Genomic DNA, 56,268 nt, shown 5'->3' on the forward strand with positions numbered 1-56,268 from the left:
GCCAGGTACGAGGTGTCCTGCCGGAACGGCACCGACTGGTACAGGGAGGCGGCGCCGGGCTCGGGCTGCGGGCGCCGCTCGACCGGGGCGAGACCCCGGACGCGTTCGACGACCTGACGCAGATGCTCCGGGGTCGTGCCGCAGCAGCCGCCCACCAGCGACAGTCCGTAGTCGCGCACGAAGTCCTCGTGCGCGTCCGCCAACTCCCCCGGGGACAACGGATAGTGGGCGCCCCCGGCGGCCAGCACCGGCAAGCCCGCGTTCGGCATGCACGACAAGGGGATGCGGGCGTGCCGGGCAAGATGACGCAGGTGCTCGCTCATCTCTGCCGGGCCCGTCGCGCAGTTGAGGCCGATCATGTCGATGCCGAGCGGCTCGAGCGCGGTCAGTGCGGCACCGATCTCGGAGCCCAGCAGCATCGTGCCGGTCGTCTCCAGCGTCACCGACACGATCACCGGCACGTCCGAGCCGAGCGCGGTGAGTGCCCGCCGGGCGCCCACCACCGCCGCCTTGGTCTGCAGCAGGTCCTGGGTGGTCTCCACGAGCAGTGCGTCCGCACCGCCCGCGAGCAGCCCTTCGGCGTTCTGCTGATAGGCGTCGCGGACGGCGGCGTACGGCACATGTCCCAGCGTCGGCAACTTGGTGCCGGGGCCCATCGAACCCAGCACCCACCGCGGCTGCCCGGTGTCACGGGTGAACCGGTCGGCGGCCTCGCGGGCGATGCGCGCGCCGGCCTCGGACAGCTCGTGGACGCGGTGCGCGATGTCGTACTCCCCCAGCGCGGCGAGGTTCGCACCGAAGGTGTTGGTCTCCACACAGTCCACGCCCACCGAGAAGTAGGCCTCGTGGACGGTGCGCACCAGGTCCGGGCGCGTCACGTTCAGGATCTCGTTGCAGCCTTCGAGCTGCTGGAAGTCCTCCTCGGTGGGTTCCTGGGCCTGGAGCATGGTGCCCATCGCCCCGTCCGCCACCACCACCCGCGAGGCCAGCGCCTCGCGCAGCCCCCCGCCCCTCACAGGACGCTCACCAGGTGCGGGGTGAGCACGTCCGTGGCCGCCGAGCCGTAGCCGCTGCGCAGGGCCACCCGCAGGGACCGGCGGCTGAGCGGGTAGGTCTGGGTGCCGGTCGCGCCGAGGGAGGCCGCGGCCATGGCGCACCCGAGCCACGCGGACTGCTCGTCCGTCAGCCGCCAGTTCTGCCCTGCCAGGAACCCGGCGCGGAAGGCGTCTCCGGCGCCGGTGGGATCCGCCACCCGCCGCACCGGCACGGCGGGGATGTGCACGGGAGTGGTGTCCCGCCGTGCGACGCGGACGCCGTCGGCTCCCAGCGTGGTCACCCAGGTGTTCACGCGGGTGAGGATGTCGCGGGCGCTCCAGCCGGTGCGCTCGGCGAGCAGGTCGGCCTCGTAGGCGTTGGTGAACAGGAAGTGGGCTCCGTCCACGATCGAGCGGGCGTCGTCCCGGTCGAGGACGGCCAGTTGCTGGGATGGGTCGGCGGAGAAGACGATGCCGTGCTCGCGGCACTCCCGGGCGTGGCGGACCATGGCGGCCGGGTCGTCCGGCGAGACCAGGACATGGTCGAGCCTCGTGTGGTCGGCGATCCGAGCGATCGAGATGTTCCGGGCCTCGGACATGGCGCCGGGGAAGAACGTGCCGATCTGGTTGTTCTCCCGGTCGGTGGTGCACACGAAGCGCGCGGTGTGCGCCTGGTCGCTGATGCGGACCCAGTCGGTGTCGACGCGGTGCTCCTTCAGCCAGACCCGGTACTCGTGGAAGTCGGTTCCGGCCGCCGCCACCAGCAGGGGCTGGACGCCGAGCCGGCCGAGGCCGAAGGCGATGTTGGCGGCGACACCGCCGCGCCGGACCTCCAGGGAGTCGGCGAGGAAGGAGAGGGAGACCTGGTCCAGCCGGTTCTCGATGAGCTGTTCGGCGAAGCTGCCCGAATAGCTCATCAACTCGTCGACGGCGATCGAGCCGGTCACGGCGATACGCATGGGCGGTTGCCTCCTGTCGTGTGGCAGTGGGTGCGGCGGCCGGTTCGGGGTCAGCCGGCGGCGGTCCTGAGGGCGGACACCCGGTCGGTGCGTTCCCAGGTGAAGTCCGGCAGTTCGCGGCCGAAGTGGCCGTACGCGGCGGTCTGCGCGTAGACGGGGCGGAGCAGGTCGAGGTCGCGGATGATCGCTGCGGGACGGAGATCGAAGACCTCCTCGACGGCCCGCTGAATGCGCGGCACGGGGACGGTCTCGGTGCCGAAGGTCTCCACGAACAGACCGACCGGGTGGGCCTTGCCGATGGCGTAGGCGACCTGGACCTCGCAGCGGGAGGCCAGTTGGGCGGCGACGATGTTCTTGGCGACCCAGCGCATCGCGTACGCCGCCGAGCGGTCCACCTTGGAGGGGTCCTTGCCGGAGAACGCGCCGCCGCCGTGGCGGGCCATGCCGCCGTAGGTGTCGATGATGATCTTCCGGCCGGTCAGGCCCGCGTCACCCATCGGGCCGCCGATCTCGAAGCGCCCGGTCGGGTTGACCAGCAGGCGGTGGCCGTCGGTGTCCAGCTTGACCCCCTGGTCGGCGAGCGTGCGCAGCACCGGGCCGACGACGAACTCGGCGACGTCCGGGGCCAGCAGGGAGTCGAGGGAGATGTCCGAGGCGTGCTGGCTGGAGACCACCACGGTGTCCAGACGCACCGGGCGGTGACCGTCGTACTCGACGGTGACCTGGGTCTTGCCGTCCGGTCGCAGGTAGGGCAGGGTGCCGTCCTTGCGTACGGCGGTCAGGCGTTGCGCGAGCCGGTGGGCGAGCGTGATGGGAAGCGGCATGAGTTCGGGCGTCTCGTCGCACGCGAAGCCGAACATCAGGCCCTGGTCGCCCGCTCCCTGACCGTCGAGGTCGCCGGATTCGCCGTCGACCCGCTTCTCGTAGGCCGCGTCGACGCCCTGGGCAATGTCCGCGGACTGCGCGCCCAGGGACACGGATACTCCGCAGGAAGCTCCGTCGAAGCCCTTCTGCGAGGCGTCGTAGCCGATACCGAGCACCGTCTCGCGCACGAGCGCGGCGATGTCGGCGTAGCCGCGGGTGGTGACCTCGCCCGCGATGTGCACCTGGCCGGTGGTGATCAGGGTCTCCACGGCGACGCGCGAGGCCGGGTCCTGGGCGAGCAGGGCGTCGAGGACTCGGTCGCTGATCTGGTCGGCGATCTTGTCGGGGTGTCCCTCGGTGACGGATTCCGAGGTGAACAGGTTTCGGGTCACGGGTCCTCCAGTGGGCATGACCGCGCCGGGCTGCTGATGCGGGGCACGCTGACCGAGGCGGCTGCAGGAGGACTCAAGGGCAACTGGACAGCCGCCGCGCGGCGGGTCGAGTCGAGCGCGAGCCGGTCGCTAGGGGACCGGCAGACGGTCGCCTCACGATCCGGGGCCCCCGCGCTGGTGCGAGCGGGTCCGCCACCTTCACGAAGGGGCTGAGGCAAGTCATGCGCGTACTGTTCACGGCCCGGGCCCGTCCGTCGCACCTGTCTGCCCCGGTGCCGCCGGCCTCGGTGTTCCGGGATGCCGGGCACGAGGTGCTGATCGTCGGTCAGCCGGCGCTGCTGGGCCCTCGGCTGCCGGACCACAAGGGATCTGAGCTGCGCGCCGCAATGCTCGCCGGGCCGACGCCCGCGCAGGTGGGCGCCGATCCGGCCCTGACGGGAGGGCAGCATTGATGGCGCGGATGAAACGAGAGCGGCCCCGGCTGTGGCTGCGCGCCGAGACGCGCGCGTCGGAGCGTCGCACCCCGCTCGTGCCCGAGGACGCCGCCCGGCTCGTGGCGGTCGGGTTCGAGGTGACGGTGGAGGACTCTCCGCAGCGGGTGTTCCCACTCGCCGACTACGCGGCCGTCGGCTGCCGGACCGCCCCCGCAGGCACCTGGCGCGAGGCGGATGACGACCAGTACGTACTGGGGCTCAAGGAACTCCCGGACGCACCGGCGACACTGAGGCACCGCCACATCTTCTTCGGCCACTGTTTCAAGCGCCAGAGCGGGGCCGAGCGGCTGCTGGCCCGCTTCCGGGCGGGTGGCGGCGTCCTGCTCGACCTGGAGTACCTGACCGACGACCAGGGCCGCCGGGTGGCCGCGTTCGGCTACTGGGCCGGTTACATCGGGGGCGCCCTGGCCGTGCTGCACCGACGCGGGCGATTGGCGACGCCGTTGCGGGACACGGACCGGGCCACCCTGGACGGCCTGCTGCGCGCGTCCGCCCAGCAGGCCCGGCCCACCTCCGCCCTGGTGATCGGTGCGCTGGGCCGCTGCGGCCGGGGAGCGCGGGACGCCCTCGAGACGGCAGGGGTCACAGCGACCTGCTGGGACCTGCCGGAGACCCGGCACCTGGACCGGGACGCCCTGCTGACCCATGACGTCCTCGTCAACACGGTCCTGACGACGGTCCCGGCCCCGCCCTTCGTCACCACCGCCGATCTGCTCCGCGCCGAGCGGACTCTGTCGGTCATCAGTGACGTGACGTGCGACGCGGGCTCTCCGTGCAACCTGCTGCCGGTCTACGACAGCCCGACCGACTGGGACCGTCCGGTACGCCGACTGACCGCGGGCGAGCGGCCGGTGGACCTCATCGCCATCGACAACCTGCCCTCGCTGCTGCCGCTCGAGGCCAGCCGTGCCTTCTCCGCGGACCTGCTGTCCAGCCTCCTGTCCCTGCGAGACGGGGATCCGCGCTGGGACCGGTGCCGCCGCACCTTCGAGCAGGCCGTACAGCAGGACGTCCCTGCCAGGACCGAGGAGGTCTCCGTTGTCCGATCATCGTGACCTACGGCTCGGCACCGTCCCGGCGAGCGGGACCGTGCACTGGGTCGGGGCCGGGCTGTCCACCGGGCGGACCGGGCTCGCCCTGCTGTGCGCCCGGGCCGACCGGGTGGTGGTGTGGGGCCGCAACGCGCAGCGGGTGGCGGCGCGCATGGAAGCGCTGGGCCTGTCCGGCCGGGTGGACGTACGGGCGCTGGAGTCGGCCGCGCTCGCCTCCCGGCTTCGGCTCGGGGACGTGGTCGTCTCCATGCTGCCCGCGGGCGAGCACCCGGCACTGCTGCGGCTGTGCCGGGAGCGCGGAGCCCACTTCGCCTGCTCCAGCTACGTGTCGGACGCGCTGGTCGAGGCCGCGGCCGGGGCCGCCGACCAGGGCGTGGTCGTCCTCACCGAAGCCGGCCTCGACCCGGGTATCGACCACCTGGCGGCCCACCTGCTGGTGGGCCGTGCCCGTGCGGAGGCCGGCGACCGGGCGGAGGCGGTGAGTTTCACCTCGTACTGCGGCGGGCTTCCCGCGGTGCCGGACGACTTCCGCTACCGCTTCAGCTGGGCCCCCCTGGGGGTGCTGACTGCGCTGCGGGCGCCGGCCCGGCACATCGAGGGCGGCCGGGAGGTCACCACCGCCCTTCCGTGGCAGGCGGCCCGCCGCCATCGGATCGGTGCCGAGATGTTCGAGGTGTATCCGAACCGCGACAGCCTGCCCTTCGTCGGGCAGTACGGTCTCCCGGCCGGCTGGCGGCTGGAGACCTTCGTCCGGGGCACCGTGCGCAACGAAGGCTGGCTGCGGGCCTGGCAACCGGTGTTCGAGGTGGTCCGGGGCGGGAACGCGGACCGGATCGGGCGGCTCGCCGACGAGCTGGCGGAGCGTCATCCGATGCGTGCCGGCGACCGGGACCGGATCGTGCTCTCCGTCCGGCTCGAGGTCCGGGCCTCGGGTCGCCACTGGTCGGGCGAGTACCGTCTGGACCTCACCGGGGACGCCACGGAGAGCGCAATGGCCCGCTGCGTCTCGCTCCCGCTCGCCCACGGTGTCACCCGGATCCTCTCCCGGGCCGCCGCCCCGGGGCTGCACCGTGCCGCCGAGGAGGCGTCGGAGGCGGACCGCTGGCTGACGGCGCTCGCCGAGTACGGGGTGTCCCTGGAGTTCGACGGCACACCGGAGCGGGTCGCCGTGCCGGGAGGGCCCGGGAGGGGCTGAGAGCTCGGCAGCGAGGGACGGGCCGGGGCCATCGGTGCCCGGCCTGTCACGTTGTGCGGGCGTACCCACCGACGAAGGCCGTCCACCGGTGTCCCGGCGGGCGGCCTTCAGGGGTGTGCGGAGGTGTCAGAGGACGGCCTCCGCCAGGGACTCGAGCTGGCGCGGGTCGGCGGAGCAGGGCATCAGGATGAGCTCGTCGCAGCCGATCTCGGCGTATCCCTGGGCGAGGTCGACGAGCGCCTGACGGTCGGTGATGGCCATGGATGCGATCCGCTGGGCGACGGGCCCGGCGAAGGAGTAGTAGTCGCCGAGGTATTCCTGCGCGAGCTCCTTCGCACCGGGGCCGAGGGCCGCGTAGGTGAGGGACACCAGGCGGGGCCGGTCGGTGCGGCCCTCGGCCGCCCATGCCTGGCGGAGCCGCTCGACGAGCTCACCGTAGCCCGTGGCGGAGCTGCCGCCGCAGAACCAGCCGTCGCCGAGGCGCGCGGCCCGGCGCATGGCCGCCGGCGAGTGGCCGCCTACGAGCAACGGCGGCTGTCCCGCGGGCAGTTGGGGGCCGATGCCGGGCACGGGCCCCTTGCCCTGCCAGGTCTCGCGGAGCTCGGCGAGCTGGAGGTCCAGCCGTCGTCCGCGGTCGTGGTAGGGGGCGTCGACGGCCTGGTAGTCGTCCTCACGGCCGCCCGCGGCGACGCCCAGCACGAGCCGGCCGCCCGACAGCGCCGAGACGGTGGCCGCCTGCTTGGCGAGCAGTGCCGTCTGGGTGCGGTAGGGCGCGATCAGGATGCCGGTCGTGAGGCGCACGCGTTCGGTCACCGCGGCCGCGGCGGCCAGGGACGTCAGCGACTCGAAGTTGTCGTACACCAGACGGTCGATGACACCGAGGCTCCCGAAGCCGGCTTCTTCGGCCCGACGGGCCCAGGCGGCCAGTGCGGGGCCGTCCTTGTCGAGGACCGTGGTCGGCAGGCCCAACCCGAATTCCATACCTGATCAGCTCCTTGTGTGTGCGAGGGGGCGGTGCGGAGGGCGATGGGTGGGACGGTCAGCACAGTCCGCCGTCCACGGCCACGATGCTGCCGGTGACGTGGATGACGCCCGCGTTGCCGACCAGGACGTCCAGGTGCCCATAGGCCTCCTGGGCGCACGGCCAGGCCGTTCACCTGCTCGGGGTCGGCCAGGCCGGCGCCCGGCCGATTCCCCTGGTGCCACCGTCACCAGGGCCTTCCTGCCCTTGAGGCTGATGAGCATGGCGCTCTCCCGCAGTCATGGCCCGCGCGGCGGTGCGCGCGATGTGCGGTCACCTTGCGACCGCTCTCTCGAGGGCGTGTCCATTTCCGGTGGACCCCGACGGGGGCTCCAGGGATGTCCGAGCCGCCGCCCGCACAGTGGCCGGGACACAGCGTGCGGAGAGGAGTGTGCCGATGAGCCGGAGTGGGATGCGGGTCCTGGTGATCGGAGGGGGCATCGGTGGCCTGTGCCTCGCGCAGGGGCTGCGCAAGGCCGGCGTGGACTTCACGGTCTACGAGCGGGACGGCGGCGCCGACGACCGGCGCCAGGGGTATCGGCTGAGGATCAGCCCGGAGGGCGAGGCATCGCTGCGCGCCTGCCTGCCGCCGGCGCTGCAGGAGCTGCTGCTGGCCACCAGCCACGAGCGCGGGGAGAGCGGTCTCGACGCCTACGACGAGCAGCTCAACCCCCAGTGGACGCCCTCCTTCGACGACCCGAGGGGCGAGCGGCCCGACAAGATCGACGCGGTCGACCGGGACACCCTGCGCCGTGTGCTGCTCGCCGGGCTCGAGCAGTCGGTCGAGTACGGCAAGGCGTTCACACGCTGCGAACGGCGACCCGACGGCCGGGTGGTGGCGCATTTCACGGACGGCAGCACCGCCGAGGGCGACGTGCTGATCGCGGCCGACGGGGCCAACTCCCAGGTGCGGCGGCAGTTCCTGCCGGAGTGCAGGCCCGTCGACCTGGGCGTGCGGACGGTGTTCTCACGCATCACCCGCGAGGACGCGGTGCGGGCGGGACTGCCGGAGCCGTTGCAGGACCGCTTCAGCTATGTCATCGGCACGGACGGCGGTCACCTCGGGCTGATGCCGATGTCGTTCCGCGGCCGGCCGCGAGATGCGGCGGCCCGGCTGTGGCCGGGGCTGGTGCTGCCGGACTCCGAGAACTACTACATGGCGGTGCTGAACGTGCACCGCGAGGACCTCGGCATGACGGACGAGGAGTTCTTCGCCCTGGACGGGCCCGGCCTGTGCCGCTTCGCGGCCGGCCGCACCTCCGGCTGGCATCCGGGACTGCGCGGAATCTTCCGGAACGCCCAGTCCGAGCTCACCTTCGGTGTGGCTCTGCGGGCGCACCAGCCGGTGACCCGCTGGGAGACGGGCTCCGTCGTGCCGCTGGGCGACGCGGTGCACACGATGCCGCCGTCGGGCGGGGTGGGCGCCAACACTGCGGTGCGGGACGCGGCGGCGCTGGCGGAGTTGCTGGCGGCGGTGGACCGGGGCGAGCGGGAGTTCACCGCGGCCGTGACGGAGTATCAGAAGGCCATGGTCGAGTACGCGACCGAGGGCGTGGAGATGTCACTGCGCATCGCGCGCTGGTCCATCAAGAAGGTCGGCGTCGGCGAGGGCGCCGACGCCGTGTGAGGAAGGGGTCGAGGGGCTCCGGACCGGTTTCCCCCGGTGCGGAGCCCCTCGTTGACATCGTGCGGCGAACCCTTGTGACCCTCATGACGACGCCACGGTGCCGTCGGCCCGCCCGGCTGTCCCGGCGGGGGATTCCGGGACAGCCTGGTGGACCGACGGCACCGCGGGAGCATCCCGCCGGGGTCAGCGGCCGCCGGCGGTGTGGATGACCTCTCCGTTGATGTTGCCGTTGCCGTCCGAGCCGAGGAAAACTATGAGGCGCGCGACCTCCTCGGCAGTGGTGAGCCGCCCGCTGGGGGTCTCCTTACGGCTCTTCTCGAGGATCGCCGGATCCACGTTGGCGAGCTGTTCGGTGACCGTGCCGCCCGGGGCCACCACGTTGACGAGGATGCCGTCGCTGTTCCACATCAGGCCGCGGGCGAAGCCGTGCAGCGCCTGCTTGGCGGCGCTGTAGATTTCCGAGCCGGGCATTCCGGTCGTCGCCGTGACCGAGGAGAGCAGCACCACCCGGCCCCAGCCGCGCTCGCGCATACCGCGCAGGGCGGTGCGGACGGTGTGGATGTGTCCCTCGACGTTGGCGCGCATCTTGCCGAACCACTCGTCGACCGGCAGGTCCTCGAGCGGGGGCTGCTGGTCGGGATCGACCCACAGCCATGTCTGGGCGTTGGCGACGACGACGTCGAGCCCGCCCCAGCGTTCCTCGGCGGCCCGCACACCGGCGATCACGGACTGCGGGTCCTCGAGGTCCAGTTGGACTGCGTGGGCACGCTCCTCACTGCCCAGTTCCTTGACCACGTCCCGTGCCGCGGACTCGTCGGAGTGGTACGACACGACGACCCGGGCGCCCTCGTCCGCGAAGGCTCGGGCGGTGGCCCTGCCGATGCCGCGTGTCGCCCCCGTCACCAGTACCCGCTTGTCCTGCAACCCCAGATCCATCGTTGCCTCTCTGTCTGAAAGTGTTGTGCCGAAGTGGTGCTGAAGTGATGCCGACCGGCGCCGAAGTGGCGCCGATCGGACGGTTCCCCGCAGGGTGGTCCCTGGCATCGGCGTCGAACAGCTCGGGCGACAGGCAGGCCTTGAGGGCGCGGCTGCCGTCGGGGTCGGTACCGACGCGGTAGCCCTGCACGCCGTCCGCGCGAGTCCTGCCGCGTTCGTGGACCCGCACGCTGATGCCCGCTCGCCTGAGGCCGTGCGTCAGGCACAGGCCACCGGTGCCCGCGCCGATCACGATGACATGCGGGGAAGTGGTGTTCTTCACGAGTCTCTCCGTGGTCCGTCCTGTTCTCCGGGCGCCTCGATGCATTTACCTTGACGGGCAAGCTACTTGATTGTCAAGGAATATGCGCCGCCGTCAGGCCCACGAGGTACTGACGTGCTCGTCACGGATCACGTACACGTTCCGCTCCAGCACCGAGTTGAGGATCGTCGCCGCCCGCACGGCCAGCAGGCTGAGGTTGGGATCGGCGATGCCGTGCCCCACCCGGCTGCGGTTCTGCACGTACAGCCGGTTGTGCTCGGCGTTCTTCCAGCGGACCGAGTAGTCGGCCTCCAGCAACGGGTGCCCCGACTCGTCCAGTTCCGTCAGCGCGAGCAGTTCCGGGGCGAGGGGCAGGTCCGCCGGCTCACGGCCGGTGGCGAGCACCACCAGCGGCGCGGCGTGCCGTTCCCGGCCGCCCCAGTCCCGCTCGCACCACAGGGCGATCTGGCCGTCGCGCTCCGAGGCCCGGACCACGTTCCGCCCGGGCAGCAGCATGACCGGGTAGCGGCCCTCGCGCAGATATGTCTCGTAGTTGAGCTGGTAGATCTGCTGCAGTGTGCCGAGGGAGATGCCGTCGCTGGTCAGTTGCTGCTCGGTGACGTACCGCCGCCGCACCTCCTCCGGCAGCCCGTGGAAGAACCGCAGGTAGGTGGGCCGGAAGAAGTCGTTGGCAGAGGGCGAATCGTCCATCGGCGCGAACCAGTTGCGCCGACCGATCCACCGGATGTCCCGGAAGCCGTGCTGGATCAGCTCCAGCACGCTCTCGGCGCCGGTCTGCCCGCCCCCGATGACCATGGCCGGCTGGTACGGCAGCACGGCGGCCCCGCGCAGCCGCGCGTGCAGGCTCTCGGCCAGGACCAGTCCGGCGAAGTCCACGCCCCGGAAGCAGTCCGGCACACGCGGGCGCGTGCCGAGACCGAGCACCACGTGGTCGGCGGTGGCCACCGGCCCGTCGGGACCGCTCAGTACGAACCGCCCGTCGGCACCGCTTCCGACGTGGCCGATGCGCTCGACCGGCGTGCCGTACCGGACCGTGTCCAGCTCACCGGCCGCCCATGCAAGGTAGCGGGCGAACTCCAGCCGCGGAATCTCCTCGTACTGGGCGTTGACGAACGAGTACATGCGCCCGCTGGACACCAGGTAGTTGAGGAACGACAGCCGGTTGGTGGGGTCGACCAAGGTGACCAGGTCCTTGATCCAGGACGTCTGCAGCCGGGTGCCCTCGGTGAGCTGGCCCGGATGCCAGGCCGCCGAGGAACGGCGTTCGTACAGGTGGACCCCGCCGGGGACGAGCCGCTCGCCGAGTGCGGCGAGGCTCAGATTGGCGGGACCGGCCCCTATGCCCGCCACCGCGTGATGGGGCAGCCGGGTGCCGGACCGGTTCTCGAGCACCTCAATGGGGCGCTGGCGCTGCTCGCTCATCCCTCTCCTCCCGGGCCGCGGTCCGCACGTCTGCGACGAGCCGTCGTCTGTGCCGTCCAGGGTCGGCAGCGCTGATCGCGCGCGGGTGGAGGGACGGCCGAGCCCGGGTGGAGGCGGGCGTCCAAGGGGCGCGTCGAGCCTTCCGCTAGTGACTCTGGAGGCGCTGCCCCCACGCTCGCCGCCCCTGCCCGAAAGGACATGCGATGAGCCATTCACCGCCCGCCTCCCTGGTGGAGGGCGCCGACTTCCGTTCGATGATGTCCCGGTTCCCCTCGGGTGTCTCCGTCGTGACGGCCTACGGAGCCGACGGCACCCCCCGCGGTATGACCTGCACCTCGCTGTGCAGCGTCACGCTCGAGCCGCCGACCCTCCTCGTCTGCCTGCGCCACGGCAGCCCCACGCTGGACGCGCTGCTGTCCTCCGGGTCGTTCGTGGTCAATCTGCTCCACTCGGGCGGGCGCCCGGCCGCCGAGCTCTTCGGCTCCGGCCGGCCGGACCGCTTCGGGAGGGTGCTGTGGACGGACTCCCCCACCGGCGCGGGCCCCGCCCTCGGCGCCGATGCGCATGCCGTGGCGGACTGCCGGGTGAGCGGAACACGTGGGGTGGGCACGCACACCGTGGTCTTCGGCGAGGTGCTCGGCCTCGACCAGCGCCCCGAGGACCGCCCGCTGCTGTACGGGCTGCGCGCGTACGCCGACTGGCCGTCGCTGCTGCCCTCCTGAAGGACCGGGTGTACGGCGACGCCGAAGCCGCCGGGCCGCACCGCCGCGAACTCCCCGCGCAGGAACGGGGGGTTGGCGGAGGCGTCCGGCGGCTTCGGCGCGTTCAGGCGCCCTTGCGGCAGATCACCAGGGTGTCGTAGTCGCTGAACGGGCCCGCCTCGACGTTCACGAAGCCCGCCTTCTTCGCGGCCGCCGTGATCTCGGAGATCGGGTACTCCTCGCCGCCGTCGGTGACGAGCAGCATGTCCAGGCTGATCACCAGGTTCTCGATGTGGTTCGGCTCGTCCTCGAGCATCCGGTCGTAGATCAGCAGGGTGCCGCCCGGGTTGACCGCCCCGTACGCCTTGTTGACCAGGAAGGCCCGCTGTTCGCGGTCCCAGTCGTGCAGCACGTGGCCCATGACGACGACGTCCGCCTTGGGCAGCGGGTCCTCGAAGAAGCTCCCGCCGGTGAACGAGACCTTCCCGGTGAGCCCGTGCTCCGCCACCTTCTCCTCGAACAGTGGCGCCATGGCCGGCAGGTCGAAGACATGGCCCGTCAGGTGCGGGTGGGCCTTGACGATGAGGGAGCAGAGGTTGCCGCGGCAGCCGCCCACGTCCAGCACCGAGCCGTGTCCCGACCAGTCGTACTTCTGGGCGAGTTCCGGCCCCACCACGTTCGTGAGACCGTCCATCATGCCCGCGAACTGGCGCAGGATGTGCGGGTTCTGGGTGACCTGGTCGAAGTCGCTGCCGGACTGCTGCTGTCCGGTGCGCAGTGCCTCGGCGAGCCGGCCCCACGCCGGGTAGAGGTTGCGGTTGGCGCGCTCCAGGAAGCCGCCGACGTACCCGGGCTTGCCGTGGACGAGGTAGGCGTCCGGGCCGGGGGCGTTGCGGTAGCGGCCGCCGTCGGCGCGCTCCAGAACGCCCAGCGCGGTGAGCAGGTTGAGGAAGTCCGACAGGCCCCTGCCGTGCAGCCCGAGTGCAGTCCTTATCTCCTCGTGCGTAGAGGGCCCCTTCTCATTGAGCACGGTGAACAGGCGCAACTCCACGGCGGTGAGCAGCGCTTTGGCGTCGCAGAACATGTTGCCCAGCCGGATGATCCCAGCCGGGGTCGTGACATCGGGCGTGGTGTGCGTCATGCGCGAGGCTCCTTCCGGCACCGACCGTGGCCTGGTGCCACACGGTTGGCGGGGACCATCGCAAAGCCGGGTCGAGCGCCCCTCGAGAAACCACCGCACGCACGGCATGCCGTTCTCCAGCACCGCTTGAGGCCGCGCCAGTACTCATCAAGGGCACCCCCGGTCCGACGGCCCGGCGGGTGCCAGATCGCCGTCAGGGCCTGGAGGAGTCCGGGTTCGGCTCAGTCCACGCAGAGGGGACATGCATGTATGACGTGAGAATCCCGGTGCTCGTCGTCGGTGGAGGTCCCGTGGGACTCGCCACCGCGCTGTTCTGCGGACGGCACGGGCTGCGGACGATGGTGCTGGAGAAGCGGGACGACACGTCCACGCTGCCTCGCGCCCCGGGGCTCCAGGCGCGCACCATGGAGCTGTTCCGGGCGGCCGGCCTGGGGACGGACATCCGGGCCCTGGAGATGGGCGACTCCCACCCGTACTTCGAGGGCGGCATCATCAAGGTGCGCACCTTCGCCGAGATCGACGACGCGGAGGTGCTGGAGGTGCCGTCCCTGGACGGCCCGACGGTGAGCCCCGAGCGGGTGATGGGGTGCGGCCAGGACCGCTACGAGAAGGTTCTGGTGGCCAAGGCCCGGGAGAACGGCGCCGATGTGCGCTTCGGGACCCGGCTGGTCTCCTTCGAGCAGGACGCCGACGGGGTGACCGCCGTGGTCGAGGAGACCGCGACCGGCCGCCGGTACACCGTGCGGGCGGACTACCTGGTGGGCGCGGACGGCGCGAGCAGCCGCACACGCGAGGACCTGGGCGTCCAACGGGCCGGGCGCGGGACGGTGTTCAACGCGCTCAGCGTCTACTTCCGTGCGCCGGAGCTCGAAGACCTGCTCAAGGACCGTAAGTTCATCCTGTGCTACGCCTCGGCGAGCGGCGGTCTGATGGGCCTGTCCCGGCTGCACGGCCGCGATCCGTGGCTGGCCGCACCGCTGTACTTCCCGGAGAAGGGCGAGAAGCCTGAGGACTTCACGGACGAACGGTGCGTGGAGATCGTCCGGCAGGCCGCGGGCCGGGACATCGGCGTGGAGATCGTGGACAAAGTGCCGTGGCGGGGTGCCCAGTTGGTCTCCGAGACGTTCCGGGTGGGCCGGGTGTTCCTCGCCGGTGACGCCGCGCACGTCCACCCGCCGGCGGGTGGCTTCGGCGCCAACACCGGTATTCATGACGCCCACAACCTGGCCTGGAAGCTGGCCGCCGTGCTGAAGGGCTGGGGCACCGACGCGCTGCTGGACACCTATGACGCCGAACGGCGTCCGCTGGGTACGGCGATGTCGGAACAGGCGCTGGTGCGCAACCGGATCCGGCACGGGTACGCCACCGACCAGGACCGGGGGGACTTCGTCGACGACGTGATCATCACTTTGGGGTACCGGTACCGCTCCGGCTCCATCGTCGCGGAGCCCGGCGCCCGGGTGCTCAGCCCCGAACTGCAGCTCACGGGCGAGCCCGGCACCCGGGCGCCCCATGTGTGGCTGCGGCGCGGTGCGGAGCAACTCTCCACGATCGACCTGTTCTGGGACTCGTACGTCCTGCTCACCGGGCCCGGGGGCGGTGCCTGGGCGCAGGCCGCCGAGCCGGTCGCACGGAAGCTCGGGGTGCCGCTGCGCTCCTACTCCGTCGGCGCCTCGGAGGAGCTCCAGCCGGTCGACCGGGACTGGGCCGAGGCGTACGGAGTGGGTGCGGACGGGGCCGTCCTGGTCCGCCCGGACGCCTTCGTCTCCTGGCGCGCGGAACGTCTCACCGGGGACCCGCAGGAGATCCTGGCCGATGTCCTGAACCGGGCGGCCTGCCAGGGCTGACGGCGGGAGCGCGGCACGGACCAGCGTGCACCTTCGCCTTCGCGCGCGTGGGACCTGTCCGCGACCGGCGTGCCCACGGGCCGGTCGGTGCACGCGCCCACGGCGGTCGGCGCGTGCACCGGCAGGCCCTGTGCCTGCCGGTGCACCTCCGGCGGCCGTACGAGGTCCGGGCGGGTCGGCGACTCGACGGGGGGCCTGCCCGGGCGCGGCCCCTGGCGGCCCGCCCGGCGCGGTGGCCGGCCAGTGTCCACGGTCGTGGCCGGGCTCAGGGCACGATCCGGGCCATGTGCCGCTCCTGGATCTCCCGGGAGTTGCGCATGAAGTCGAGCAGCAGCCTGACCTCGTCCTCCGAGTAGCGGTCGATCATCTGCCGGCCCTCCTCGGCGAGCGGCCCGTAGATGTCGATCAGCTCGCGGCACGCCTCCTCGGTCGTCCGGATCACCGCCTTGCGGCGGTCGGCCGGGTCGGGGGTGCGGGTCAAGTACCCCATCCTGACCAGCCGGTCCAGCATCGTCGTGACACTGCCGGTGGTCAGTTTCAGCGCCGTCCCCAGTTCGCTGGGGGCGGCGCTTCCGCGTTGCATGAGGACGTCGAGGCAGGCCAGGTCTGTCCGGTTCACGCCCAGGCGCGCGGCTGCCGCAGCGTCCACCGCGTCCACCGCCGTCTGCAGGACCCTGGCCTGCTCGGCGAGCTCGTCTCTGAGAGCCTTCGCATTTTCACTTGACATTCAAGTATCTCGATCCTCAAAATGCATATTACCTTGACCATCAAGGTACCGATGGTGGGGCCGGATAGCGAGAGGGCAGCCGCCCCTCCCGCGACTTCCTCGGGTCGTCCTCGAGGCATCCGGAAGAGAACAATCATGAGCCGTGCGGCCGGCCCACGGCCGCCGCCCTCCCCCACCACCCCGTCCTTGACGCGTACTTGAGCCCGTCCTCCTAGCGTCGCGCTGCCCCGGCCTCCCGGCCGGTGGTGGCCGCCGACCACGGAGGACGCACTCATGTCCCACGTCCAACTGCAGTCCCTGTTCGCCGGACTCGCCGCGATCCTGTTGCTCAGCCGGGTCCTGGCGCTCGCCGCACGGAAGGTGGGGCAGCCACCCGTGGTGGGCGAGATCCTCGCCGGGATCCTGCTCGGCCCCACTCTGCTTCACGGCGACATCGCGTCCTGGCTGCTGCCGCGGGACGTCCGCCCCATGTTGACCGCCTTCGCAGACCTCGGCCTGGTGCTCTTCCTCTTCGTGGTCGGCTACGAACTCGACCTCGGTCGGCTGCGCGGCAGCGGCGCCGTCACCGGCCATGTCGCGGTCGGCTCGCTCGTCGTCCCCTTCTGCGGCGGAGTGCTGCTGGCGCTCGCCCTGACGGAACTGGACGGCGGCGGCCGCCACGGCGTGCGGGTGCTCTTCCTGGGCACCGCCATGGCGGCCACCGCGCTGCCCGTGCTCGCCCGCATCCTCGACGACCACGGTATGCACCGCACCCGCATCGGCGGCATCGCGCTCACCGCGGCCGCGGCCGGCGATGTGGTGGTGTGGGGGCTGCTTGCGCTGACCGTGACGCTCTCCGGCGGCGCCGACCAGTGGCACATCCTGCTCACCCCCGGCTATCTGGCCCTGCTCGTCTGGGGTGTCCGCCCGCTGCTGCGCCGGATCCTCGGCCGCGAGCCGGGCGCCGGCTCGGCCCCGGGGCGGCTCGCCGCGGTCACCGTCGGACTGCTGCTGTCGGCCTGGGCCGCGGAGTGGCTGGGGCTGCACTTCATCTTCGGCGCCTTCCTGTTCGGCGTGGTCATGCCCCGGGACGCCGACGTCCGCCTCTCCGTCGTCGACAGCACCGAGCAGGTGGGCCGACTGCTGCTGCCCGTGTTCTTCGTCGTCTCGGGCCTCGCCGTCGATCTGACCGGCATCGGCGGCCGCCGCCTGCTCGAGCTGCTGCTGATCGTGGCCGTCGCGGCCACGTCCAAGTTCGGCGGTGTGTATCTGGCCGCGCGGCTGCGCGGACTGCCGCGCCGCCAAGCTGCGACGCTCGGCACCCTGATGAACACCCGGGGACTGACCGAGATCGTCATTGTCCTCGTCGGCTACCAACTGGGCATCATCGACGCCTCGTTGTACTCGATGATGGTCGTGATGGCTCTGGTCACCACGGCCATGACCGGCCCCCTGCTGCGCCGTCTGCGCTCCCTCGAGGACGAGCCACGACCCCCGCGGCACCTGCGAGCCGAACCCGATCGTTCCTCGAGCCCCCACGGCCAGGCTCGACTGCATGGAGCGTGACACCGCCGACCGGCACCCGCCGGTGAGGACCGAACTCGCCGAAACCATGCAGGACACCGCCCGGCGGCTGCTGGACCACCCCTTCTACCGGGGGCTGGCCGACGGCACGCTGCCGGGCGCGGCCCTGTCGCACTTCCTCCAGCAGGACCACTGGCACGTCCTGCCGGCCTACGCCGCCGCGCACGCCCGATGCGCCGCGGGGGCCGCCGAGCACGGCCGGATGCTGCTGTTCAGCCGTATGAGCACCGGCACCCTGGAGGACGCCGAGCGCCGGCGCGAGCGCGTGCGGCGGTGGGCCAAGGAACTCGCGCTGCCGCTGGCGGACGGCGAACCCGACCTGCTGCCCACCACGCTGGGCTACACCTCGTTCCTGCGCGCCGCGCCGGCCCGTTCGCTGGCCGCCGGGGCAGGCGCCGTGCTCCCGGCCGCCTGGCTCTTCCTGCTGGTCACCGACGAACTGCTGACCCGGCGCGTCCCGGGGTCCCGCTACGCCGCGGTGATCGAGGAGTTGCACCCCGGAGACGCCTACCGCGGCGTGCTGGACGTGTTCCTGGCCACCGTCGAGGAGATCGCCCGGGAGTGCACGGGGGCGGGCCGCCGGGAGCTCGCCGATCACGCCCGGCACGCCGCACGCTTCGAGTGGGCCCATGTGGACGCGGCCTGGCGGCGGGAGGCCCGGCCGTTCTGATCCCGTCGTCCGATCGCCACACCGGCGGGCGGCGACATCCCGAGATCCGACGACGAGAAGTCGACAGTGAGGAGAGGTCCGCATGTGCGGAATTACCGGCTGGGTGGACTACGCCCGTGACCTCCGTCGCGAACGGGCGACGGTCGAGGCCATGAACGACACCCTGGGCCTGCGCGGCCCGGACGCCCGTGGCGTGTGGGTCGGCCCGCACGCGGGTCTGGGACACACCCGTAACTCGATCATCGACCTGGCCGGGGGCGTGCAGCCCATGCTGGCCGAGGAGAACGGCCGCACCCTCGCGGTCCTCACCTACAGCGGCGAGGTCTACAACTTCAAGCAGCTGCGCGGCGAACTCGAGTCCCGCGGCCACCGGTTCCGCACCCGCTCCGACACCGAGGTGGTGCTGCGTTCGTACCTGGAGTGGGGCGCCCACTGCGCGGAGCGGCTCGAGGGCATGTTCGCCTTCGCCGTGTGGGACCTGCGCACCGAGGAACTGCTGCTGGTCCGTGACCGGCTGGGCATCAAGCCCCTGTTCTACAGCGTCCGGCCGGACGGGGTGATCTTCGGTTCCGAGCCCAAGTCGCTGCTGGCACACCCGGACATCAAGCCGGTGGTGGGCCTGCCGGAGCTGCAGGAGCTGTTCTCCACCGCCAAGACGCCCGGCCAGGCGGTCTTCCGTGACATGCAGGAACTCCTGCCGGGCCACACCCTGACCGTGAACCGCGCCGGCGTTCGCAAGCACCGCTACTGGGCCCTCGAGGCCCGGCCGCACACGGACGACCGGGACACCACGGTGGCCCATATCCGCTCCCTCCTCGAGGAGATCGTCACCCGCGAACTGGTGGCGGACGTCCCGCTGTGCACCGCGCTGTCCGGCGGCATCGACTCCAGCGTGATCACCGCCCTCGCCTCCAAGGCCCGCGCGGAGGCGGGTGACGAGCCGGTGCGCACCATCACCGCGACCTTCGTCGGGTACAGCGAGAACTTCCGCCCCGACGACCAGCGCGACACCCCCGACGCCCCGTACGCCGCCGAACTGGCCCGGCACGTCGGTGCCGACCACACCGACATCGTGCTCGGCACCGCCGACCTCATCGGCCCGCAGGCCCGCGAGGCCGCGGTCATCGCCCAGGACATGCCGACGATGCTCGGCGACATGGACACCTCCCTGTACCTGATGCTGCGCGCCACCCGCGAGCACTCGACGGTGGCCCTGACCGGCGAGACCGCCGACGAGATCTTCGGCGGCTTCAAGTGGCTGCACGACAGCGAGCTGGTCGCCGCCGACAACTTCCCCTGGATCGAGGCCGAGAAGCGCCAGGAGGGCAGCCGCAACGGGCAGGGGCGCGGCCTGCTGGACCTCGGTCTGCTCGACAAGCTCGACATGTACGGCTACTACGCGGACGCATTCCAGCAGACGCGGGCGCTGACGCCCCATCAGGGTGGCGAGGACTCCCATGAGTTCCGGATGCGGGAGCTGTGCTTCGCCCATCTGAACCGCTGGCTGCCGATGCTTCTCGACCGGGGTGACCGGCTCGCCATGGCGTCCAGTCTGGAGACCCGGGTTCCGTTCTGCGACCACCGGCTCGTGGAGTACGTCTACAACACGCCCTGGGCGTTCAAGACGTTCGACGGCCGGGAGAAGAGCCTGCTGCGGGCCGCAGGCCACGACCTGCTGCCCAAGTCGGTGCTGGAGCGCCCGAAGAGCCCCTACCCGGTGACCCAGGACCCGGCCTACACCCGCGCCCTGCACGACGCGATGGCCGCGGTGCTGGCCGACCCGAACTCACCGGTGCTGCCGCTGCTCGACGTGGACGCGGCCCGCACGGCCGTTGCGGACGACTCCCCCACCGCCCACGAGTGGCACAGCCGCTCCAACATCGAGATGGCGCTCGGCCTGGACTTCTGGCTGCGGCACTACGGCATCACGCTCGACCTGTAACACGGTCAAGCACAGCAGCCGGGCCGGCCGGAGTCTCCTCCGGCCGGCCCGGCTGCTTTCCCCGTGCGTGTCAGACCTGGAGGTAGGTGCGCAGTTCCCAGTCGGACACCTGCCGGTGGTAGCCGTCGAACTCGGCGCGCTTCTCGGCGGCGTAGTAGTCCGTGTAGTAGCCGTCGGGCGTCTTGCCCAGGCCCTCGCGCAGCACGTCGTCCGCGGCGAGCGCCTCCGCCGCGTGCAGCAGGGTGGGCGGCAGCGGGCGCAGCGACCCGGTGTCCGCGGCCGTGCCGGTCGCCTCGAGGTCGGCGTCGAGGGGGTGGCCCGGGTCGGCGTCGCGCGCCATGCCGTCCGCTCCGGCGGCCGCGAGCCCGGCGAGCGCCAGATAGGGGTTGGCGGCGGAGTCCACGCAGCGCACCTCGATGCGGCCCGTGTCGGGCACGCGGACCATGTGGGTGCGGTTGTTGCCACCGTAACTGGCGTATCCAGGAGCCCAGCTGGAGCCGGACAGCGTCCCGGCGCGTGCCCCGAGTCGCTTGTAGGAGTTGACCGTGGGACAGGTGAGCGCCATCAGTCCCGGTGCGTGGTCGAGCACACCGGCGACGAAGCCGTACGCCTGCCTCGACAGTCCCAGGCCGCGCGGGTCGTCGGCGGCCTCGAAGAGCGGGCGGTGGCCCTCCCACACCGACAGATGCAGGTGCAGCCCGCTGCCGGTGAGGTCGGCGAACGGCTTGGGCATGAAGGTGGCGATCAGCCCGGCCCGGTGCGCGGCGAGCCGGACCAGATGGCGGAAGACGACGACGCGGTCGGCGGTGCGCAGGGCGTCCGCATACCCGAAGTTGTGCTCGAACTGGCCGTTGGCGTCCTCGTGGTCGTTGGAGTAATTGCCCCAGCCGAGGGCGTCCACGGAGCGGCTGATCGTCGTCAGATGGTCCAGTGCCCGGGTCGCCGCGTGGGCGTCGTAGCAGGGCGAGGCGGCGTCGTCGAGCTCGTCCGCGACCCGGATTCCGCCGTCGTCCGTGCGCCGCACCAGAAAGTACTCCGGTTCCGCGCCAGCCTTGAGTTCGAGGCCCTGCGCGGCGAGCCGTTCGAGCTGACGGCGCAGAATGCCGCGGGGCGCGTACGGCCACGGCTCGCCCCGTACGTACAGGTCGCACTGGACGATGCCGAGGTTCTCCTGGATCGGCACCCGGACGTAGGAGGTCGGGTCGGGGATCGCCACGACGTCCGGGTCGGCCGAGGTCTGCCCCAGCCCGTCGGCGGCGTTGCCGGCGAATCCGAGGCCCTCGGTGAGCAGCCGGTCGAGCGTATGTGCGGGTGCCAGCTTGGCGCAGGCCTTGCCGCGCAGGTTGACGAACATGACCAGCAGGAACTCCACCCCGTCACGGGCAACCGCCCGCTTCAGTTCCTCGGCGTTCGCGGGTGGTGTGTGGGTCGTCATCGTGACCTCGCCTTCGAGAGCGCACGTCTTGGACGACCAACAGGGTGATCAGGGCTGCTCGAGGGCGGCTGGAACGGGGTGCCGGCGTCTCCAGGGCCCCTCGAGCGCGATCGCGCACGGTGGCCCCGGGCAAGGCATGTCCGGAAATCCCGTGGGCAACGCACACGAGAGGTCAGGAGAGGTACGGATGGACCACAAAGCACTGAACAGGGGGCTGGCCGCACAGCCGGAGAACGAGCTGGACCGGTTGCTCGCGACCCTCTCCGGCGAGGACGCGGAGGCGGTCCGCGACTGGCTGCCGGGTACCGGCGGTCGGACGGAACCCCTCGCCCTGCTGCAGTCACTGGCCGCCTCGGGCAGCGACGTGAGCCGCCCCGACGACTCCACGCGCCGGCCGATCCGCCGGGTCGGCGTCATCGGCGGGGGCACCGCCGGCTATCTCACGGCCCTCGCGCTCAAGGCGAAGCGTCCCTGGCTCGATGTGACGCTGGTGGAGTCCGAGCACATCCCGATCATCGGGGTGGGCGAGGCGACGGTGACGTACATGACGCTCTTCCTCCACCACTATCTCGGCATCGACGCCGAGGAGCTCTACCGCCGGGTGCGGCCCACCTGGAAGGTCGGCATCAAGTTCGACTGGGGCCCGCACCCGGACGGTTTCATGGGCCCGTTCGACTGGTCCAGCGACGCGGTGGGCCTGCAGGGCGCGATCAGCTCCACCGGCAGCATCAACCACGCCACGCTGGGCTCCTCGCTGATGGTGGCGGACAAGGCGGCCGTGTACCGCACCGGGGACACACCGCTGTCCCTCATGAAGTACGTGCCGTTCGCCTACCACCTCGACAACGGCCTGCTGGTCACCTTCCTGACGGAGCTGGCCGAACGGCGCGGCGTCCACCACGTCGAGGCGACGGTCGCGGACGTGGTACTCAGCGGCCCCGAGTGGGTGAAGAAGCTGCGCACCACCGACGGCCGCGACCTGGAGTTCGACCTGTACGTCGACTGCACCGGCTTCCGCTCCCAACTGCTGGGCAAGGCGCTTCAGACGCCGTACATCCCGTTCTCCAGCACGCTGTTCACCGACTCCGCGGTAACCGGCAACATCGACCACCACGGCCACATCAGGCCCTACACCCAGGCGACGACGATGAACGCGGGCTGGTGCTGGCGCATCCCCACCCGCGACAGCGACCACCGCGGCTATGTGTTCTCCTCGGCGGCGATCTCCGACGACGAGGCCGCCGAGGAACTCGCAACCCGCTATCCCGGCATCTCCGACCCGCGCATCGTGCGCTTCCGCAGCGGACGCCACGAGAAGGCCTGGCGTGGCAACGTGATGGCGATCGGCAACTCCTACGGATTCGTGGAGCCCCTGGAGTCGACAGGCCTGATGATGATCGGCCTCGAGGTGCAGACCCTGGTCTCCTGCCTCCCCGCGTCCTGGGACGACCCGCAGTTGCGCGAGACCGTCAACGCGGCGCTCGGCCAGCAGTGGGACGCGATCCGCTGGCTGCTGGGCCTGCACTACCGGTTCAACACCCGGCTGGACACCAAGTTCTGGCAGGAATGCCGCAACTCCGCGGACGTCTCGGGCTTCCAGCCGCTGCTGGACGTGTACGCCGGCGGGGCTCCGCTCTCACGCCGCAACGCCTTCGTCCAGGACATGCTCAACCGGGTGAATCCGACGTTCTTCGGGCTCTACGGCATCGACTACCTGCTGCTGGGCCAGCAGGTGCCCACCCGGATGCTGCCGATGGACGAGCCGCTGTCGGCGTGGGAGTCCCGGCGGCGCGCCGCCGACGCCCTGGTGCGCGCCGCGCTGCCGACGAAGGAGGCACTGGAGGCGTTCGACGCGCACCCGGAGCTGAACCGCCAACTGCTGGAGGACGACGACAGCTGGGCCGGTGCGGAGATCGCCCGACGCATGGGGATGATCTGATTCCGGCCACGCCGCCTGCACCAACAACCCTGTAAGACAAGGAAGTTGCCCCCATTCATCACCGACAGTAAGCGATTCCTTACCATACTGATCCGGGGATGCCAAGAGGAATCCACGCCTTCTCCAGCACCGCTCATGCGGACCCGACCACGATTCGGGCCATCCGGCGTCGGGCGATGGCCGTCCGCGTCGGGGGGGAAATGGAGGAAAAGTGCGTAGACGGATCGCCAACGGATCGGTCGGAGCCGCACTGGTCGGCTCGGTGATGGCCCTGGGTCTCGTTTCGGCTCCGGCCGCCGCGCCCGCTTCGGGGGCGGCGGCCGCGGCCGGCACCCACTATTACGTCGACTGCGCCGCCGGCAACGACAGTGCGGCGGGCACCAGCGAGGGCACCGCCTGGCGGACCCTCGCGAAGGCAAGCAGCAAGGTGTTCGCACCGGGCGACACGCTCCGCCTGCGGGGCGGTACCACCTGCCAGGGCACACTCGCCCCGCAGGGGTCGGGGAGTGCGTCGGCGCCGGTGACCGTGAAGTCGTACGGCACCGGCACCGCCCGCATCGACGGCGCCGGTGCGTCCGCCGCCGTCCTGCTGCACAACGTGCAGTACTACGAGTTGAAGAACCTGACCGTCACCAACACGGGGGCGGCGGGAGCGGCCCGGCGTGCGGGCATCCGGGTCCTGCTGGAGGACTACGGCGTCGGTCACCACTACGTGGTGAGCGGGGTCACCGTCCGCGACGTCAACGGCACCGACGACCGCTATCCCAACCCCAGCGGCGGCATCCTCTTCGAGGCGGCCGGCAGTTCGGTACCGACCGGGTTCTCCGACGTCAAGGTGACGAACGACCAGGTCACGCATGTGGACCGGACCGGTATCGGGATGACCTCCGACTGGCAGAAGCGCTCGGAGAACCCCAACGGGCCGGGCTCCTCGTTCGTCAGCAACGAGGGTGTCGTCATCGAGCGTAACAACGTGACGGACACCGGGGGCGACGGCATCGTCGTCTTCAACGGATCCAAGGCCCGGGTGGCGCACAACACCGTCGACGGATTCAACATGCGGTCCGCCGACTACAACGTCGGGGCCTTCGCCTGGAACTCCGACAACACCGTGTTCGAGCACAACACCGTGCGGCACGGAAAGTACCCGGGCGTAGCCTTCGCCGTCGAAGGGGGCAACATCGGAACGGTTTATGAGTACAACTACTCACAGGACAACGCGGGCGGTTTCCTCTATTTCTGCCAGGCGGACGGGGAAATCACCAAGAACGGCGTGGTCCGCTACAACATCAGTCAGAATGACGCGGCGGGTGCAAAGGACTTCGGCCTGATCAGTTCCTACTGCACCGGCGTCTCCAATCTCCGGGTCTACCAGAACACCTTCTACGCGCCCAATGCGCCGAGCATTTCGAAGGTGGGCCAGAGCAACGGGCTGTCCCTGCAGAACAACATCTTCGTGGGCCGGCCGGGGGGCTCGACCTTCGACGATCCGTACGGCAGCTACAAGGGGAACCTCTACAGCAACGTCGCCGCGCTCCCCGCGCACCAGGCGAACAGCGTCACGGGGGATCCGAAGCTGACCGCGCCCGGCACGGGCATCAGCGCGTCCGACGCCACCGGGTACCGGCTGAAGGCCGGCTCCCCGGCGCTGAACGCGGGCAGCCGCATCTCGAACGACGGCGGACGGGACTTCTACGGCAACCCGGTCCCGGCCGTCCCGAACATCGGCGCCTACCAGGGGGCCGCACAGTAGAACCGCACGGCCGCCCCGCAAGGCGGCGGCCCCAGGTGCCCCGAGGCGTCTGCCACGCCGCGGGGCACCGCCGTACATCCGCTCCGCGGCCGCCCGCAGTCCTGGGGGCCGCCCGGCCACGTCAGTACTCCCCGTGGATCCCGGCGGCCAGATACCGGTCGTACTGCGGCGGATCCCGGCGCACCACGTGCTCCACCCAGGCGTCGCGCTCGCACGCCATCGCCGCCATCTCCCAGATGCAGGCGGTCGCGTGAGCCGGTGCCTCGGCCCGGCGGGTCAGGTCCGACCAGTCGGCGAGCCAGGTACGGGTGTGCAGGATGAGCCGGTTGGCACTCCACCAGCCGACGACGACGTAGACGCCGTCCTCGTCCTCGTGGACCACGCTGAAAGCGTGCGAGGGCCCCTCGGCATACGGGGAGGGCAGACTGCGGCGCACCGCCTGACGGGCGAAGGCGTGCACTTCCTCGGGTGGCAGCTCGCGCAGCGCCGACACGGCGTACCGCTTGACCGTCCAGCCGTCCGCCTGTTCGTGATCCAGGGTGCGCACGGAACGAGGTGTGTAGCGAGTGGGGCGCACACCCACCTGTAATCCGGTGGTCATGGCCTCATGGTGGCATGTCCTCGCGAGCGGCCCAACCCTGTTCCACCGCTCCTCGAGCGGTGTCCGGGACGTTTCCCCCGACGGCCGCGCTGGGGCGCGGACAGGACTACCGGCTGGGAGCTGGCCGTGCAGACGTTCACCCTGGACGAAACGCAGCTGAGTCACGAATACGGAATCGGCATCGGACGCTGGGAACGGTACGAGAAGACACAGCGGTTGCCGTTCGACGCCATGTGGTGCCGGATTCCGGCGCATTCCGAGAGTGCGCAGGACAACCATCCCGAGGTCGAACTCGCCATCGTCGTGGGCGGTACCGCCGTGTTCACGGTGGACGGCGAGGACATCACCGTCGAGCCGGGCACGGCCGTGCTGCTGTCGCCCGGGGAACGGCACGTCATCAAGGCGGCTGAGGACCCGGTCCGCATCCTCAGCGTCTACTGGCTGCCAGCCGCGTCCGGCTCCGGGGAGGCCCGATGACCGCGCCGGAGGCGCCCGGCCGCCGGGGCGTGACCGTGCTCCTGTCCCCGCCGCCCACCCCCAACGGCCCGCTGCACGTGGGGCACTTGGCCGGACCCTATGTCGCCGCGGACGTGGCGGCCCGCGCCGCCCGGCTGCGCGGCGAGCGCGTACTGACCGTGTGCGGCCTGGACGACCACCAGAACTACGTGCTCGCCAAGGCGCGGCAGCAGGGCACGAAGGTGCGCGAGGAGCGCGACGGGCACGCAACGCGGATCCGCGAGGTGTTCCGGCGGGCGGGGGTGCGGCACGACGTGTTCACCGACCCCCTCAGCGACGTGGCCTACCGGACCGCGGTGGCCGCCTTCCTGGACGAGCTGGTCACCGCGGGCACGGTTCCCGTGGCGGAGTGGGAGACCCCGGTGTGCCGCTCCTGCGACGGCGTCGCCCACCACGCCTATGTCGGCGGAGACTGCCCGCAGTGCGGGGCCGGCTCCGGCGGCGGCACCTGCGAGGGCTGCGGCTGGTACACGCACGCCGGCAACCTGGTGGGGGCGCGGTGCACCCGCTGCGGGGAGGAGCTCACCGAGCGGCGTACGGTTCGCGGTCCCGTCCTGCCCCTGGAGCCGTACCGCGAGGGTCTGTGCCGCATCTGGGCCGCGGCCGACGCCTCGCCCGCGACCCGCGTGCTGCTGCGGCAGCTGCTGAGCCTGCCGGAGCTCCCCGTGGTCCCGCTCGACTACCCCACCGACTGGGGCATCGAGTCCGGTACGACACCCGGTCACCGCATCGACGTATGGGCCGAGATGGCGCTGGGCTACCTGTACACCATCGGGCAGCGGATGCGGCCGGGAGCCTCCGGGATCGCCGGGCACGTGGCGGCCTGGCGGGACGTCGACGCTCTGTGGGCCTTCCTCGGCCGGGACAACACCTTCTACTACCTGGTGCTGTTCCCCGCGCTGTTCCTGGCCTGCGGGCTGCCGCCGGACGTGATGGGCGGCCTGGTGGTCAACGAGTTCTACCGGCTGTCCGGCCTGAAGTTCTCCACCAGCCGAGGCCATGCCGTGTGGGCGCACGAACTGCTCGAGCGGGAGGACTCCCGGGCGCTGCGGGCATTCCTGTGCTGGGACCGGCCCGCCCCGCACGCCACCAACTTCACCCCGGAGCGCCATCACGCCCTGACCGCGGGCTGGGACCTCGACACCCCGGCCGGCACGGAGCCGGAGTATGCGGTCGAACGGGAACGTGCCGCACGGGCTTTGACGCTGGAGCACTTCGACGCCGCGCTCGCCGCCCGGATCCTGCTGCGCCCGGGCGGCGATCCGCAGCTGCGGGGCGCGCTCACCGGCACGACCGGCGCACCGGCCCCGGAAGGAGTGCCCGGGGCATGAGAATCTGCGTCGTGGGCGCCGGTCTGGCGGGAACGCTGCTCGCCTGGCGGCTTGCCGCGCACCCCGAAGTCCGGGTGACACTGCTGGCCGACAGCACCCGGCACGACGCGACCGCGGCGTCCGGCGGACTGGTGCGCGCCTTCGAACGCGACCCGGACACGGCCCGGCTGTCCGCGCTGAGCCTCGCCGAACTGCGGTCCGGCCGGGTGCTGCGGGAGTGGGCCGGCTACCGCCCCGGCACGTCCCTGTACGTGCTGGCCGACGGAGGCCGCCAAGGCCCCGGGCTCGCCGCCCTGCCCCCGTCCGCCGAGCTGCTCCAACCTCCGCGACTGGCCGCCGAGTTCGGATTCCGCAGGCTTCCCGAGGGCGCCGTGGGAGTGCTCGAACACAGCGCCGGGCACATCTCCCCGGACGGTCTGCGCCGGGCGGTCCTCGCCGACCTCGCCGCCCGCGGGGCGGCCGTACGCATGGGCCGGCTGCGCGCGCTGACCGCCGTCGACGGCCCGGAGGGCACCCTGCACTACCGGACCGGCACCGGGCCCGGCACGGCCGACGCCCTGGTGCTGGCCACCGGCGCCTGGACCGCACGTCTGCTGCACTCCCTTGGCTTCGCGGCGGACGCTGCCCGGTGGCGCACCAAGGTCATCCAGTGCGCCGTCCACCACGCCGGCGGGCTGCTGCCTCCGGCGTTCGTGGACGAGACCACCGGGCTGTACGGCCGTCCCGCCGGCCCCGGCCGGATGCTGCTCGGCCTGCCCACCGAGCGCTGGGGGGCCGGACCCGGCACCGCCCGCTTCCTGGGCCGGGAGGAGAGCGCGGTCCGCGCGGCGGCCGCCCGGCGGCTGCCCGGCCTGTCCCTGGGGCGCGTGCTGCGCACCGTCGTCGCCGTGGACTCCTACGGCCCGGCCGGTCGGCTCGGCCTTGTGCCTGTCCCCGGCGGGCCCGGGCGGCTGTTCGCGTTCACCGGCGGCAGCGGCGGCTCGGCGAAGCTCGCGCTCGCCGCCTCCCGGGAGGCCGCCGACGGCCTCCTGGCCCGGCTCGCCCACCCCGTCCCCGTCCCGAGCACCGCCAGTACACGGAGGGAAACGTCATGAGCGCCGACGTGCGCAGCACGCTGGAGGCCGCCTGCCCCGGTCGGGTGGTCACCCCGGAGCACCCCGCCTACGACCGGGTGCGGCTGTTGTTCAACGGAGCACACGACCACCACCCGGTGGCCGTCTGCCTGCCCCGCGACACCGCCGAGGTGCGGGCCGCGGTTCTGGCCGCCCAGGAGACCGGCCTGCCCGCCGCGATACGCGGCGGAGGACACAACGTGGCGGGCGCCGGGTCCGTCGACGGCGGTGTGGTGATCGACCTCCGGCTGCTGAACGGGGTGAGCGTGGACCCCGCCGCCCGGACCGCGCGTGTCGGCGGCGGGGCCATCTGGGCCGATGTCGACCTGGCCGCCGGGACCCATCAACTGGCCACGACCGGCGGCACGTTCGATGACACCGGTGTGGGCGGTCTCACTCTGGGCGGCGGGATCGGCCACCTGATGGGGCGTTACGGCCTCACCTGTGACAACGTCCTGTCGTACGAGCTGGTCACCGCGTCCGGCGAGATACTCACGGTGTCCCCCGAAACGCATCCGGAGATCGACTGGGCCCTGCGGGGCGCGGGCCACCACTTCGGCGTCGTCACCGAGTTCACCTTCCAGCTGCACAGCGTCCCGCTCGTGCACGGCGGCTACGTCGCCTACCCCGCCGAGGATCCGGCCGCCGCCATCGGGTTCTTCCGGGACCTGATGCAGGAGGCGCCGGACGACCTGACCTGCACTCTGCTCCTCGAGCGGTACGGACCGCTGCAGGAGCCCGGGGCCGTGATGAGCGTGTGCTACTCGGGAGACGACCCGGAGTACCCGGCGGTGCTCGACAAGGCGCTGCGCGCCACTCTCACCCCGCTGGCCTGGCACATCGGGGAGCGCTCGTACGTGTCCATGCAGCAGTGCCTGGGGCGGCTGCCGTTCGGGCTGCGGCACTACTGGAGCGCGCGCATGGTCGACGGGCTGCCCGACGCATTCGTCGAGGGGCTGGCGGAGCGGTTCCGCGCGGCGCGGATCACCGACCCCTGCAACGACACCATCCTGATCGAGCCCATCCACGGCGCGGTGCGCGGCGGCGCCCGCGTGCCCGGTGTGGTGCCCTTCCGCTCGGCCCGGTTCAACGTCACCGGCATGGCCATCTGGGACGCCGGGCTGTCGGCGGCCGACGCCGAGCAGCGCGAGTGGGCCAGGTCGGTTTCGCAGCTCGCGGAGCCGTACAGCAGCTGGGGCGAGGGGTACCTCAACTACGCGGACCGGGACGGGCTCAGCGCCGACCGCGGACAGCAGACCTACGGGCCGGAGAACTTCGCACGGCTGCTCCGTCTCAAGCAGCGGCTCGACCCGGACGGCTTCTTCCGCTCGGGCTACGCGCTGACGGGCACGGCCCGATGAACCGCGCCGCGCATCCGGCCGGCGCTCTCTACGACGGCCGGACCTTCCGTTCCACGGCCCCCGAGACAGCCTCGGGCGGGTCGGGCCCCGCGCGCAGCCCCGTGGGCAGCTACCACCAGCACGGCGACCTGGTGTGGGCGGAGTTCTCCGGCGGCGCGGTGCGCGAGGGCCGGCTGGTCGGCCGCTGCGGCGCCGACGGGGTCATCACCGCGGCCTACTGCCAGGTGCTCGACGGTGGCGAGGTGGTCTCCGGGCAGTGCGTCAGCCGTCCGGAGCGGCTGCAGGACGGCCGACTGCGGCTGCGCGAGGAGTGGTGCCGGGCGGACGGCTCGCGCGGCACCTCGTTCATCGAGGAAGTCGCCGAGGAAGCCGCCGAGGAGGCCATCGAGGGGGTACGGACATGACGCAACCGCAGCGCACGGCCTTGGTGACCGGGGCCAACCGGGGCCTCGGCCTCGCGGTGGCCGCGGACCTCGCGGCCCGCGGACACCGCGTGCTGCTCGGGACTCGCGACCCGAAGGCCGCGGAAGAGGCGGCCGCGCAACTCCCCGGCGAGACGACGGCGATCGAGCTGGACGTCACCGATCCGGGCTCGGTGCGCGCCGCCGCCGCGTCGGCCGGTGCGGTCGACATCCTCGTCAACAACGCCGGTGTCCTGCTGGACTGGGACGCCGCCCCCTCCCGTGTCGACCTGGAACTGGTGGGCCGGAGCCTGGAGGTGAACCTGCTGGGCGCCTGGCGGACGGCCCAGGCGTTCCTGCCGGGCATGGTGGCCCGCGGATGGGGGCGCGTGGTCAACATCTCCAGCGGGGCCGCCTCGTTCGCCTACGGTCCGGCCCCCCAGTGCCCGGGCTACACCGCGTCGAAGGTGGCGCTCAACGCGCTGACCACGATGCTTGCGCAGGAGACCAAGGGGACGGGGGTGCTGGTGAACTCCATCAACCCCGGCCTGGTCCGCACCCGGATGCAGCCGCAGGCGGAACAGACCCCCGAGGAAGCGGCCCGCCACATCGCCGACGCCGCGACGCTTCCGGACGACGGACCCACCGGCGTGTTCCTGCGCCGGGACACGGTCATCGACTGGTGAGGCACGCGGAAGACGCCGAGGGCTCGGCCTCCCCGATCGGGGAGGCCGAGCCCTCGGCGCGAGCGGCCGGTGCCGGGCCCGCCGGCACTGCCGCCCTTCAGTGGGCCGCCGAACCCGTCGGCCAGCCGGCCCGGGTCCAGGCGGCCTCGGTGACGGTGATGGTGTAGCGCAGCCCGGCGGCGAAGTACTCGAGGAGTTCGGCGCGGCCGGGCCGGGCCATCAGCTCACCGAGTTCGTCGTAGGCCTCCACCAGGTCGGACACGGTCTGCGCGTAGCCCGGGCCGGGGTGGTAGGCATCGATCCAGGCGCCGTAGCGCGAGCCCGGCTCCCGGCGCCTGCGCAGGTCGTCGCTGGTGAGCTGGTGGAACCACGCCAGCGGCAGCAGCGCGCCCATGCCCGCGGCCACCGTGCTGGCCGTCGCCGCGTGCAGGAACATGGTGTGTGCATGGGTGGCCGGAGCGACGGTCGCCCCGGAGTCGGCCTGCGGCAGGCCGAGTTCGGCACTCAGACCGTTGTGGGCCTCCAGCAGCCCGTCCCGGGCCTGGACGGTGCCGGCCGCCGCGTTGGCCAGCAGGGCCACATGACGGTCCCAGCGGGTGGCCGCGGCGGTGCGGGCCAGCGCGCGGGCATAGGCGGGCAGCAGGTGGACGGCGCTCTGCTCGACGAAGGTCGTCAGGGACCTGGCGGGCAGCGAGCCGTCCCGCAGGGCGGTCCAGAACGGGTGCTCGAGGGTCTCCTTCCAGACGGGTTCCGCCAGTTGCTTCAGTTCCTCGTGCAGCACGACGGTGCTCCTTTGCGTCTCACGGGCGTCGACGGGCGTGCCCGGCAGGATCCGGGACCCCTCTGGAGTGCTGCTGGAGGGCGTGGAGTTCGGCCCGAGCACCGCTCGACGGGTACGCCAGCGCGGCACCACCGCGATCTGCCGTCATTGGGGCCCGCTCGTCTAGCAAGGAGGCACATGTGACCACCACGTCAGTCCGGCAGGGCTCGCCGCCCACGGCGCCGGACAGAGGATTCTTCCAGCGCCTGGCGGGGTTCTCGCAGCGGCACCGGTGGACCGCGCTGGCCCTGTGGCTCGTGGTGCTCATCGGCATCGGCGTGGGCTCCGGGGCCGTCGGAGACCACTACCGCGACGACAACGCACTGCCCGGAACGGAGACGCAGCAGGCGCAGGACCTGATGCGGCGGCACGGTTCGACGCAGGCCGGGGACACCGAGGAGATCGTGCTGCACCGCACGGCCGGACTGCGCGACCCCGGTACCGTCACGGCCGTTACCACGATGCTGCACAAGGTGGCCGCGCTGCACGGGGTCACCTCGGTCGGCGACCCGTACCGGGACGGCACCGCGATCTCGAAGGACGGCACCGTCGGCTTCGTCACGGTCGACCTGGCCAAGCCTGCTCAGAACGCGGCGACCGACGACATCAAGCGACTGCTGGACACGGCCAGGTCCGCCCAGGGCGGCGGCCTGCAGGTCGAACTCGGCGGCGACAGCGCCCGTACGCTGGCCCAGCCCGGCGGCAACCAGGCCGAGGGGGCCGGTCTGCTGGCGGCCCTGGTCATCCTGGTGTTCATGTTCGGAACGGTGATCGCCGCCACGCTGCCGGTCATCACCGCGGTGTTCGCGGTGGGCACCACGCTGGGTGGAATCGTCCTGGCCTCCCACATCTTCACCATCCCGAGCTACACCCCGTACGTGATGACGCTGGTCGGCCTGGGGGTCGGCATCGACTACGCGCTGCTGATCTTCGCCCGGTACCGGAGCGAGCTGGTCGAGGGGCTGGAGACCCGCGCGGCCACGGCGCGGGCGCTGGACGCCGCGGGACGCTCGGTGCTGTTCGCGGGCTGCACCGTGATCATCGCCCTGCTGGGCCTGATCACCCTGGGACTGGGATCGCTGCGCGGTCTCGCGCTGTCGGTCGCATTGACCGTGCTGGTCACCATGGTGGCCTCGCTGTCCCTGTTGCCGGCTCTGCTGCACGTGTTCGGCAAGCGGTTCGAGCGGCAGCTCACCACGCGAGCCCGCAAGCGGGCCGAACGCGGCAAGCCGGAGTACGGCGCACGCTGGCGCCGGTGGGGTACGGCCGTCCAGCGGCGCCCGGTCGCCGCGCTGGTGGTGTCCGTGGTGGCGCTGGGCGCGCTGGCCGTTCCCGCGATGAACCTGCGGCTGGGCTTTGCGGACGCCGGTAACGACCCGGCGGACAGCACCAGCCGGAAGGCGTACGACCTGCTCTCGCAGGGCTTCGGCCCGGGCTTCAACGGCCCGCTGGTCGTGGTCGCCGACGGCGGCGGCAAGGACGTCGGACAGGCCGCGGCCGACCTGGCGAACACCCTGCGCCAGACGCCCGGCATCGCCGGGACCACCCCGCCGATCCCGACGAAGGACGGAGAGGCCGCCACCGTCATGGCCTTCCCCAAGTCCTCGCCGCAGGACCAGAAGACCACCGACCTGGTGCATCAGCTGCGCGACACGGTCCTGCCCGGTGTGGCGCGCCGGACGGACGCGCGGTACGTGGTCGGCGGTCCGACGGCCGCCGTGGTCGACTACTCGGACGCCGTCGGGCGCCGTATGCCCCTCTTCGTCGCCGTCGTCGTCGGTCTGTCCCTGCTGATCCTCATGGCGGTGTTCCGGTCGGTGCTCATCCCGCTGAAGGCGGCCGTGCTCAACCTGGTGACCATCGGTGCCTCGCTGGGCGCGATGACGCTCGTGTACCAGGACGGCCGGTTCGGGGCGGCCTCCGGACCGATCCAGGCGTTCCTGCCGATCATGGTCTTCGCGATCGTCTTCGGCCTGTCCATGGACTACGAGATCTTCCTGGTCTCCCGGATGCGCGAGGAGTGGCTGCGCTCGGGTGACCCGCACCGGGCGGTCCGCGAAGGCCTCGCCCACACCGGCGGGGTCATCACGGCCGCCGGGGCCGTCATGATCGTGGTGTTCGGCTCGTTCGTCCTCAGCACGGACCGCATGCTGCAGCAGTTCGGCTTCGGACTGGCCGTGGCTATCTTCGTGGACGCGGTGATCATCCGGTGCCTGATCGTGCCCGCGGTCATGCGGCTCATGGGCCGGCACGCCTGGTGGCTGCCGGGGGCGGTGGCCGGGCGGCTGCCGGAGGTCCGCGTGGAGGCCTGAAACGAGCCCGGCCCGCGGTGGGAGCGTCCCGCGGGCCGGGCGGCCGACGCCGCCGGGCCGCAGGGGATGACGGTGCTCCTGCGGCCCGACGGCACATGTGTGTTCACGCACCCGCTACTGCGCGCGCTCCCCCGGCAGCAGACACACCGTCTGGCTGAGCCTCATCTCGCCGCCGCGCCGGAACGGGGCGAGGCGCCGGCGGTTCTCCACGTGCTCCTCGCTGTGCTCGAAGCGATGGAAACTCGGGGCGTCGACCCAGTCGGTGACGACGTAGTACACGTCGTCCTCGTCGGCCGACCGCGCCAGGGACTGGCACAGATTGCCCGGGTGGGCGGCGATGCCGTGCCCCACCTCCTGCCACACCCGCTCGAACTCGGCGCCGCGGCCGGGGCTGATCTCCATGCGCAGCATCACGCGGAAGGGGAGGGAATCCGACATCTGGCTGTCCTCCGTCTTGTGTCGGCGTTCGCGGAGCGGCCAGGGTCGGCGAACGCGCTCGACACCGGCTCGAACGGGTCGACGGCTGCCACGGCGGAGCCGCCCCCGTCGGTCCGCTCACCACCCGGACGTGCGCCGGTGGGGGCCGCCTCGAGCCGTCCTCGACCGGCCTCCGACACGCCGCACCGAGCCTGTCATCCTCCCCGAGCGTCTCCATGGAGGAGTCATGACCGCGTCGATCCAGTCATCGGCCGCCGATCCGGCCCGGCCGCTCAGCGCCCGCCGCCAGCCTCCGCTGGGCAGGCCCAGCTGGTTCACCACGCTGTTCGCCACCGATGTCTGGGAGCGTTTCAGCTTCTACGGGATGACGGCGATCCTCGTCCTGTACGCCACGGCGTCGAAGGCCGACGGCGGGCTCGGCATGAGCAATGACGACGCCACCATGCTCTACGGCCTGTACATGGCCGCGGCCTTCGTCGCGTCGGTGCCCGGCGGCTGGATCGGCGACCGGCTGGTGGGCTCCTACCGCGCCGTCCTGTACGGAGGCGTCCTGATCGGGCTGGGTCATCTGTCACTGGCGGTGCCGAGCCGCGGTTTCTTCTTCCCGGGGTTGCTGCTGATCGCGCTGGGCACCGGACTGCTCAAACCGAACATGGCCAGTCTGCTGAGCGCCTTCTACGCTCCCCACGACCGGGCGGGCCGGGACGCAGGCTTCGCGATCTTCTATATGAGCGTCCAGGTCAGCGCGCTGGTGGCACCGCTCGCGGTGGGCTCCGCCGGTGAGACCGTGAACTGGCACCTCGGGTTCGGGCTCGCGGCGGCCGGCATGGCCGCGGGCCTGGTGCAGTACGTGCGCGGCGCCCGCCACTTCGGCGCCACCGGCCGGTTCCCCGAACGCGCCGCCACCCGCGCGGAGCGCATCCGGGTGCTGTGGGGTGCCGTACTGCTCGTGGCCGTCCTCACGATCGGGTACGGAGTCGACGCGGCCCGGGGAACCTTCCGGATCGGTCATGTCATGGCGCTCGTCGGGCTGCTGACCGTGGCGGTGCCGACGGTGTTCTTCTGGCGGCTGCTGCGCAATCCGCTGCTGTCGGCGCCCGAGCGGGTCCGGGTGCGGACGTACATCTGGCTGTTCCTGGCATCGGCCCTGTTCTTCGCGATGTTTCTGCAGGGCGGCTCGGTCTTCTCGCTCTTCGCCAAGGAGTCGACGGACCGTTCGATGTTCGGCCTCACGGTGCCGGCGAGCTGGTTCCAGTCGGCGGTGCCGCTGTTCGTGCTGATCACGGCGCCGGTGTTCGCCGCGCTGTGGAAGCGGGCCGGGGACCGGGTGTGCACGGCGGTCAAGTTCGGCATCGGCATGCTGAGCACGGGCCTGGCCTTCGGGGTGATGGCGCTCGCCGCGTGGCAGGCCGCGTCGGCGGACAGCGGCCGGGTGTCGCCACTGTGGCTGGTGCTGGCCTTCCTGCTGCTGGCGGTCGGCGAGGTGACTTTCGCCCCGGTCGGCATGAGCGCCACCACCGCCGTGGCACCGGCCACGTTCGTGAGCCAGATGGTGGGGCTGTTCTGGCTGGCCGGCGCGCTCGGCGGCGGGATCGGCGGCAACGCGCTGAAGGCGTCGGGGAACGCGTCGCCGTCCCCGGCCTACTTCCTCGCACTGGCACTGGTCACCCTGGCCGCGGGCGCCGCCCTGTTCCTGGCACGCCGACCGCTGACGCGCCGGCTGGGGGTGTGACGGCAGCCCGTCCGCGGGAGCCAGGGGGTGACGGCTTGTCGCCCCGGGCCGTCTCTCTCGCCCACGGGACCGAACTCTTCACACCGGCGCGCCATGGGAAGTGAACCTTTGGTTGTCTCGTGCCATCTCCTGAGTGAAGACAACTCCCCTCAGATTCCGACACGGAGGCGCGGGGGTCGGGCTGTCGGCACCCGCTCTCTGCGCAATCGCCCTGCCCTCAAGACTTGGAACGATCCAAAGAGCAACTGACCCCTTATACACGAATCCGCGACCAACGGTGCGCACTTTCATTCGTTCTTTACAGCCGCTTGTCGAAGTCATCCACCGCGGGAGCCCTTTTCTTTGATGGATCAACAAACCGGAGAGACCTGATCAAAAACGTCCGGCATTGAACATCTCGACACCGTCACGACCAGACATGATCATGAGTGCGCTCCCAATCGATCGGCTCCCCCGTATACAGTCGATCACGCGGGGCAGCGCAAGATCGAAAACAGCACTGTGCGACACGACCTCCCGGAAGGGTGAACCGACGGTGTCCTTCGATGCGACGACGCTGCGTTGATCATGCAGACCACCAACGCGGCGAGCCGGGCGCACAGAAGCACCGTCGGCTGCCCTCCCACCGGCACATCTCGTTCGCACCGGCAGCGCACGGGGCGGGGTCTCGAACTCGGCGTGCTCTCGAACCTGTTGGGCCTCAGCGGCACGTTGGATCCCTCGCCGCGACGGCCGACCGATGTCACGCTCCCTCGCCGTCGGGCCATCCTCGCCTCCAGTGATCAGCGCAGGGACGGTGCAGCACGGCGGAGATCCCGCGGCAAGCAGCACATGAGTATCGATAAACGGGGTGAATCAGTGCAAAGGCTAGAAGATGGGATACTTGTTCCAGTACAGAACGGGACCATCAGTCGTCCGACCGGCGTCTCCAGACCGGCCGAATCGCGTACGGCGAACACCACACCCATTCCGATCGCGGCACTTCTGCCGGGGGAGTCTCCGCGCTCCCAAGGGCCCGACCAGGAGCACGTCGCGCGGCTGGCCGAGCTCGACGCACCCCTGCCCGCCATACTCGTCCGCCGGTCCGACATGCGCGTGATCGATGGCACCCACCGTCTTCTGGCCGCCCTGGTCCGAGGGCAGGCCACCATCGACGTCGAATTCTTCGAAGGCTCCGAGGAAGACGCCTTCCTGCGCGCGGTCGAGGCGAACGTCGCGCACGGCCTGCCGTTGTCACAGGCCGACCGGCGCGCCGCCGCGTCACGGATCATCGCCTCGCATCCACACATGTCCGACCGGGCCATCGCCCGCGCGTCGGGCCTGGGAGCCAAGGCCGTGGCCTCGATCCGGCGCCGTTTAACCGACTCGATGCCGCAGTTGAACGCACGCGTGGGACGCGACGGACGCGTGCGCCCGCTCAGTAGCGCGGAGGGCCGGTGGCGAGCCGCCGAGGTCATGGCCGAGAACCCTCAGGCCTCGCTGCGCGAGGTCGCGCGAATCGCGGGAATCTCACCGGCCACGGCGAGTGATGTTCGCAAGCGCATCCAGGCGGGCGAGTTGCCCTCGACCACGCGCCCCCAGGCCGTCCAGCCCTCCGAAGTACCCGCTTCGGAGCTTGCTTCCGCACCCGCGACCGAGTCCGAGACCCGGCCCGAGGACGGGGCTTGTGTCGCCTCTGCCTCCGACGGAGCACGGCGAAGGCACGAACGAGCAGGGCAACCGGCCCAGCCCAATCCGGGCGTGGTGCTCGAAAAGCTGCTGCGGGACCCCTCGCTGCGGCTCAAGGAGGAGGGACGGCATCTCCTCCGGCTCCTCCAGCAGAACGCGGCGGCGGAGTGGGCCGACCTGACCGCCGCGGTACCGCCGCACTGCGGGCCGCTGGTCGGAAGTCTCGCCCGCCAATACGCCGCCACCTGGCTGAAGTTCGCGCAGTATCTGGATGAACGCGACCGGCCGCTCGCCCACAGGACGGTCGGCTAGCTCGACGAGGCGGTTTTCGCATTGCGTCGGCACACCGCTCCTTGCTCATGACGGGGCAATGACGAAACCCTCCTCACCGTGCACTGGGCGCTCGGACCATGGGCGCCCAGTGCTCCTTCTGCACCAGAATGTACAGCTGCGTCATCCTCTCTCGGACCTCTCGTGACGGGCTCGTACAGCACTCGAAGTCGCCGAGATCGCCGGAGCCGCGCCCGAACCCCGCTTCCCTTCGCCGTCGCGGCCGTCTCCGTACTAATCTTGGAGCCAGGTACATGCGGGCAAGGGGCCCGCCGTTGTTTGGGGGTTGGTGTGGTAGCTGGTCGGGTGATCCGGTTCGACGGCACTAGGGGTTATGGCTTTATCGCTCCCGATCACGGCGGAGAGGACGTCTTTCTCCATGTGAACGACATGCTGATACCGGAGTCCTATGTCCGTTCCGGTGTCGCGGTCGAATTCGAGATCGAGGAGGGGGACCGGGGCCCCAAGGCGTCTTCGGTACGGCTCGCCACGAACGCCGACGGCACCCCGGTGACGCCACCGGCGGCCCCCGCCACCGCGGGCCGGCAGTCGGCCCACGACGACGCCCTGTGCGATGTGCTGCGCCACGACGAGTACACCGGAGACGTGACCGAGGTGCTGCTGCAGGCGGAGCCTTCTCTGACGGGCAGTCAGATCATCGCGGTTCGCAGCGGGTTGCTGCAGTTCGCAAAGAAGCACGGCTGGGTCGAGGGCTGACGGGAACACACGCGATGAGGGGGCCCCGGGGCCGCGCCGGCACCGGGGCTCCCTCATCCGTCCCCGCGCGTGACCTCGGTTCAGGAGCCGCCCGGGCGCACCAGCCCCGTCTCGTACGCGAAGATCGCCGCCTGGGTCCGGTCACGCAGACTCTGCTTGACCAGGATCCGGCTGACATGGGTCTTGACCGTCTGCTCGGCAACCACGAGGCGTTCGGCGATCTCCGCGTTCGTCAGGCCCTGCGCGATCAGGGCCAGCACCTCTGTCTCACGCTCCGTCAAATTGCCCGCACGGCCCTTGAGGGGAGCGCGAGGCGCGTCCCTCTCCCGGGAGAATTCGGCGATCAGGCGCTTGGTGATGTTCGGTGCGAGCACGGCCTCCCCGGCCGCCACCACCCGTACCGCGTAGGCGAGTTCGGTCGCCGACGCATCCTTGAGCAGGAACCCGGAGGCGCCCGCCCGCAGCGCCTCGTACACGTACTCGTCGAGATCGAACGTCGTCAGCACGAGGACCCTGGTGGTGGCGCCGACGGGCGCGGTGATGCGGCGTGTCGCCTCGACACCCCCGAGCCGGGGCATCCGGATGTCCATCAGTACGACGTCGGGGTCGAGTTCGGCGGCCTTGGCGACGGCATCGATCCCGTCCACGGCCTGTCCGACGACCTCGATTCCGGGCTCGGCGTTGAGCAACACCGTCAGGCCCTGGCGGACCATCATCTGGTCGTCGGCGATCAGCACGCGGATGGTCGTCATGCGGTGTCCTCTACGGGGTCGGAGGGTCCGGCGGGTAACCGCAGGGGCAGCACGGCGGTCACTTCGTAGCCCCCCTCGGCAGTGGCACCGTAAGCCACGCCGCCACCGAGCGTCGCGGCGCGTTCGCGCATCCCCAGCAGCCCGTGTCCGCTGCCCGGGGACATCAGGTCGGGCAGGGCCGACGCGGTGTTGATCACGCGGATCAGGATGTCGGACGCACGGTAGTCGAGACCGACCCGAACCTCCGCACCGGGCGCGTGCCGCATCGCGTTGCTCAGTGCCTCCTGGATGATACGGAACGCCGACAGTTCGATGGCCTGCGTCAGTCGCACGGGCTCCCCGGTGGTCCGGGTCGTGACGGTGAGCCCGGCACCGCGCACGTTGTCGACCAGCTCGTCCAGCCGGTCCAGGGTGGGCTGCGGAACGTGCCGCTCGACGTCCGGTTCGGGGTGCTCGGAGCGCAGGACACCGAGCACCTGACGCAGTTCGGTGAGGGCGTCCTTGGCGTTCTGGCGGATGCTCTCCAGGTTCTCCTTCAGCTCCGCGGACGGGTCCTCGACCAGGTGCGGGGCGGCCTGTGCCTGAATGGAGATCACCGACATGTGATGGGCGACCACGTCGTGCAATTCGCGGGCGATCCGGGCGCGTTCCTCCAGCAGTGTGCGCCGGGCCCGCTCCTCGGCGGTGAGTTCCTCCTGTGCGACCAGTTGGTTACGTGCCACATCGCGGCCGTGCAGCGCGGAGCCGACCAGCGTGGCGATCGCGAGGACCGCGACGGTGAGGATGGCACAGCCTTCGTAGCCCCAGGCGAGGACGGAGAGCAGGCCCGTCGCCACACTGATCAACAGCGCCTCGACCGCGACCCGGGGCCGGGACCGCAGAGCGACCAGGAACAGCACCCATGCCTGCAGCGCGAGTTCGAGACCCGACCAGGTCGGATGTCCGCCGACAGCGGTGCCGCCGACGGCGAGCCCAGCGACCACGAGCGCCAGCTGCATCAGGATCGATGTGCACCAGGCCGGGATCGGGCGGTGGAGCGCCAGAACGGGCAGCATTGACTGGCCGACGGCGACCAGGACGCCGAGCACTCCCAACCGGTAGCCGTAGAAGTAGCGGTTCCAGTCGATGAGGAACAGGCACACTCCGAACAGGGCGGGAGGAGAAAGCTCGAGCGCCGACAGCCAGCGCGGCCGACGCCCCCGAGGGCGGGGACCGGAGTCGGCCGTCCAGAGGTCCCTGCGCAGGGTCCGCGGCACGGTCCGCACGGCCGCCGCGATCCTCTCCCCCGCCCCCGCCTCCTTCACGAGAACCACCCTAGACGCGTCGAGTCAGCTCCGACGGCGCGGGACGCCCCTGACGTACCACGCGGCCCACGCGGCCGCCGCCGCGCGCCCCTCCGTGCTCGTACGTCCGGAACGCGGCCCAGCAGATCAGGAGCGCGACGGCGAACACGGGCAGCCAGGCCAGCCTCGCGAACACCCAGACCGCGCTGTCGGGCACGGTGTGCAGCCCGGGCAGGGGCCTGCCGGCAAGCAGCCCGAGCGCCGTGACCGCCATCATCGCCGTCTGGTGCCACAGGAATATGGTCATCGCGGAGAGGTTGACCAGCGCCACCGCCGCCCAGGCGGCCGGCCGTGCGAGGACCCGCCGCAGCGGGCCGAGCAGCAGCAGTGCCGCGCCGCACTGGGCGAGACCGAAGGTGACGGAGGCCAGGTTGGGCGGGTCGAGGTTGGATATCTGCTGGCCCGGCACGCCGACCATGGACGCGGGGTAGCCGGCCCAGAGGATGAGCCCGGTGGTGACGGCGGCGCCGCCCAGCAGCAGGGTCCAGCCGGTCGCGCGGTTGTGCAGGCCCTCGCGGGCCCAGGCCGCACCCAGGCAGTACGGGACCAGCCAGCCGGCCGCCACATTGACGTTGCTGAGCCAGTCGGGCCCGTGCAGTCCGAACCGGATGAGGTCGATGTGCAGCACGACTGCGAGCGGCCACAGCGGATGCAACTTCGCCACCAGCGGCGTCGCCGCGGTCAGGCCCGCAAAGACCAGCAGGAACCACAGCGGGGACAGTACCCGCTTGCACAGGGTGTACAAGGTCACCCAGTCGACCCCCGCCGCGAGCATCACGACCACCGCGACGGTCCACACCAGAAGCAGGACGGCGGCCGGCCGGAACAGCCGCGCAATGCGGGTACCGAGCCACCGCGGATAGGTCGTGCCTTGGGCGCGGGCGACGGCGTAACTCTTCGCGCCCACCTGCCCGCCCACCAGGAAGAAGACCGCGAGGGTCTGGAACACCCAGGAGATCGGCGTGAGTTGCGGCATGTACTGGAGCGGGCTGGCGCCGTGCAGGGTGCCGCTGTCGGTGACCAGGGCGGTCACCAGCCAGTGGCCGAGCACCACGCCGAGGATGGCGAGGCCGCGCAGGGCGTCGACGGCACGGTCGCGGTCGGGAGGGGTCGCGGCGTCGATCCGACGGACGATGTCACGCATGAGAGGCCTCCGGATTCTGGCCGTTCACGATCCGCGCGATGTTCCTGAGCGGCTCGGAGCCTGGCTTCAGGTAGTCGCTGTGGGTACCGACACCCGCCGCGAAGACCCTGGCGCCGAACTCGCGCGAGACCGGGTCGGTTCCGAATCCGACGGTGACGAAGGGCAGTCGGAGCCTGGTGTGCGGGACGTTCGCGACCCAGTCGCCGCTGCTCCGGGCCGCCCAGACGGTGGCCCTGGTGTGCAGCGCGGCGACGTTGTCGTAACCGGTGCCGGGGCTGCCGTACAGGACGATGTCCGCGATCCTCAACCCGGAGGCGGCATGGGCGCAGACGACGGTGCCGTAGGAGTGGCAGACGAGGGAAGTGCGGGCCGTGGGCCTGAGCTCGCCCAACGCGGCAAGAAACACGCGGAGTTCGGATGCGGCGACCTCGGCCCGGCCCGAGGTCGCCGCCGGCACGCTCACCGTGACCGGGGTCCGGTATCCGAGCCAGGCCACGACGGCGGTCCGGTCGCCCAGCTGACCCAGCAGTGCGAGGGCACCCTTCCGTAACCGCCAGTAGTTGTCGACGCTGATGCCCGCGCCGGGGACCAGCACGGCCAGCCGCTCGGCCCGGGAGAGGTTGCCGAAGACCTCGACGCTGCGGCCCCCGTTCCGGCCGTCGAAGGAGAGGAAGTGACGTGCCGGGCCGGCCATGATGCGCAGTGCGTCCGCCCGCTTCCTGTCGCCGTGGTCCTCGGCCATCCGTGCGGCAGCCCTCATGTCGGCCCGGGTCGCCGCGTACCGCTCGGTCAGGGCTGCCGGAGTGGCGGTGCGCAACGGGCCCCTGACGGTCGGCGCGGACGCCGGTACGTCAGCCGGCGTGGCCGCGCCCGATATCGGCACGGCCACCGAAGCGGTGACAAAGGCGGCGAGCAGCGCTCGGCGCAGGCGGCTCGTGCGGGGGTGGGGCGCCATGGCCAGCGGGAGTCCTTCCGTACCCGAGGTGTGTCGTACTTCCGGCACCGAAGTTACGGATGGCGCACGGTCATCGGCGTCCAGCCGGGGATCGAACCGTCCGGGTAGCTCTGAAGTACTACGGGTAGGAGGCGGGCCGGTCGGCACCGATCCCCTCGTACATCGGCAGGATGACGCGTTCAGGCCCAGTGCGAGCTTTCGTCCGGCTGTATCGGCCGTCTAAGGTCCCGACGGGCCGGGCAACCGACGGGATGGAGCCTGCCGTTATGCACACCGCATTGGTGATCGGTACGGGACTGATGGGCACCTCGGCGGCGTTGGCTCTGCGAGCGCGCGGCGTGAGCGTGCACCTTCGGGACGTGGACTCGGGAGCGGTACGGACGGCGGCGGCGCTGGGTGCCGGAACGGCGCAACCACCGGGCGCAGTTGTGGATCTGGCGATCGTGGCGATACCACCGCCGCTGGTCGGCAGGGTGCTGGCGGACGCACAGGCGGAGGGCGTGGCGCGGCATTACACCGATGTGGCGAGCGTCAAGGCGGAGCCGCAGCATGACGTGATCGCCCTCGGCTGCGACACCTCCCGTTACATAGGCGGTCATCCGATGGCCGGTGCGTCGCGCAGCGGCCCGCTGACGGCCCGGGCCGATCTGTTCGAGGGGCGTACCTGGGCGCTCACCCCCACGGCGGACACCGACACCGAGACACTCAACATGGCCTTGGAGCTGGTGGCCTTGTGCGGCGCGGTGCCGGTGGTGATGCAGGCCGCCGCGCACGACCGGGCGGTGGCGCTGGTCTCCCATGCGCCCCATGTCGTCGCGAGCCTGGTGGCCATGCGCCTGGAGAACGCCGGGGAGCGCGCGGTGAGCCTGGCCGGGCCGGGCCTGAGGGACCTCACCCGAATCGCGGAGGCCGACTCCCGGCTGTGGCTGGACATCCTGAGCGCCAACGCGGGAATGGTGGCCGACCTGCTCGAGGAACTGGGCGCCGACCTGGAGCGGATGGTCGCGGGGCTCCGCTCGATCGCCACGACGGACGAGGCCAAGCGCCGCAGTGGCGCCGAGACCGTCGAGAACATGCTGCGCAAGGGGCAGCGGGGGCGTGCGCGGATCTCCGGCAAACACGGGACCCGGCCCGAGCGGTTCGAGGCGGTGACCGTCATGATCGGAGATCAGCCGGGCGAGCTGGCGCGGCTGTTCAAGGACGCCGACCGGGCGGGCGTCAATGTCGAGGACATCCGCATCGAGCACGCCACCGGCCAGCCCGCCGGCCTGGCCCACATCAGCGTCGCCCCCGGCCGGGCTGCGCCCCTGAGCGAAGCTCTTCAGGCACAGGGCTGGCGGCAGCGCTGACCGGTGTCACACCCGTCGATCCGGCGGAACATCGGTCCGTCGGCAAGGGTCCACTGTTCTGTTAATTTGGGTGATATGAGGTGAATGGGGGGATCACTTCGACGGCACACCGATCCCCCGGATCCGTCACCCCCGGAGAACGCCGTGCTCGACATCGCCACCGACCTGCACCGCTGGGCGGAGGAAGGTCGGGACTTCGCCGTGGCGACGGTCGTCGCGGTCGGCGGCAGTGCACCACGGCCGCCGGGCGCGGCCATGGCCGTGGACACCGACGGCAGGGCGATCGGCTCGGTCTCCGGCGGGTGCGTGGAGGGTGCGGTGTACGAGCTGTGCCGGCAGGCGCTCCAGGACGGCGGCACCGTACGGGAGCGCTTCGGCTACAGCGACGAGGACGCCTTCGCCGTCGGTCTGACCTGCGGCGGAGTCATCGACGTCCTCGTCACCCCGGTGCACGCCGACCGACCCGACCGCCAGGTCCTCGTAGCCGCTCTGGCGGCTGCCGCGGACGGATCCACGGCAGCCCTGGCCCGTGTCGCCGACGGGCCGCCCGAGCTGCTCGGCCGGGCGTTGCTCGTACGCCCGGACGGGCCACCCGAAGGTTCCCTCGGCGGTCGCCCTGAGCTGGACCGCACCGCGGCGGCCGAGACCCGCGCACTGCTGGAGGCGGGCCGCACGGGCAGCATCACCGTCGGCGCGGACGGCTCGCTGTGCGGGCAGCCGGTCACCCTGCTCGTGGAGTCCAGCGTCCCGCCGCCGCGCATGATCGTGTTCGGCGCGGTCGACTTCGCCGCCGCGCTGGTGCGGGTCGGGAAGTTCCTCGGCTACCACGTCACCGTGTGCGACGCCCGGCCGGCGTTCGCCACGGTCACCCGCTTCCCGGAGGCCGACGAGGTCGTCGTCGGCTGGCCGCACCGCTATCTGGAGTCCACGGAGGTCGACGGCCGCACGGTGCTGTGCGTCCTCACCCACGACGCCAAGTTCGACGTCCCGCTCCTCGCGCGCGCCCTCCGGCTCCCCGTCGCCTACGTCGGCGCCATGGGCTCCCGCCGCACCCATGAGGGCCGTGTCCGAAAACTGCGTCAGGCCGGTGTCACCGAGCCGGAACTCGGTCGCCTCCACTCCCCCATCGGACTCGACCTCGGCGGGCGCACCCCGGAGGAAACCGCCCTGTCCATCGGCGCCGAGATCGTCGCCACCGTTCATGGCGGCAGCGGCGCACGTCTGACCGGCGCCTCCAGCACGATCCACCACGACCCGCCCGGCCCCGGGCCTGTGGCCGCGCACTGACTCACGGCAACCAGGACGGGGCATGTCAGGCCGTCAGAGACGGGCCCTCACCACCTCGATCACCTCGGCGGCACGTTCGGTGAGATAGAAATGCCCCCCGGAAAAGACCCTGAGGTCGAAGTCGCCCGTGGTGTGCTGCTTCCAGGCCCGCGCCTCGTCGAGGGAGGTACGCGGATCGGCGTCGCCCGTGAGCACGGTGACCGGGCTCGCGATCGTCGCGCCGGGTTCGGCCCGGTAGTTCTCGATGGCGGTGTAGTCACTGCGGAGGGCGGGCAGCACCATGCGCAGCAGTTCGTCATCGACCAGAAGCCGGGGCTCGGTACCGTTCAGCCTGCGCATCTCGGCGATGATGCCGTCGTCGTCGCGCAGGTGCACGCTGTCGGGCCGGTGGGTGCAGGGCGCGCGGCGTCCTGAGGCGAACACACGCACCGGCTCCTGGCCGTCCCGCTCGAAGCGGCGGGCGACCTCGAAGGCCAGGACGGCGCCCATGCTGTGCCCGAAGAACGCCAACGGCCGGTCGGCACAGGGGCGCAGGGCCTCGTATGCCTGATCCGCGAGGTCGGCGATGTCCTCGATGCCCTTCTCGGTGTGGCGGTCCTGCCGGCCCGGATACTGCACGGCGGCCACCTCGGCCACTCCGTCGAGGGCCGCCGAGAACGGGAAGTAGAAGTTCGCCGAGCCGCCGGCGTGGGGGAAGCACACCAGGCGGGTGGGTGCTGTCGGTGCGGGGTGGTAGCGGCGCACCCACAGATCGGTCGAAGAGGCCGTTGTCACGATGTGATCCATCCCTGATCGGGGGCTTTTCCACGGTCCCTGATGTCGTGCTCGTTCATCAGGGAGCGAGCCAGCCCCTGGCCCGGACCAGTTCGACGACGCATCCGCGGATCTGCTTGATCTGGGCGGCGGTCAGCGTGTCGACCGACTCGACCAGCACTTCGGTCAGTTCGGAGCGGAACTGTGCGGCGCCCGGGGCGCTGCCCTCGGCTCCGGCGGACTCGCCGGGCGTGCCCGCCGCCGCCTGGCCCGGCACGGCCGGGCGGCCGGGGATCCGGTTCGTGGACGGCTGGTAGACGAGACGGATCTGCGAGGCCTTCGGGCCCTTCTCGCCCATCTCCCTGAAGAACTCGACTTCGCTTCCCTCTTGATACAGGTACTTCTCGTCGAGCAGATCGTTCGCGTGCATGAAGACGTCCTCGCCCGGTTCCAAGGGAGCGATGAAGCCGTAACCACGCACCTCGTCAAAACGCAGCACTTTGCCTGTCATCAACACAGCTGACGCACCTCTCACAACACAGCAACCACAAACCGAGGCGCTGCCCCACGGCGCGCCTCGACAGCGAACCTACCGAGCTCCACCGAATTCCGCGAGGTCCTGCCGCGTGTCACGACTGTGCGGGTGCCGCCTTGCGGAGGGCCGCGATACAGGTGCCGACGGCCGCCTGGAGCTCCTCCAGGCGCTGGAGCATGTCGTCCTCGTAGAGGTCGTCGAGATCGTCCACGTCCTCGAACGTCAGCTCTTCGAAGACCTTCGTCGCCCGCTGCAGGCTGCTGTAGAGCTTCGTACGGCGCTCCCGCAGGCGCAGTTCGGGGTCGGCCTCGACGGCCTGGACGACGAGTTCCTTCACCGTGTCGTAGGCCTCCGAGGCCCACTGCCCGGCGTCTTCACCGTCGTCGAGCTCGTCGATGAGGGACAGATGGCGTTCGGCCTCCTCGCGCAGCCCGACGGGTGCGTCGATCGTCTGCCCGGCCGGGGTCCTGACCTGCCCGTTCTCGACGATCTGCCGCACATAGCCGATACGGTCCGCCGCCCGGGTCTCGCCGGCCACGGCCTTCTTCAGCTCGTCGGTACGGGCGATGTCACGGGCCAGCTCCGTCTGCAGGACCGGGTCCTCCCTGAGCCGGTCGAGGAGCGCGGCCCGCGCGGCCCGGGCGGTGGCGGGGTCGGCGAGGATGGCGGCCCGCAGCGCGGTGGGGTTCTCGGCGACCTCCAGTGCCTTGGTGGGCCGGATGCCCTCGGCCTCGGCCGCCGCCGCGATGGCGGTGCCGCGCTCCGAGGCGGCGCCGGAACGGGAGGTGTAGTACGAGAGCCACGCGTCGGAGTCCGGCAGTTCGATCTCCTGGCCCGGGACGAGGATCTCGAAGTGCGGGACGAGTCCGTCGTCGGCGGCCTTGTCCCACGCCTTGTAGTAGCGCATGACCCGCTCCGGTGAGCACCCCGCCAGCTCGGCGAACCTCTTGGCGGAGATCTTCGGGGTCTCCCCCGCCGACTGCCCGCCGGGCCGTACGCTGCGCGCCACCTTCAGGGCGAAGGCCCAGCCACCGGTGCGCGCGTACACGCCGAACTCACGGGCGTCACGGGCGACCACCTCGGCCACCTCGAGCGCCGCGGCCATGTCCGGTGCCTCGGTCACGTCCCGCGCCCCGGTGACGTCGGGCCCTGCCGTGGACGGTTCCGTCCCGCCGGCCGCTCCGGGCTCGACCCAGAACCCTTCGTTGGCGGAAGCCGTCTCGATGGCGGACATGCCGTCGGCCGACGTTCCGGCTGCGGGCTTCTCCTCGCCGGGCGAACCGGCCGCATCGGCCGGGACGAACGCTACGGTCACGGGTACTCTCCGGGGCACTCGGGCTGTGGGAACCGAAGCGAGCAGCCTATATGAACCGTTGCTACGGCTTTGCGCCCCTGTCGGGTACGAGCCGGCCCTCACTCCCCCGCCGCGAGGTCCAACCCGGCGATGTACCCGAAGGTCATCGCCGGACCGATCGTCGAGCCCGCGCCCGCGTAACTGTGGCCCATGACCGCGGCGCTGGCGTTACCGGCCGCGTAAAGACCGGTGATCACCGAGCCGTCGGGGCGCAGCACGCGCGCCCGGGCGTCGGTGCGCATTCCGCCCTTGGTGCCGAGGTCACCCGGGACGATCCTGAAAGCGTAGTAGGGGGGCAGCCACAGGGGTGCAAGACAGGAGTTCGGTGTGACCGCGGGGTCCGTGTAGTAGTGGTCGTACACGCTGTCTCCGCGGTGGAAATCGGGGTCCTTGCCGCCGAGGGCAAGGGAGTTGAAGCGGCCGACGGTGGCGCGCAGCGCCGCGGCGGGCACGCCGATCTGCCCGGCAAGGGCATCCAGGGTCCAGGCCTTGTGTGCGGCGCCGGAGTCGTACCAGGCATCGGGGAGGGGCAGGACGGGCGCGACGTCCCTGAAGAGGTACCGGTTGCGGTAGTTCTGGTCGACGATCAGCCAGGCGGGGATGTCCGGGTCGGTGGTGTTCCGGTCGTACATGGTGTGCACGACATCGCTGTACGGCGCGGCCTCGTTGACGAACCGGGCGCCGGAGGCGTTCACCAACAGACCGCCGGGCAGGGTGCGTTCGGCGAGGCAGAAGTAGGGCTGCCCGGGCAGCGGAATCGCCGGGCCCCACCAGGCGTCGTCCATCAGATCGAGCGCGGCACCGGCCCGCTCGCCCGCCCGGATGCCGTCGCCGGTGTTCTCCTGGGCACCCACCGTCCACTCGGTGCCTACCGGCTGCCGCTGGTACCGCTCGCGCATGGAGGCGTTGTGCTCGAAGCCGCCGGAGCCGACGACGACCCCGCGCCGTGCCCGGATCAGACCCGGTGTGCCGTCGCGGGTCACCACCGCCCCCGTGACCGCTCCGCCTTCGATGTACAGGTCGGTGAGCGGGGTGTTCAGCCATACGGGCACATTGGCGGCGAGCAGCCCCGCGCGCAGGCCCCCGGCCAGCGACTGCCCCATGGTGAGGGGCTTTTGGCCCAGCAGCGCGGCTTTGGTGCCACGGGCAAGGCATGCGGTGGCGACTGCGGCTCCCCTGGCGCTGACGGCAGCCAGGGTGAGCCACTTGTAGTCGGCGCTGAAGACGACCATGCCGGCCGGGACGGGCATGTACGGCGGGTTGAGGTGGGCGAGTTCGGCGCCGAGGATGGTGCCGTCGAACTGGTCGGGTTCGATCGAGCGGCCGTTCGGCAGTCCGCCGGGCAGTTCGGGATAGTAGTCGCTGTACCCCTCCATCCAGCGGAAGCGCAGCGGGCTGTGCGCCATCACGAACGAGATCATGTCGGGCCCGCGGTCGAGGAAGGCCTGCTGTCGTTCGGCGGAGACGTCCGGGCCCACGACCGCCGCGAGGTAGGCGGCGGCCTTCGCCGGGGTGTCCGGGACACCCGCGGCGAGGATGACGGAGTTGTTGGGGATCCAGATGCCCGCGCCGGAGCGAGCCGCCGAGCCGCCGAAGGTGGCCGCCTTCTCCACGACGACGCAGCTCAGCCCCTGGTGCGCGGATGTCAGCGCGGCGGTCATGCCCGCGGCGCCGGAGCCGGTCACCACGACGTCGTACGTGCCGAGCGGGGGCAGGTCGGCCGCCCGTGCCGCACCGACGGCCCCCGGCAGCCCGGACGCGAGGGCGAGTCCGGCACCGGCGGCGCCGAGTACCTGTCGGCGCGACGGGACGGCCGTCGCGGGGAGTGCGGTACGTCTCGCGGGGTCCGTGCTTGGGGGCATGGCAGATCGCTCCGGTGACGAGGGGCGGTACGGCGGTGAGGCGGTGCGGTGCTCCGCGAGTGTTCCCGGCGCTGTGCGGTGCTCCCGGAGACAGCCCACTCCTGATGCAGCGTCAGGGAATGTCGCGCGGGGGTCTTGTGAAGTCAAGGGGTGTGGTCATGGCTGCCAGGTGACTCCGCGGGGAGGACGTCCGGCGTGGAATACGCCGCGTCGGCCGCCCGTTGGGCACAGCTGTGATCAAGTGATCCACGGGCAGGCACGGCATGGAAAGCGAAAGGATCCCACGGATGGGCGACGTTACGAGCACGGACGCCACGGTCTCCCTCAAGGAGACCGTCGGGAGGTACGGCATCTGGAGTGTCGGACTGCGTTCGGAGGACCCGGCCAGGCAGAGCGAACTGGCGGAGGCCGTGGCCGAACTGGAGGAACTCGGGTTCGGCGCGGCATGGTTGGGCCGCAGCAGCCATGTACGCCACGCCGTGCCTCTCCTCGAGGCGACCTCGCGCCTCGTGGTGGCGACGGGCATCCAGAGCATCTGGCAGTACGAGGCGGCCGACACCGCCGCGCACTTCGCCGAAGTGGACAAGTCGCACCCCGGGCGCTTCCTGCTCGGTCTGGGGGTGAGCCACGCCAAACTGGCGGAACAGTACCGCCGCCCGTACTCCGCGATGGTCGCCCATCTGGACGCCCTGGACGCCGCCGGGGTGCCCGCCGTGCGCCGCGTCCTGGCCGCGCTCGGGCCGAAGATGCTGGAGCTGTCCCGCGACCGCGCCGCCGGCGCGCACCCGTACCTGGTCACGCCCGAACACTCCGCCCGGGCCCGCGAGATCCTGGGTCCGTCACCGCTGCTCGCGCCGGAGGCGATGGTCGTCCTGGACCGCGACCCGGACAGCGCCCGGACCAAGGCCCGCGGCAGCCTCGCCCTCTATCTGCAGCTGCCGAACTACACGAAGGCCCTCGCCCAGTTCGGCTTCACCGAGGGCGACTTCGCCGACGGGGGCAGCGACCGCCTGGTCGACGCGCTGTTCGCCTGGGGCGACGACGACCGGATCCGGGAACGCCTCGAGGCCTTCCACACGGCGGGGGCGGACCACGTGGCCGTCCAGGTGGTCGGCGACGGGGACCCTGACGAGCTTCCCCGGGCCGCCTGGCGCCGCCTGGCGGAGTTGCTGCGCTGACGGCCTGGGTGCCGGGCGTACCGCGCGCCGGTTGAACCTGCCTGGCCCTGTCGATGTCAGTACCCCGTCCTAGTGTGGGAGTCGGCACAGGATCCGCGACCACCGATGGGAGCCTCCATGACGACCCTGCCGAACCGACCGCACACCGCGCTGCTCGTCATAGACGTCCAGAACGGCGTGGTGGCGGGCTCCCACAACCGGGACAGCGTGATCGCGAACATCAACACGCTGGTCGGCAGGGCCCGCACCGAGGACGTGCCCGTGGTCTGGGTGCAGCACTCGAGCGACGAGCTCAAACCGGACAGCGAGAGCTGGCAGTACGTGCCGGACCTGGTGCGCCTGGACGCCGAGCCGCTGGTCCCCAAGCGCTACTTCGACTCGTTCGAGGACACCGGGCTGGAGGCGGTGCTCGCCGAACGCGGGGTGGGCCGGCTCGTCGTCACGGGCGCCCAGACCGATGCGTGCATCCGCGCGACCCTGCACGGGGCCTTCGTGCGGGGATACGACGTGACGCTGGTGGGCGACGCGCACACGACGGAGGACCTCAGCGAGTACGGCGCGCCGGCTCCTCAGCAGGTCATCGCCCACACGAATCTGTACTGGAGGTGGCAGACCGCGCCCGGGCGCCGTGCGGGGACCGTCGACACGGAGGAGGTGACCTTCGCGGCACCCGACGCGGACTGAGCCACAGCGAGGGCCTCACCAGGCCCTTCCGCAGCGGGCACGGCATGCGAAAAGGGCCCTCCAGGCTGTTGCCTGCGAAGACCCTTCACACCGTCGGGACGACAGGATTTGAACCTGCGACCCCTTGACCCCCAGTCAAGTGCGCTACCAAGCTGCGCCACGTCCCGGTGCGCTTTGCCGCGGTGATCCGCGTGATCGCGCGGACAGAACTCTACCCCACACCCGTGGCTGCCCCGAAGCGGGCGGGGGCGCGCGACAATCGGGGTATGAGCGAGGCATCTGGAAGCAGGTCGGGCGGGGGGCGCGACCGGGACGCGGAGGGACGGGCCCGCAGCACGCGGCCACGGGACGGGCTGGGGCGGCCGCTGCCGTACGGCTCGGAGGGCGTGGCGCGCCAGCCGGAGGGAGTCGTACGCACCCCGGAGGACACCGTCGCCGAGGCGCAGGTGCTGTTGGACGCCGGGAAGCCGTTTCACGCGCACGAGGTCTTCGAGGACGCCTGGAAGTCGGGGCCCGGCGAGGAGCGCGCCCTGTGGCGCGGGCTCGCCCAGCTCGCTGTCGGCCTCACGCACGCGGCCCGCGGCAACAGGACCGGCGGCGCCCGGCTGCTGCGGCGCGGCGGCGGGGCCGTCGAGGAGTGGGCGGCCGGGGCGGGACAGGCCCGGCCGTACGGCATCGAGATTGCGGAACTGGCCTCGTGGGCACGGGAGTTGGCCACGGTCGTGGAGGGGGAGGCGACCGCGGTCGACGCGCGGGAGTGGGCTCCGCGGCTGCGCGGGTAGCGGCCGGAGGGCGGGGCCCGGAGCCGGATCCGAGACGGGTCGCGGCAGGGGCGTGTGCGGGTTGTCAGGGGCGTACGGCAGACTCTGGGCGTGCGAAAGATTCATGTCATCGGCATCGGGGCGGGCGACCCCGACCACCTGACCCTGCAGGCGGTCAAGGCGCTGAAGGACACGGATGTGTTCTTCATCCTCGACAAGGGCGAGGTGAAGTCGGACCTGGTCCAGCTGCGCCGCGACATTCTCGACGCACATGTACGGGAGGGGACCTACCGCATGGTCGAGGCGCGCGACCCCGAGCGCGACCGGTCCGCGGGCGGTTCCGCCTACTCCCCCGCCGTCGGCGACTGGCGCTCGGCGCGCGCCGACATCTATGAGCGGCTGATCGCCGAGGAGCTGGGCGGGGACGAGACCGGTGCGTTCCTGGTGTGGGGCGACCCCGCGCTGTACGACAGCACGCTCGGCATCCTGGAGGAGGTCCTGGAGCGGGGCACGGTGCCGTTCTCGTACGACGTCGTGCCCGGCATCAGCAGCGTCTCGGCGCTCGTCGCCAGGCACCGCACTGGGCTCAACCGGGTCGCCCGGCCCGTCCAGATCACCACGGGCCGCCGCCTCGCGGAAGGCTTCCCCGAGGGGGTGGACGACGTGGTCGTAATGCTCGACGCGCACCAGACCTTCCGGCAGTACACGGACCAGGACATCGACATCTACTGGGGCGCGTACATCGGCACGCCGGACGAGATCCTCGCCTCCGGCCCCCTCGCCGAGACTGCCGAGCACATCGGGCGGGTGAGGGCCGAGGCGCGAGAGCGCAAGGGCTGGATCATGGACACGTATCTGCTGCGCAGGCGCCCACGGGGCGAGGGCGGCGCGACCGGATGACCGCTGCGCCGAGCGGCCGCGTCGGGGTGGTGAAAGCGTCGCGTCCGTCGGGTCAGGCCCGTACGGCATGGAACGCCTCGTCAGCGGGGGCTGAGCCCCAGCCGGGCCAGCGCCCCGGGCACGTCCGGCACGACGGTCACGCCCTCCGGCAGGGGCGGGCGGCGTACGACGACCACGGGAAGCCCCAGCTCACGCGCGGCCGTGAGTTTGGCCGCCGTCGCGGCTCCCCCGCTGTCCTTCGTCACGAGCGCGTCGATGTCGTGCTCGCGCAGGAGCGCACTCTCGCCCTCGACCGTGAACGGCCCCCGGGCCAGCAGCACCTCCGCGTCGGGAGGCATGGGAGGCGCGGGCGGCTCCACCGACCGTATGACGAAGTGGAGGTCGGTCAGGTGCGCGAAGGCCCCGAGGCCGAGTCGGCCGGTGGTGAGGAAGACACGTCGGCCGAGCGGGGGCAGCAGCGCCGCAGCGTCGGCCGGTGAGGCCGCCTCGTGCCAGCGGTCGCCGGGGCCCGCGCTCCAGCCGGGCCTGCGCAGCACCACGGCCGGGACACCGGTGGCCGTCGCGGCCCACGCCGCGTTCCTCGTGATGCCCACGGCGAAGGGATGCGTGGCGTCGACCACGGCGTCCACGCGGTGCTCGCGCAGCCAGTCCGCCAGCCCCTGCGCGCCGCCGAAGCCGCCGACGCGCACATCGCCGTCGAGGGTCCCCGGCCGTGACACCCGCCCGGCCAGGGAGGTGGTCACCCGCACGCCGGAGCGCGCGGCCAGCGACGTGGCCAGTTCGCGTGCCTCGGTGGTGCCGCCGAGGACCAGGACGTGCGGGGACATGACGTCGAGGGTACGGGGCGACCCGGCTCCCCCTGTGTCCCGCCCGCCGGGCGGCGGCCGGGCACGGTGCTCGTTATCGTCCTCACATGGATGCAGTGCGTGCCGTGCTCATCGACATCGACGGGGTCCTCACCGTCTCGTGGAAGCCCCTGCCCGGCGCGGTGGAGGCGCTGCGCGAGATCCGTGACTCCGGCCTCGCCGTCGCGCTGCTCACGAACACGACGTCCCGCACGCGCGCGTGGATCGCGGAGACCCTCTCGGCGGCCGGATTCCCGGTGACCGTCGAGGACATCCTCACCGCGCCCGCCGTCACCGCCGCGTACCTCGCCGACCGCTGCCCGGGGGCGCGGTGCTCGCTGCTCAACAGCGGCGACGTCGAGGAGGACCTCGTCGGAGTCACCGTCACCGAAGCCGTTGAGGGCGGCGAGGGCACCGGCGGCGCCGACACCGACACCGCCCCCGACGTCGTGATCCTCGGCGGCGCCGGTCCCGAGTTCGACTACGCGGCGCTCAACCGTGCCTTCCGCCATCTCCAGCAGGGTGCCCGGCTGGTCGCCATGCACCGCAATCTGTACTGGCGCACGGACCGCGGTCTGCAGCTCGACGCCGGGGCGTTCCTCATCGGACTGGAGGAGGCCGCACATACGCAGGCCGAGGTCACCGGCAAACCCTCGCCCGCTTTCTTCCAGGCGGCGCTGGCTCATGTCGGGGTCCGTGCCGACCAGGCGCTGATGATCGGGGACGACATCGAGTCCGACGTCCTCGCAGCACAGCGCGCCGGTGTCACCGGAGTGCTCGTCAGGACCGGCAAGTACCTGCCGGAGACCCATCGATCCGCGAGCGGCGAACCCGACCATGTCCTCGACTCCTTCGCGGACCTGCCCGCACTGCTCCGGTAGTCGGCCGACCGGGCTCAGCGCAGCAGCAGCTCGACGGCGCCGACGACCGTCGCCGCGATCACCAGCTGCTCGAACAGACGCTGGTTGATCCGGTTCACCGCCCACTTGCCGATCATCGCCCCCGGCACCACGAAGAGCGCGAGCGCCGCGTCCAGCAGCAGTGAGCGGCCGTCGATCAGGCGGAGGCTCGCGCTGAAGGGCACCTTGGAGACGTTGACGATGAGGAAGAAGAACGCCGAGGTGCCGAGGAAGCCGAGCTTGCGGAAGCCGGCCGAGAGAAGGTACAGGGACATCACTGGGCCGCCCGCGTTCGCCACCATCGTGGTGAAGCCGCCCAGGACACCGTAGGAGCGGGCCTTGACGCGACCGGCGCGCGTGGCCACCGCGTCGGGTTGTGCACTCCGGTCGCCGGTCCGGCGGCGCCACACCGTGACGGCCGCCATCAGCAGCAGGATCGCGCCGATCGACGTCCGTACGATCCCGTCGTCGGCCCACACCAGGAACAGTGCGCCGAGGACAACACCCGCCCCGACCGCCGGGAACAGGCGCCACAGGGTGGGCCAGTGGGCGTGCCGCCGGTAGGTGAGGACGGCGAGGATGTCGCCGACGATCAGGAGGGGCAGC

50 protein-coding genes and 1 tRNA gene (1 of these 51 only partly in view) are annotated in these 56,268 nt (G+C 71.5%); 28 read left to right on the forward strand and 23 right to left on the reverse strand.

Annotation, left to right across the window (positions count from 1 at the left end):
- The 3 genes from AAW14_RS29655 to metK form a co-directional block, all read right to left on the reverse strand.
- Positions 1–1,016: homocysteine S-methyltransferase family protein (locus tag AAW14_RS29655; RefSeq protein WP_265567264.1), on the reverse strand; the 1,016-nt coding region annotated here is incomplete at its 3' end.
- A complete protein-coding gene (locus AAW14_RS29660) occupies positions 1,013–1,993 on the reverse strand; it encodes a carbohydrate kinase family protein (RefSeq protein WP_265567265.1) in 981 nt (326 codons plus the stop codon). The genes AAW14_RS29655 and AAW14_RS29660, both read right to left, overlap by 4 nt.
- Positions 1,994–2,043: 50 nt before the next feature.
- Positions 2,044–3,249 (reverse strand): methionine adenosyltransferase, encoded by a 1,206-nt coding sequence (gene metK / locus AAW14_RS29665; protein WP_265567267.1) that lies wholly within the window; start codon positions 3,247–3,249, stop codon positions 2,044–2,046.
- A gap of 221 nt (positions 3,250–3,470) precedes the next feature.
- Between metK and AAW14_RS29670 the strand changes: the two genes are divergently transcribed.
- From AAW14_RS29670 to AAW14_RS29680, 3 genes are read left to right on the forward strand one after another with little or no spacing between them, the layout of a single operon-like run.
- Positions 3,471–3,701, forward strand: coding sequence for a hypothetical protein (locus AAW14_RS29670; protein WP_265567269.1), 231 nt, complete (start codon positions 3,471–3,473; stop codon positions 3,699–3,701).
- Positions 3,701–4,798: a saccharopine dehydrogenase gene (locus tag AAW14_RS29675; protein WP_265567271.1), complete on the forward strand. Its 1,098-nt coding sequence runs from the start codon at positions 3,701–3,703 to the stop codon at positions 4,796–4,798. The genes AAW14_RS29670 and AAW14_RS29675 overlap by 1 nt, the downstream gene beginning before the upstream one ends.
- Positions 4,782–5,990: a saccharopine dehydrogenase family protein gene (locus tag AAW14_RS29680; RefSeq protein ID WP_265567273.1), complete on the forward strand. Its 1,209-nt coding sequence runs from the start codon at positions 4,782–4,784 to the stop codon at positions 5,988–5,990. The genes AAW14_RS29675 and AAW14_RS29680 overlap by 17 nt, the downstream gene beginning before the upstream one ends.
- Before the next feature lie 126 nt (positions 5,991–6,116).
- Here AAW14_RS29680 and AAW14_RS29685 read toward each other — a convergent pair whose 3' ends face one another.
- Positions 6,117–6,971, reverse strand: a complete 855-nt coding sequence (locus AAW14_RS29685) for an LLM class flavin-dependent oxidoreductase (RefSeq protein ID WP_265567275.1) — start codon at positions 6,969–6,971, stop codon at positions 6,117–6,119.
- 437 nt (positions 6,972–7,408) lie between these two features.
- Between AAW14_RS29685 and AAW14_RS39535 the strand changes: the two genes are divergently transcribed.
- Positions 7,409–8,638: an FAD-dependent oxidoreductase gene (locus tag AAW14_RS39535; protein WP_322741136.1), complete on the forward strand. Its 1,230-nt coding sequence runs from the start codon at positions 7,409–7,411 to the stop codon at positions 8,636–8,638.
- Positions 8,639–8,821: 183 nt separating this feature from the next.
- Here the strand turns inward: AAW14_RS39535 and AAW14_RS29700 are convergent, their stop codons facing one another.
- A complete protein-coding gene (locus tag AAW14_RS29700) occupies positions 8,822–9,574 on the reverse strand; it encodes an SDR family NAD(P)-dependent oxidoreductase (protein ID WP_265567277.1) in 753 nt (250 codons plus the stop codon).
- 415 nt (positions 9,575–9,989) lie between these two features.
- Positions 9,990–11,318, reverse strand: a complete 1,329-nt coding sequence (locus AAW14_RS29705; RefSeq protein ID WP_265567279.1) for a lysine N(6)-hydroxylase/L-ornithine N(5)-oxygenase family protein — start codon at positions 11,316–11,318, stop codon at positions 9,990–9,992.
- A 203-nt stretch (positions 11,319–11,521) separates the two neighbouring features.
- On the opposite strand from AAW14_RS29705, the gene AAW14_RS29710 reads away from it, so the two are divergent.
- Positions 11,522–12,040, forward strand: coding sequence for a flavin reductase family protein (locus tag AAW14_RS29710; RefSeq protein ID WP_265567281.1), 519 nt, complete (start codon positions 11,522–11,524; stop codon positions 12,038–12,040).
- A gap of 103 nt (positions 12,041–12,143) precedes the next feature.
- Here AAW14_RS29710 and AAW14_RS29715 read toward each other — a convergent pair whose 3' ends face one another.
- On the reverse strand, positions 12,144–13,160 hold the full coding sequence (locus tag AAW14_RS29715; protein WP_265567283.1) for a methyltransferase: 1,017 nt from the start codon (positions 13,158–13,160) through the stop codon (positions 12,144–12,146).
- A gap of 245 nt (positions 13,161–13,405) precedes the next feature.
- Between AAW14_RS29715 and AAW14_RS29720 the strand changes: the two genes are divergently transcribed.
- Positions 13,406–15,007 (forward strand): FAD-dependent monooxygenase, encoded by a 1,602-nt coding sequence (locus AAW14_RS29720; RefSeq protein ID WP_265567285.1) that lies wholly within the window; start codon positions 13,406–13,408, stop codon positions 15,005–15,007.
- 265 nt (positions 15,008–15,272) lie between these two features.
- On the opposite strand, the gene AAW14_RS29725 is transcribed toward AAW14_RS29720, so the two are convergent.
- On the reverse strand, positions 15,273–15,734 hold the full coding sequence (locus tag AAW14_RS29725) for a MarR family winged helix-turn-helix transcriptional regulator (protein ID WP_265567287.1): 462 nt from the start codon (positions 15,732–15,734) through the stop codon (positions 15,273–15,275).
- A gap of 273 nt (positions 15,735–16,007) precedes the next feature.
- Here AAW14_RS29725 and AAW14_RS29730 point away from each other — a divergent pair, with 273 nt between their 5' ends.
- The 3 genes from AAW14_RS29730 (at position 16,008) to asnB (ending at position 19,909) form a co-directional block, all read left to right on the forward strand.
- Positions 16,008–17,279, forward strand: coding sequence for a cation:proton antiporter (locus tag AAW14_RS29730; RefSeq protein WP_265567289.1), 1,272 nt, complete (start codon positions 16,008–16,010; stop codon positions 17,277–17,279).
- Positions 17,269–17,967 carry a TenA family protein gene (locus tag AAW14_RS29735; protein WP_265567291.1) on the forward strand — a complete coding sequence of 233 codons (699 nt, stop codon included), beginning with the start codon at positions 17,269–17,271 and terminating at the stop codon, positions 17,965–17,967. Before AAW14_RS29730 ends, AAW14_RS29735 begins: the two co-directional genes overlap by 11 nt.
- An 82-nt stretch (positions 17,968–18,049) precedes the next feature.
- Positions 18,050–19,909: an asparagine synthase (glutamine-hydrolyzing) gene (asnB, locus tag AAW14_RS29740; protein WP_265567292.1), complete on the forward strand. Its 1,860-nt coding sequence runs from the start codon at positions 18,050–18,052 to the stop codon at positions 19,907–19,909.
- A 70-nt stretch (positions 19,910–19,979) separates the two neighbouring features.
- Here asnB and glnT read toward each other — a convergent pair whose 3' ends face one another.
- The gene (gene glnT, locus AAW14_RS29745) at positions 19,980–21,344 is read right to left on the reverse strand and encodes a type III glutamate--ammonia ligase (RefSeq protein ID WP_265567294.1); all 1,365 of its coding nucleotides are present in this window, start codon (positions 21,342–21,344) and stop codon (positions 19,980–19,982) included.
- 187 nt (positions 21,345–21,531) lie between these two features.
- Between glnT and AAW14_RS29750 the strand changes: the two genes are divergently transcribed.
- Positions 21,532–23,283, forward strand: coding sequence for a tryptophan halogenase family protein (locus AAW14_RS29750; RefSeq protein ID WP_265567296.1), 1,752 nt, complete (start codon positions 21,532–21,534; stop codon positions 23,281–23,283).
- Between the two features lie 211 nt (positions 23,284–23,494).
- Positions 23,495–25,036, forward strand: a complete 1,542-nt coding sequence (locus AAW14_RS29755; RefSeq protein ID WP_265567298.1) for a right-handed parallel beta-helix repeat-containing protein — start codon at positions 23,495–23,497, stop codon at positions 25,034–25,036.
- Between the two features lie 121 nt (positions 25,037–25,157).
- Here AAW14_RS29755 and AAW14_RS29760 read toward each other — a convergent pair whose 3' ends face one another.
- On the reverse strand, positions 25,158–25,637 hold the full coding sequence (locus AAW14_RS29760; RefSeq protein WP_265567300.1) for a hypothetical protein: 480 nt from the start codon (positions 25,635–25,637) through the stop codon (positions 25,158–25,160).
- A gap of 126 nt (positions 25,638–25,763) precedes the next feature.
- Here AAW14_RS29760 and AAW14_RS29765 point away from each other — a divergent pair, with 126 nt between their 5' ends.
- The 6 genes from AAW14_RS29765 to AAW14_RS29790 are packed head-to-tail and all read left to right on the forward strand — an operon-like array spanning position 25,764 to position 31,044.
- Positions 25,764–26,114 (forward strand): cupin domain-containing protein, encoded by a 351-nt coding sequence (locus tag AAW14_RS29765; protein ID WP_265567302.1) that lies wholly within the window; start codon positions 25,764–25,766, stop codon positions 26,112–26,114.
- Entirely contained in the window at positions 26,111–27,484 is a 1,374-nt protein-coding gene (locus tag AAW14_RS29770) for a class I tRNA ligase family protein (protein WP_265567304.1), read from the forward strand. Before AAW14_RS29765 ends, AAW14_RS29770 begins: the two co-directional genes overlap by 4 nt.
- Positions 27,481–28,578 (forward strand): NAD(P)/FAD-dependent oxidoreductase, encoded by a 1,098-nt coding sequence (locus AAW14_RS29775; RefSeq protein WP_265567306.1) that lies wholly within the window; start codon positions 27,481–27,483, stop codon positions 28,576–28,578. Before AAW14_RS29770 ends, AAW14_RS29775 begins: the two co-directional genes overlap by 4 nt.
- Entirely contained in the window at positions 28,575–29,957 is a 1,383-nt protein-coding gene (locus tag AAW14_RS29780) for an FAD-binding oxidoreductase (RefSeq protein WP_265567308.1), read from the forward strand. The genes AAW14_RS29775 and AAW14_RS29780 overlap by 4 nt, the downstream gene beginning before the upstream one ends.
- Entirely contained in the window at positions 29,954–30,361 is a 408-nt protein-coding gene (locus AAW14_RS29785) for a hypothetical protein (protein WP_265567309.1), read from the forward strand. The genes AAW14_RS29780 and AAW14_RS29785 overlap by 4 nt, the downstream gene beginning before the upstream one ends.
- Positions 30,358–31,044 (forward strand): SDR family NAD(P)-dependent oxidoreductase, encoded by a 687-nt coding sequence (locus tag AAW14_RS29790; RefSeq protein ID WP_265567311.1) that lies wholly within the window; start codon positions 30,358–30,360, stop codon positions 31,042–31,044. Before AAW14_RS29785 ends, AAW14_RS29790 begins: the two co-directional genes overlap by 4 nt.
- 97 nt (positions 31,045–31,141) lie before the next feature.
- Here AAW14_RS29790 and AAW14_RS29795 read toward each other — a convergent pair whose 3' ends face one another.
- Positions 31,142–31,825 (reverse strand): TenA family protein, encoded by a 684-nt coding sequence (locus AAW14_RS29795; RefSeq protein WP_265567312.1) that lies wholly within the window; start codon positions 31,823–31,825, stop codon positions 31,142–31,144.
- Positions 31,826–32,004: 179 nt separating this feature from the next.
- On the opposite strand from AAW14_RS29795, the gene AAW14_RS29800 reads away from it, so the two are divergent.
- Positions 32,005–34,176 (forward strand): MMPL family transporter, encoded by a 2,172-nt coding sequence (locus AAW14_RS29800; protein ID WP_265567314.1) that lies wholly within the window; start codon positions 32,005–32,007, stop codon positions 34,174–34,176.
- Between the two features lie 114 nt (positions 34,177–34,290).
- Here the strand turns inward: AAW14_RS29800 and AAW14_RS29805 are convergent, their stop codons facing one another.
- Complete coding sequence (locus AAW14_RS29805; RefSeq protein WP_265567316.1) at positions 34,291–34,614, reverse strand: antibiotic biosynthesis monooxygenase family protein; 324 nt, start codon at positions 34,612–34,614, stop codon at positions 34,291–34,293.
- 226 nt (positions 34,615–34,840) lie between these two features.
- On the opposite strand from AAW14_RS29805, the gene AAW14_RS29810 reads away from it, so the two are divergent.
- From AAW14_RS29810 to AAW14_RS29820, 3 genes are all read left to right on the forward strand, one after another.
- A complete protein-coding gene (locus tag AAW14_RS29810) occupies positions 34,841–36,346 on the forward strand; it encodes a peptide MFS transporter (RefSeq protein ID WP_265567318.1) in 1,506 nt (501 codons plus the stop codon).
- Between the two features lie 1,089 nt (positions 36,347–37,435).
- Positions 37,436–38,326 carry a transcriptional regulator gene (locus AAW14_RS29815; RefSeq protein ID WP_265567319.1) on the forward strand — a complete coding sequence of 297 codons (891 nt, stop codon included), beginning with the start codon at positions 37,436–37,438 and terminating at the stop codon, positions 38,324–38,326.
- Between the two features lie 309 nt (positions 38,327–38,635).
- The gene (locus AAW14_RS29820) at positions 38,636–39,061 is read left to right on the forward strand and encodes a cold-shock protein (RefSeq protein WP_265567321.1); all 426 of its coding nucleotides are present in this window, start codon (positions 38,636–38,638) and stop codon (positions 39,059–39,061) included.
- Positions 39,062–39,141: 80 nt separating this feature from the next.
- Here AAW14_RS29820 and AAW14_RS29825 read toward each other — a convergent pair whose 3' ends face one another.
- The 4 genes from AAW14_RS29825 to AAW14_RS29840 are packed head-to-tail and all read right to left on the reverse strand — an operon-like array spanning position 39,142 to position 43,255.
- Complete coding sequence (locus tag AAW14_RS29825; protein ID WP_265567322.1) at positions 39,142–39,813, reverse strand: response regulator; 672 nt, start codon at positions 39,811–39,813, stop codon at positions 39,142–39,144.
- The gene (locus AAW14_RS29830) at positions 39,810–41,117 is read right to left on the reverse strand and encodes a sensor histidine kinase (RefSeq protein WP_265567324.1); all 1,308 of its coding nucleotides are present in this window, start codon (positions 41,115–41,117) and stop codon (positions 39,810–39,812) included. The genes AAW14_RS29825 and AAW14_RS29830 overlap by 4 nt, the downstream gene beginning before the upstream one ends.
- A gap of 10 nt (positions 41,118–41,127) precedes the next feature.
- On the reverse strand, positions 41,128–42,300 hold the full coding sequence (locus AAW14_RS29835) for an acyltransferase family protein (protein ID WP_265567326.1): 1,173 nt from the start codon (positions 42,298–42,300) through the stop codon (positions 41,128–41,130).
- Positions 42,293–43,255, reverse strand: coding sequence for an alpha/beta hydrolase (locus AAW14_RS29840; protein WP_265567327.1), 963 nt, complete (start codon positions 43,253–43,255; stop codon positions 42,293–42,295). Before AAW14_RS29840 ends, AAW14_RS29835 begins: the two co-directional genes overlap by 8 nt.
- A 251-nt stretch (positions 43,256–43,506) precedes the next feature.
- On the opposite strand from AAW14_RS29840, the gene AAW14_RS29845 reads away from it, so the two are divergent.
- A complete protein-coding gene (locus tag AAW14_RS29845; RefSeq protein WP_265567329.1) occupies positions 43,507–44,604 on the forward strand; it encodes a prephenate dehydrogenase in 1,098 nt (365 codons plus the stop codon).
- Between the two features lie 144 nt (positions 44,605–44,748).
- Positions 44,749–45,891 carry an XdhC family protein gene (locus AAW14_RS29850; RefSeq protein ID WP_265567332.1) on the forward strand — a complete coding sequence of 381 codons (1,143 nt, stop codon included), beginning with the start codon at positions 44,749–44,751 and terminating at the stop codon, positions 45,889–45,891.
- Positions 45,892–45,924: 33 nt separating this feature from the next.
- Here AAW14_RS29850 and AAW14_RS29855 read toward each other — a convergent pair whose 3' ends face one another.
- From AAW14_RS29855 to kstD, 4 genes are all read right to left on the reverse strand, one after another.
- Complete coding sequence (locus tag AAW14_RS29855; RefSeq protein WP_416223396.1) at positions 45,925–46,665, reverse strand: thioesterase II family protein; 741 nt, start codon at positions 46,663–46,665, stop codon at positions 45,925–45,927.
- Between the two features lie 58 nt (positions 46,666–46,723).
- On the reverse strand, positions 46,724–47,161 hold the full coding sequence (locus AAW14_RS29860; RefSeq protein ID WP_265567336.1) for a cold shock domain-containing protein: 438 nt from the start codon (positions 47,159–47,161) through the stop codon (positions 46,724–46,726).
- Positions 47,162–47,273: 112 nt separating this feature from the next.
- Complete coding sequence (locus AAW14_RS29865) at positions 47,274–48,494, reverse strand: hypothetical protein (RefSeq protein WP_265567338.1); 1,221 nt, start codon at positions 48,492–48,494, stop codon at positions 47,274–47,276.
- A gap of 98 nt (positions 48,495–48,592) precedes the next feature.
- Positions 48,593–50,395, reverse strand: a complete 1,803-nt coding sequence (gene kstD / locus AAW14_RS29870) for a 3-oxosteroid 1-dehydrogenase (RefSeq protein WP_265567340.1) — start codon at positions 50,393–50,395, stop codon at positions 48,593–48,595.
- 287 nt (positions 50,396–50,682) lie between these two features.
- On the opposite strand from kstD, the gene AAW14_RS29875 reads away from it, so the two are divergent.
- Both AAW14_RS29875 and AAW14_RS29880 read left to right on the forward strand, forming a co-directional pair.
- On the forward strand, positions 50,683–51,573 hold the full coding sequence (locus tag AAW14_RS29875) for an LLM class F420-dependent oxidoreductase (protein WP_265567342.1): 891 nt from the start codon (positions 50,683–50,685) through the stop codon (positions 51,571–51,573).
- 117 nt (positions 51,574–51,690) lie between these two features.
- Positions 51,691–52,257, forward strand: a complete 567-nt coding sequence (locus AAW14_RS29880; protein WP_265567345.1) for a cysteine hydrolase family protein — start codon at positions 51,691–51,693, stop codon at positions 52,255–52,257.
- Between the two features lie 93 nt (positions 52,258–52,350).
- On the opposite strand, the gene AAW14_RS29885 is transcribed toward AAW14_RS29880, so the two are convergent.
- Positions 52,351–52,424: transfer RNA gene (locus AAW14_RS29885), tRNA-Pro, on the reverse strand.
- 99 nt (positions 52,425–52,523) lie between these two features.
- Between AAW14_RS29885 and AAW14_RS29890 the strand changes: the two genes are divergently transcribed.
- Positions 52,524–53,039 carry a DUF309 domain-containing protein gene (locus AAW14_RS29890; protein ID WP_265567347.1) on the forward strand — a complete coding sequence of 172 codons (516 nt, stop codon included), beginning with the start codon at positions 52,524–52,526 and terminating at the stop codon, positions 53,037–53,039.
- A gap of 90 nt (positions 53,040–53,129) precedes the next feature.
- Positions 53,130–53,918, forward strand: coding sequence for a precorrin-6A synthase (deacetylating) (gene cobF, locus AAW14_RS29895; RefSeq protein ID WP_265567349.1), 789 nt, complete (start codon positions 53,130–53,132; stop codon positions 53,916–53,918).
- 80 nt (positions 53,919–53,998) lie between these two features.
- Here the strand turns inward: cobF and AAW14_RS29900 are convergent, their stop codons facing one another.
- Positions 53,999–54,745, reverse strand: coding sequence for a cobalt-precorrin-6A reductase (locus tag AAW14_RS29900; RefSeq protein ID WP_265567351.1), 747 nt, complete (start codon positions 54,743–54,745; stop codon positions 53,999–54,001).
- 86 nt (positions 54,746–54,831) lie between these two features.
- Here AAW14_RS29900 and AAW14_RS29905 point away from each other — a divergent pair, with 86 nt between their 5' ends.
- Positions 54,832–55,644: an HAD-IIA family hydrolase gene (locus AAW14_RS29905; protein WP_265567353.1), complete on the forward strand. Its 813-nt coding sequence runs from the start codon at positions 54,832–54,834 to the stop codon at positions 55,642–55,644.
- 14 nt (positions 55,645–55,658) lie between these two features.
- Here the strand turns inward: AAW14_RS29905 and AAW14_RS29910 are convergent, their stop codons facing one another.
- On the reverse strand, positions 55,659–56,268 hold the 3' portion of the coding sequence (locus tag AAW14_RS29910) for a sulfite exporter TauE/SafE family protein (protein ID WP_265567355.1). 164 nt of this gene lie beyond the right edge of the window; 610 of the gene's 774 nt are visible here — the last part of the coding sequence; its start codon lies beyond the right edge, outside the window; it ends in the stop codon at positions 55,659–55,661.

Origin of the sequence: Streptomyces hygroscopicus (genome assembly GCF_026168105.1) — a bacterium.
GTDB classification, from domain to species: domain Bacteria; phylum Actinomycetota; class Actinomycetes; order Streptomycetales; family Streptomycetaceae; genus Streptomyces; species Streptomyces hygroscopicus_D.

Excerpts from the sequence above, each read along its gene's own strand:
- kstD (WP_265567340.1), bottom strand. The coding sequence starts at position 50,395 with ATGCCCCCAAGCACGGACCCCGCGAGACGTACCGCACTCCCCGCGACG.
- AAW14_RS29785 (WP_265567309.1), top strand. The coding sequence starts at position 29,954 with ATGAACCGCGCCGCGCATCCGGCCGGCGCTCTCTACGACGGCCGGACC.
- AAW14_RS29710 (WP_265567281.1), top strand. The coding sequence starts at position 11,522 with ATGAGCCATTCACCGCCCGCCTCCCTGGTGGAGGGCGCCGACTTCCGT.
- AAW14_RS29715 (WP_265567283.1), bottom strand. The coding sequence starts at position 13,160 with ATGACGCACACCACGCCCGATGTCACGACCCCGGCTGGGATCATCCGG.
- AAW14_RS29735 (WP_265567291.1), top strand. The coding sequence starts at position 17,269 with ATGGAGCGTGACACCGCCGACCGGCACCCGCCGGTGAGGACCGAACTC.
- AAW14_RS29670 (WP_265567269.1), top strand. The coding sequence starts at position 3,471 with ATGCGCGTACTGTTCACGGCCCGGGCCCGTCCGTCGCACCTGTCTGCC.
- AAW14_RS29900 (WP_265567351.1), bottom strand. The coding sequence starts at position 54,745 with ATGTCCCCGCACGTCCTGGTCCTCGGCGGCACCACCGAGGCACGCGAA.
- AAW14_RS29835 (WP_265567326.1), bottom strand. The coding sequence starts at position 42,300 with ATGCGTGACATCGTCCGTCGGATCGACGCCGCGACCCCTCCCGACCGC.
- AAW14_RS29880 (WP_265567345.1), top strand. The coding sequence starts at position 51,691 with ATGACGACCCTGCCGAACCGACCGCACACCGCGCTGCTCGTCATAGAC.
- AAW14_RS29750 (WP_265567296.1), top strand. The coding sequence starts at position 21,532 with ATGGACCACAAAGCACTGAACAGGGGGCTGGCCGCACAGCCGGAGAAC.
- AAW14_RS29825 (WP_265567322.1), bottom strand. The coding sequence starts at position 39,813 with ATGACGACCATCCGCGTGCTGATCGCCGACGACCAGATGATGGTCCGC.
- AAW14_RS29780 (WP_265567308.1), top strand. The coding sequence starts at position 28,575 with ATGAGCGCCGACGTGCGCAGCACGCTGGAGGCCGCCTGCCCCGGTCGG.
- AAW14_RS29805 (WP_265567316.1), bottom strand. The coding sequence starts at position 34,614 with ATGTCGGATTCCCTCCCCTTCCGCGTGATGCTGCGCATGGAGATCAGC.
- glnT (WP_265567294.1), bottom strand. The coding sequence starts at position 21,344 with ATGACGACCCACACACCACCCGCGAACGCCGAGGAACTGAAGCGGGCG.
- AAW14_RS29760 (WP_265567300.1), bottom strand. The coding sequence starts at position 25,637 with ATGACCACCGGATTACAGGTGGGTGTGCGCCCCACTCGCTACACACCT.
- AAW14_RS29675 (WP_265567271.1), top strand. The coding sequence starts at position 3,701 with ATGGCGCGGATGAAACGAGAGCGGCCCCGGCTGTGGCTGCGCGCCGAG.
- AAW14_RS29875 (WP_265567342.1), top strand. The coding sequence starts at position 50,683 with ATGGGCGACGTTACGAGCACGGACGCCACGGTCTCCCTCAAGGAGACC.
- AAW14_RS29660 (WP_265567265.1), bottom strand. The coding sequence starts at position 1,993 with ATGCGTATCGCCGTGACCGGCTCGATCGCCGTCGACGAGTTGATGAGC.
- AAW14_RS29725 (WP_265567287.1), bottom strand. The coding sequence starts at position 15,734 with ATGTCAAGTGAAAATGCGAAGGCTCTCAGAGACGAGCTCGCCGAGCAG.
- AAW14_RS29705 (WP_265567279.1), bottom strand. The coding sequence starts at position 11,318 with ATGAGCGAGCAGCGCCAGCGCCCCATTGAGGTGCTCGAGAACCGGTCC.
- AAW14_RS29790 (WP_265567311.1), top strand. The coding sequence starts at position 30,358 with ATGACGCAACCGCAGCGCACGGCCTTGGTGACCGGGGCCAACCGGGGC.
- AAW14_RS29810 (WP_265567318.1), top strand. The coding sequence starts at position 34,841 with ATGACCGCGTCGATCCAGTCATCGGCCGCCGATCCGGCCCGGCCGCTC.
- AAW14_RS29845 (WP_265567329.1), top strand. The coding sequence starts at position 43,507 with ATGGAGCCTGCCGTTATGCACACCGCATTGGTGATCGGTACGGGACTG.
- AAW14_RS29775 (WP_265567306.1), top strand. The coding sequence starts at position 27,481 with ATGAGAATCTGCGTCGTGGGCGCCGGTCTGGCGGGAACGCTGCTCGCC.
- AAW14_RS29720 (WP_265567285.1), top strand. The coding sequence starts at position 13,406 with ATGTATGACGTGAGAATCCCGGTGCTCGTCGTCGGTGGAGGTCCCGTG.
- AAW14_RS29815 (WP_265567319.1), top strand. The coding sequence starts at position 37,436 with ATGCGCGTGATCGATGGCACCCACCGTCTTCTGGCCGCCCTGGTCCGA.
- AAW14_RS29685 (WP_265567275.1), bottom strand. The coding sequence starts at position 6,971 with ATGGAATTCGGGTTGGGCCTGCCGACCACGGTCCTCGACAAGGACGGC.
- AAW14_RS29770 (WP_265567304.1), top strand. The coding sequence starts at position 26,111 with ATGACCGCGCCGGAGGCGCCCGGCCGCCGGGGCGTGACCGTGCTCCTG.
- AAW14_RS29730 (WP_265567289.1), top strand. The coding sequence starts at position 16,008 with ATGTCCCACGTCCAACTGCAGTCCCTGTTCGCCGGACTCGCCGCGATC.
- asnB (WP_265567292.1), top strand. The coding sequence starts at position 18,050 with ATGTGCGGAATTACCGGCTGGGTGGACTACGCCCGTGACCTCCGTCGC.
- AAW14_RS29890 (WP_265567347.1), top strand. The coding sequence starts at position 52,524 with ATGAGCGAGGCATCTGGAAGCAGGTCGGGCGGGGGGCGCGACCGGGAC.
- AAW14_RS29905 (WP_265567353.1), top strand. The coding sequence starts at position 54,832 with ATGGATGCAGTGCGTGCCGTGCTCATCGACATCGACGGGGTCCTCACC.
- AAW14_RS29840 (WP_265567327.1), bottom strand. The coding sequence starts at position 43,255 with ATGGCGCCCCACCCCCGCACGAGCCGCCTGCGCCGAGCGCTGCTCGCC.
- AAW14_RS39535 (WP_322741136.1), top strand. The coding sequence starts at position 7,409 with ATGAGCCGGAGTGGGATGCGGGTCCTGGTGATCGGAGGGGGCATCGGT.
- AAW14_RS29700 (WP_265567277.1), bottom strand. The coding sequence starts at position 9,574 with ATGGATCTGGGGTTGCAGGACAAGCGGGTACTGGTGACGGGGGCGACA.